Source organism: Aquabacterium sp. (genome assembly GCF_016195855.1).
GTDB lineage: Bacteria > Pseudomonadota > Gammaproteobacteria > Burkholderiales > Burkholderiaceae_C > Aquabacterium.
The window spans coordinates 1-56,793 of the sequence record NZ_JACPYU010000020.1 but is presented as its reverse complement, the minus strand read 5'-3'; the positions used below and the strand labels follow the sequence as shown (position 1 = coordinate 56,793).

The 56,793-nt window shown below is 63.9% G+C and carries 50 protein-coding genes, 1 tRNA gene and 1 riboswitch (1 of these 52 only partly in view); of the genes, 22 read left to right on the top strand and 29 right to left on the bottom strand.

Going from position 1 to position 56,793, the window contains the following annotated elements:
- Positions 1–155, bottom strand: partial view of an urea amidolyase associated protein UAAP2 gene (locus HY019_RS17100; RefSeq protein WP_290694673.1) — the start only. It extends 484 nt beyond the left edge of the window; the window shows 155 of its 639 coding nt (coding positions 1–155); the start codon lies at positions 153–155; its stop codon lies beyond the left edge, outside the window.
- A 39-nt stretch (positions 156–194) separates the two neighbouring features.
- Positions 195–1,112 carry an urea amidolyase associated protein UAAP1 gene (locus tag HY019_RS17095; RefSeq protein ID WP_290694548.1) on the bottom strand — a complete coding sequence of 306 codons (918 nt, stop codon included), beginning with the start codon at positions 1,110–1,112 and terminating at the stop codon, positions 195–197.
- Positions 1,113–1,171: 59 nt separating this feature from the next.
- A riboswitch (guanidine-I (ykkC/yxkD leader) is annotated at positions 1,172–1,289 on the bottom strand.
- 349 nt (positions 1,290–1,638) lie between these two features.
- Here HY019_RS17095 and HY019_RS17090 point away from each other — a divergent pair.
- On the top strand, positions 1,639–3,597 hold the full coding sequence (locus HY019_RS17090) for an ATP-binding protein (protein ID WP_290694546.1): 1,959 nt from the start codon (positions 1,639–1,641) through the stop codon (positions 3,595–3,597).
- A gap of 31 nt (positions 3,598–3,628) precedes the next feature.
- On the opposite strand, the gene HY019_RS17085 is transcribed toward HY019_RS17090, so the two are convergent.
- The 3 genes from HY019_RS17085 to HY019_RS17075 all read right to left on the bottom strand — a co-directional run bounded on the left by HY019_RS17085 (position 3,629) and on the right by HY019_RS17075 (position 9,228).
- Complete coding sequence (locus HY019_RS17085) at positions 3,629–5,500, bottom strand: aminopeptidase P family protein (RefSeq protein WP_290694544.1); 1,872 nt, start codon at positions 5,498–5,500, stop codon at positions 3,629–3,631.
- A gap of 135 nt (positions 5,501–5,635) precedes the next feature.
- Entirely contained in the window at positions 5,636–7,159 is a 1,524-nt protein-coding gene (locus tag HY019_RS17080; RefSeq protein WP_290694542.1) for an NAD(P)/FAD-dependent oxidoreductase, read from the bottom strand.
- Between the two features lie 146 nt (positions 7,160–7,305).
- Complete coding sequence (locus HY019_RS17075; RefSeq protein WP_290694540.1) at positions 7,306–9,228, bottom strand: diguanylate cyclase; 1,923 nt, start codon at positions 9,226–9,228, stop codon at positions 7,306–7,308.
- A gap of 179 nt (positions 9,229–9,407) precedes the next feature.
- On the opposite strand from HY019_RS17075, the gene HY019_RS17070 reads away from it, so the two are divergent.
- On the top strand, positions 9,408–11,081 hold the full coding sequence (locus HY019_RS17070; protein WP_290694523.1) for a serine/threonine-protein kinase: 1,674 nt from the start codon (positions 9,408–9,410) through the stop codon (positions 11,079–11,081).
- A gap of 7 nt (positions 11,082–11,088) precedes the next feature.
- Here the strand turns inward: HY019_RS17070 and HY019_RS17065 are convergent, their stop codons facing one another.
- The gene (locus HY019_RS17065) at positions 11,089–11,622 is read right to left on the bottom strand and encodes a hypothetical protein (RefSeq protein WP_290672158.1); all 534 of its coding nucleotides are present in this window, start codon (positions 11,620–11,622) and stop codon (positions 11,089–11,091) included.
- Between the two features lie 53 nt (positions 11,623–11,675).
- Complete coding sequence (locus HY019_RS17060; RefSeq protein ID WP_290694521.1) at positions 11,676–12,935, bottom strand: GNAT family N-acetyltransferase; 1,260 nt, start codon at positions 12,933–12,935, stop codon at positions 11,676–11,678.
- On the opposite strand from HY019_RS17060, the gene HY019_RS17055 reads away from it, so the two are divergent.
- The gene (locus HY019_RS17055) at positions 12,934–14,643 is read left to right on the top strand and encodes an NAD+ synthase (RefSeq protein WP_290694519.1); all 1,710 of its coding nucleotides are present in this window, start codon (positions 12,934–12,936) and stop codon (positions 14,641–14,643) included. The two genes, HY019_RS17060 and HY019_RS17055, sit on opposite strands and share 2 nt — an antisense overlap.
- Before the next feature lie 123 nt (positions 14,644–14,766).
- Entirely contained in the window at positions 14,767–15,105 is a 339-nt protein-coding gene (locus tag HY019_RS17050; protein WP_290672164.1) for a P-II family nitrogen regulator, read from the top strand.
- Positions 15,106–15,216: 111 nt separating this feature from the next.
- Here HY019_RS17050 and HY019_RS17045 read toward each other — a convergent pair whose 3' ends face one another.
- The 6 genes from HY019_RS17045 to HY019_RS17020 form a co-directional block, all read right to left on the bottom strand.
- Positions 15,217–15,831 (bottom strand): TIGR00730 family Rossman fold protein, encoded by a 615-nt coding sequence (locus tag HY019_RS17045; protein WP_290694517.1) that lies wholly within the window; start codon positions 15,829–15,831, stop codon positions 15,217–15,219.
- Between the two features lie 85 nt (positions 15,832–15,916).
- Entirely contained in the window at positions 15,917–16,462 is a 546-nt protein-coding gene (locus tag HY019_RS17040; RefSeq protein WP_290694515.1) for an RDD family protein, read from the bottom strand.
- A 66-nt stretch (positions 16,463–16,528) separates the two neighbouring features.
- Entirely contained in the window at positions 16,529–17,368 is an 840-nt protein-coding gene (locus HY019_RS17035) for a DUF3106 domain-containing protein (RefSeq protein ID WP_290694513.1), read from the bottom strand.
- Between the two features lie 12 nt (positions 17,369–17,380).
- On the bottom strand, positions 17,381–18,007 hold the full coding sequence (locus tag HY019_RS17030; protein ID WP_290694511.1) for a DUF3619 family protein: 627 nt from the start codon (positions 18,005–18,007) through the stop codon (positions 17,381–17,383).
- The gene (locus tag HY019_RS17025; protein WP_290694509.1) at positions 18,004–18,591 is read right to left on the bottom strand and encodes an RNA polymerase sigma factor; all 588 of its coding nucleotides are present in this window, start codon (positions 18,589–18,591) and stop codon (positions 18,004–18,006) included. The genes HY019_RS17030 and HY019_RS17025 overlap by 4 nt, the downstream gene beginning before the upstream one ends.
- Positions 18,588–18,923 (bottom strand): hypothetical protein, encoded by a 336-nt coding sequence (locus HY019_RS17020; protein WP_290694507.1) that lies wholly within the window; start codon positions 18,921–18,923, stop codon positions 18,588–18,590. The genes HY019_RS17025 and HY019_RS17020 overlap by 4 nt, the downstream gene beginning before the upstream one ends.
- On the opposite strand from HY019_RS17020, the gene HY019_RS17015 reads away from it, so the two are divergent.
- The 3 genes from HY019_RS17015 (at position 18,916) to ilvC (ending at position 22,471) form a co-directional block, all read left to right on the top strand.
- Complete coding sequence (locus tag HY019_RS17015) at positions 18,916–20,697, top strand: acetolactate synthase 3 catalytic subunit (RefSeq protein WP_290694505.1); 1,782 nt, start codon at positions 18,916–18,918, stop codon at positions 20,695–20,697. The genes HY019_RS17020 and HY019_RS17015 overlap by 8 nt on opposite strands.
- A 174-nt stretch (positions 20,698–20,871) precedes the next feature.
- Positions 20,872–21,363, top strand: a complete 492-nt coding sequence (gene ilvN / locus HY019_RS17010; protein ID WP_290672180.1) for an acetolactate synthase small subunit — start codon at positions 20,872–20,874, stop codon at positions 21,361–21,363.
- Positions 21,364–21,454: 91 nt separating this feature from the next.
- Positions 21,455–22,471, top strand: a complete 1,017-nt coding sequence (gene ilvC, locus HY019_RS17005) for a ketol-acid reductoisomerase (RefSeq protein WP_290694503.1) — start codon at positions 21,455–21,457, stop codon at positions 22,469–22,471.
- A gap of 64 nt (positions 22,472–22,535) precedes the next feature.
- Here ilvC and HY019_RS17000 read toward each other — a convergent pair whose 3' ends face one another.
- The 9 genes from HY019_RS17000 to HY019_RS16960 all read right to left on the bottom strand — a co-directional run bounded on the left by HY019_RS17000 (position 22,536) and on the right by HY019_RS16960 (position 34,293).
- Positions 22,536–23,222, bottom strand: a complete 687-nt coding sequence (locus tag HY019_RS17000; protein WP_290694501.1) for a sterol desaturase family protein — start codon at positions 23,220–23,222, stop codon at positions 22,536–22,538.
- A 35-nt stretch (positions 23,223–23,257) separates the two neighbouring features.
- Entirely contained in the window at positions 23,258–24,721 is a 1,464-nt protein-coding gene (locus HY019_RS16995; RefSeq protein WP_290694499.1) for an efflux transporter outer membrane subunit, read from the bottom strand.
- A gap of 65 nt (positions 24,722–24,786) precedes the next feature.
- Positions 24,787–26,211: a bifunctional enoyl-CoA hydratase/phosphate acetyltransferase gene (locus HY019_RS16990; protein ID WP_290694497.1), complete on the bottom strand. Its 1,425-nt coding sequence runs from the start codon at positions 26,209–26,211 to the stop codon at positions 24,787–24,789.
- Positions 26,212–26,224: 13 nt separating this feature from the next.
- Complete coding sequence (locus HY019_RS16985; protein ID WP_290694495.1) at positions 26,225–27,982, bottom strand: alpha/beta fold hydrolase; 1,758 nt, start codon at positions 27,980–27,982, stop codon at positions 26,225–26,227.
- 24 nt (positions 27,983–28,006) lie between these two features.
- A complete protein-coding gene (locus tag HY019_RS16980) occupies positions 28,007–29,146 on the bottom strand; it encodes an ABC transporter permease (protein ID WP_290694493.1) in 1,140 nt (379 codons plus the stop codon).
- A gap of 4 nt (positions 29,147–29,150) precedes the next feature.
- Entirely contained in the window at positions 29,151–31,967 is a 2,817-nt protein-coding gene (rbbA, locus tag HY019_RS16975) for a ribosome-associated ATPase/putative transporter RbbA (protein WP_290694491.1), read from the bottom strand.
- Positions 31,968–31,982: 15 nt separating this feature from the next.
- Positions 31,983–32,984, bottom strand: a complete 1,002-nt coding sequence (locus HY019_RS16970) for an HlyD family efflux transporter periplasmic adaptor subunit (RefSeq protein ID WP_290694489.1) — start codon at positions 32,982–32,984, stop codon at positions 31,983–31,985.
- Positions 32,981–33,667: a CerR family C-terminal domain-containing protein gene (locus tag HY019_RS16965; RefSeq protein ID WP_290694487.1), complete on the bottom strand. Its 687-nt coding sequence runs from the start codon at positions 33,665–33,667 to the stop codon at positions 32,981–32,983. Before HY019_RS16965 ends, HY019_RS16970 begins: the two co-directional genes overlap by 4 nt.
- Before the next feature lie 95 nt (positions 33,668–33,762).
- Positions 33,763–34,293, bottom strand: a complete 531-nt coding sequence (locus tag HY019_RS16960; protein WP_290694485.1) for a GNAT family N-acetyltransferase — start codon at positions 34,291–34,293, stop codon at positions 33,763–33,765.
- A gap of 267 nt (positions 34,294–34,560) precedes the next feature.
- Between HY019_RS16960 and HY019_RS16955 the strand changes: the two genes are divergently transcribed.
- The 5 genes from HY019_RS16955 to xerD all read left to right on the top strand — a co-directional run bounded on the left by HY019_RS16955 (position 34,561) and on the right by xerD (position 38,909).
- A complete protein-coding gene (locus HY019_RS16955) occupies positions 34,561–35,238 on the top strand; it encodes a hypothetical protein (RefSeq protein WP_290694483.1) in 678 nt (225 codons plus the stop codon).
- A gap of 191 nt (positions 35,239–35,429) precedes the next feature.
- Positions 35,430–36,170: a hypothetical protein gene (locus tag HY019_RS16950; RefSeq protein WP_290694481.1), complete on the top strand. Its 741-nt coding sequence runs from the start codon at positions 35,430–35,432 to the stop codon at positions 36,168–36,170.
- Positions 36,171–36,409: 239 nt separating this feature from the next.
- On the top strand, positions 36,410–37,102 hold the full coding sequence (locus tag HY019_RS16945; RefSeq protein WP_290694479.1) for a hypothetical protein: 693 nt from the start codon (positions 36,410–36,412) through the stop codon (positions 37,100–37,102).
- Positions 37,103–37,375: 273 nt separating this feature from the next.
- The gene (locus HY019_RS16940) at positions 37,376–38,014 is read left to right on the top strand and encodes a chalcone isomerase family protein (protein WP_290694477.1); all 639 of its coding nucleotides are present in this window, start codon (positions 37,376–37,378) and stop codon (positions 38,012–38,014) included.
- Positions 38,004–38,909, top strand: a complete 906-nt coding sequence (gene xerD, locus HY019_RS16935) for a site-specific tyrosine recombinase XerD (protein WP_290694475.1) — start codon at positions 38,004–38,006, stop codon at positions 38,907–38,909. The genes HY019_RS16940 and xerD overlap by 11 nt, the downstream gene beginning before the upstream one ends.
- 5 nt (positions 38,910–38,914) lie before the next feature.
- Here xerD and HY019_RS16930 read toward each other — a convergent pair whose 3' ends face one another.
- Both HY019_RS16930 and HY019_RS16925 read right to left on the bottom strand, forming a co-directional pair.
- Complete coding sequence (locus tag HY019_RS16930) at positions 38,915–39,748, bottom strand: ferritin-like domain-containing protein (RefSeq protein WP_290694473.1); 834 nt, start codon at positions 39,746–39,748, stop codon at positions 38,915–38,917.
- A 39-nt stretch (positions 39,749–39,787) separates the two neighbouring features.
- Positions 39,788–40,630 carry an undecaprenyl-diphosphate phosphatase gene (locus HY019_RS16925; protein ID WP_290694471.1) on the bottom strand — a complete coding sequence of 281 codons (843 nt, stop codon included), beginning with the start codon at positions 40,628–40,630 and terminating at the stop codon, positions 39,788–39,790.
- 108 nt (positions 40,631–40,738) lie between these two features.
- Between HY019_RS16925 and HY019_RS16920 the strand changes: the two genes are divergently transcribed.
- Genes HY019_RS16920 through HY019_RS16900 form a run of 5 tightly spaced genes read left to right on the top strand, consistent with a single transcriptional unit; the run spans position 40,739 to position 44,546 of the window.
- Positions 40,739–42,316 carry a protein adenylyltransferase SelO gene (locus tag HY019_RS16920; protein WP_290694469.1) on the top strand — a complete coding sequence of 526 codons (1,578 nt, stop codon included), beginning with the start codon at positions 40,739–40,741 and terminating at the stop codon, positions 42,314–42,316.
- Entirely contained in the window at positions 42,313–42,717 is a 405-nt protein-coding gene (gene msrB / locus HY019_RS16915; protein WP_290694467.1) for a peptide-methionine (R)-S-oxide reductase MsrB, read from the top strand. The genes HY019_RS16920 and msrB overlap by 4 nt, the downstream gene beginning before the upstream one ends.
- Positions 42,718–42,757: 40 nt before the next feature.
- Complete coding sequence (locus HY019_RS16910) at positions 42,758–43,393, top strand: septation protein A (protein WP_290694672.1); 636 nt, start codon at positions 42,758–42,760, stop codon at positions 43,391–43,393.
- A 26-nt stretch (positions 43,394–43,419) separates the two neighbouring features.
- Positions 43,420–43,695, top strand: a complete 276-nt coding sequence (locus HY019_RS16905) for a BolA family protein (RefSeq protein ID WP_290694465.1) — start codon at positions 43,420–43,422, stop codon at positions 43,693–43,695.
- A gap of 29 nt (positions 43,696–43,724) precedes the next feature.
- A complete protein-coding gene (locus tag HY019_RS16900) occupies positions 43,725–44,546 on the top strand; it encodes a peptidylprolyl isomerase (protein WP_290694463.1) in 822 nt (273 codons plus the stop codon).
- A gap of 67 nt (positions 44,547–44,613) precedes the next feature.
- Here HY019_RS16900 and trmB read toward each other — a convergent pair whose 3' ends face one another.
- Positions 44,614–45,351, bottom strand: a complete 738-nt coding sequence (trmB, locus tag HY019_RS16895) for a tRNA (guanosine(46)-N7)-methyltransferase TrmB (RefSeq protein WP_290694461.1) — start codon at positions 45,349–45,351, stop codon at positions 44,614–44,616.
- A 275-nt stretch (positions 45,352–45,626) separates the two neighbouring features.
- Between trmB and HY019_RS16890 the strand changes: the two genes are divergently transcribed.
- Positions 45,627–46,400: a hypothetical protein gene (locus tag HY019_RS16890; RefSeq protein ID WP_290694459.1), complete on the top strand. Its 774-nt coding sequence runs from the start codon at positions 45,627–45,629 to the stop codon at positions 46,398–46,400.
- 53 nt (positions 46,401–46,453) lie between these two features.
- Positions 46,454–46,527 (top strand) — tRNA-Gly (locus HY019_RS16885).
- 76 nt (positions 46,528–46,603) lie between these two features.
- Here the strand turns inward: HY019_RS16885 and HY019_RS16880 are convergent.
- Both HY019_RS16880 and HY019_RS16875 read right to left on the bottom strand, forming a co-directional pair.
- On the bottom strand, positions 46,604–47,932 hold the full coding sequence (locus HY019_RS16880) for a pectin acetylesterase-family hydrolase (protein ID WP_290694457.1): 1,329 nt from the start codon (positions 47,930–47,932) through the stop codon (positions 46,604–46,606).
- Positions 47,933–47,962: 30 nt separating this feature from the next.
- Positions 47,963–49,201, bottom strand: a complete 1,239-nt coding sequence (locus HY019_RS16875; protein ID WP_290694455.1) for a hypothetical protein — start codon at positions 49,199–49,201, stop codon at positions 47,963–47,965.
- 115 nt (positions 49,202–49,316) lie between these two features.
- Between HY019_RS16875 and HY019_RS16870 the strand changes: the two genes are divergently transcribed.
- Positions 49,317–49,892: a hypothetical protein gene (locus HY019_RS16870; protein WP_290694453.1), complete on the top strand. Its 576-nt coding sequence runs from the start codon at positions 49,317–49,319 to the stop codon at positions 49,890–49,892.
- 30 nt (positions 49,893–49,922) lie between these two features.
- Here HY019_RS16870 and HY019_RS16865 read toward each other — a convergent pair whose 3' ends face one another.
- The gene (locus HY019_RS16865) at positions 49,923–51,410 is read right to left on the bottom strand and encodes an NAD-dependent succinate-semialdehyde dehydrogenase (RefSeq protein ID WP_290694451.1); all 1,488 of its coding nucleotides are present in this window, start codon (positions 51,408–51,410) and stop codon (positions 49,923–49,925) included.
- Between the two features lie 224 nt (positions 51,411–51,634).
- Here HY019_RS16865 and alaS point away from each other — a divergent pair, with 224 nt between their 5' ends.
- Positions 51,635–54,346, top strand: a complete 2,712-nt coding sequence (alaS, locus tag HY019_RS16860; protein ID WP_290694449.1) for an alanine--tRNA ligase — start codon at positions 51,635–51,637, stop codon at positions 54,344–54,346.
- An 11-nt stretch (positions 54,347–54,357) separates the two neighbouring features.
- On the opposite strand, the gene HY019_RS16855 is transcribed toward alaS, so the two are convergent.
- A complete protein-coding gene (locus tag HY019_RS16855) occupies positions 54,358–55,446 on the bottom strand; it encodes a GGDEF domain-containing protein (RefSeq protein WP_290694447.1) in 1,089 nt (362 codons plus the stop codon).
- Positions 55,447–55,667: 221 nt separating this feature from the next.
- Between HY019_RS16855 and HY019_RS16850 the strand changes: the two genes are divergently transcribed.
- Complete coding sequence (locus HY019_RS16850) at positions 55,668–56,567, top strand: metal-dependent hydrolase (protein WP_290694445.1); 900 nt, start codon at positions 55,668–55,670, stop codon at positions 56,565–56,567.
- Positions 56,568–56,793 lie beyond the last annotated feature (226 nt).

Below are 56,793 nucleotides of genomic sequence, written 5' to 3'. Positions count from 1 at the left end.
TTGTAGAAGATCACGTCTACGGCCTGGTTGCCTTCCAGGTCCACGATGCGCAGGGTCTGCCCTTGGGCAATGCGCAGCAGGTAGGGCTCGCCGGATGGCAGCACGTGGTTGATGAGGGCTTGTGCCGGGTCAAGGGCGCTTTCGTGGATGCGCACGGCCGTGGCTGCGGTGGTGTTCATGGTGGGCGCTCCAGTTCAGAGGTAGCTCATGTCGGCGTTGTGCAGGGCGCGTGCGCACTCAGGGCGGAAGGCCCTGTTGAAGTCGTCGGGCAAGGCGGGGCCGGACTTCCAGGCCGCCAGACCCACCTTGCCCGGTGCGTACTCGGCACTGGGGTCCAGCGGGTGGGGGGCGGTCGAGAACGCGATCAGCGTGTCCATGTCGAAACGCAGCTCGACCATGGCCCCGGGGGCAGCGTGCTGGGTGGCAAACCGGAAGCGCCCCTCCGCATCGACCGAGACCTTGCTGAAGAAGTTCACCGGGGCGATCAGGTCACGCCGGCTCAGGCCGTATTTGCCGATCTCGATCAGCAGGCCATCCTTGCCGCTGCGGTACATGGCGTTGCGGTGCGTGTGGAAGCTGCGCTCGCCATATTGGGCGTGCAGACGCTGGGCGTCCAGCAGCGCACCCATGGGGTCATGCCAGCCCAGGTTGTCTTCGGTGATGCTGGCCAGGGCGCGGCCCATGTCACTCATCAACACGTGGCCGCGTGTGTAGTGGGCCGTGTGCTGCGCCTTGAGCGAGTCCGGCATGTTGTAGCGCTCCAGCTTTTCGCGGGCGTGGTAGAGCACCATGCTGAGGTTGGCACCGGCATCCAGCGCCACCATGCGCAGGCGGCTGCCGCGCGGCATCACGTAGGACCAATGGCCACCGCCGGGCACGATCTCTGACCACATCACGCGCTCTGCAGGCAGTGCGGGCGCAAAGCGCTGCCAATGCGGCAGCGCATCAACGGCCTGGCTGGAGGCTTGGTTGGCTGGGGGGGCGAAGGGGAGGTCGGTGCCGTCCTGGGCACCTGGGGAGCCATGATCGCGGCGGCCGCAACCATGGCTCCAGGCACTGTTGTCACCCAGTTCATCACCGGATGACGGACTACGCTGTTCGTCGGCTCGCATGGGACACCCTCCAAGGCAGGTTGAAAGCACGTGAGAGGACACTTCATGCGCTGAAGCGAACCTCCCGGGCTTTTGTCCCGCCGTGGAGCCAGTGTCGGTATACGGCCGACTCGGGCCGGCAGCTCTCGGACCAGACATCCCGCTGAAAGCGGGACCGGAACCCTAGCCACCTTTTCGAAGCAACGACCATGGGCCGTTCCTCTCTGTGCCTTTGAATACGCAAGAGTGATGCCAGCCCGCTGCAGGCGATTTGAGTCTGATTTGAGGTCGATTGGATGCTCCCGGTGGCGTCAACACGCCTTGTCTGCCTGATCCTGGTGCCTGCTCATGGTGCGACCCGGTGTTTGGTGTTTTCCGGGGCTCGGATCTGGTGCGTTCCCCCGGGATGAGGGGGCCGATATGCAGCCCAGGGGCCTTTTTGTGCAGTGCACCCAAGGGCGTTTACGGTGTTGCGGGGGCGACGAGCTGTTGATACTGAAGCAGTCGCCTGGGGTTGTTGTTTAGTCCTTGTTGGGTGACCCACAACATGTCTGCCGATCAAGCTCACGCCAAAACATTGTCAGAACAGGTTCGCATCACGCGGACCCGGCTGCTTTTCTCCCATATCCCGCTTGGCACGAGCATCGCCGTCGGGCTGGGGTGCCTGATCACCCTCCTGGTGGCTTATCTGGTCGATGGGGTGATCAGCCAGCAGGCCTGGATCTGGTTGGGCGGCCTGGTGGTCTTGTCGTCCTCGCACATCTACCGAAGCCTGCGGTATTTCCGGTCCCGAGACCGCAGCAATCCCATCTGGTTGAAGCGGGTCAAGTTGTTCATCCTGGTGCTCAGCACCTGGTGGGGCGGCCTGTTGTGGACCATGCCCATCCAGGGCCACGTCGATGTGCAGGCCACGCTGGTGGGCGTGCTCATCGGGCTGGCGGCCTGCGGCGCCTTCATGCTGACCGTGGATCGCAACAGCGCACGTTGCTGGCTGGTGCCCATGTTGACGTCGGTGGCCTTGTATTGTGCTGTCCAGGCTTCCGTGCTGGGCTTGTTCGGCTTCATCACCGTGACCGGCTTCATCGGCATCCTGTGGCTGGAAACCGGGCGTGCGCACCGCCGCATGGACGAATTGCTGTTCCTGCGCTTCACCAATGACCGCGTCACCTCATCCCAGGCGGCGGCCCTGCGCGAGGCGGAGGAGCTGAACCAAGCCAAGGGGCAGTTCCTGGCCACCATGAGCCACGAGATGCGCACCCCGCTGCATGGCATCCTGGGGCTGTCGCGCCTGATTCGGGCCGAGTTGCAAAGCCAGCAAGCGCACGAGCGCATGAACCTGCTGGAGGCCTCGGGGCAGCATCTGCTGGGCGTGATCAATGACGTGCTGGACTACTCGCGCCTGCAGGCTGGGCGCATGGAGCTGTCTCCGGCGGCGGTTCGCCTGTCTGACCTGGTTCGCGAGGTGACGGCCCTGGCGGCGGTCAACGGCCTGGACAAAGGGCTGGACGTGACCATGGCCTGCGACCTGCCTGAGCACTACTTCGTCGAGGTGGATGGCGGGCGGCTCAAGCAGATTCTCTACAACCTGCTGGGCAATGCCGTGAAGTTCACCGAGCGCGGACAGGTGACCATGCGCGTGCGTGAGATCGCCGATGCGCAGACCGGCAAGCCGCAGGTGTGCCTGGAGGTGGAGGACACCGGCATCGGCATTCCGCCCCATGAGCTGAACCGCGTGTTCGATGCCTTCCACCAGGTGGACGGCCGCTACGAGCGCAAGACGGCAGGCAGTGGCCTGGGGCTGAGCATCGCCCGCGAGTTGTGCCTGGCCATGGGCGGTGACCTGGCTTGCGACAGCGAGGCTGGCAAGGGCTCCGTCTTCCGTTGTGTTCTGCCCTTGAAGCGTGTATCAGCACCTGCTGTGGCCCAGGCTGCCCCCGCTACCGTGGATGCGCGCCAGGCCAGCAGTGCCGCGCCACGCCATGTGCAGCCGGTGGAGGCGGCAAGGGCGAGCGATCCCGTGCACAAGGACGTGAGCATGGACATGCACCCGGACATTCACAAGGACGCGTCATCCCAGGCCGCCACCGTGCTGCTGGTGGAAGACAACCCCGTGAACGCCATCGTGGCCCGCACGGAATTGGAGCAGATGGGCTTGCAGGTGGCACATGCCGAAAACGGGCAGCTGGCGCTGGACTGGCTGGCCGAGCACGAGGCGGATCTGGTGCTCATGGACTGCCACATGCCCGAGATGAACGGCTTTGATGCCACCCGTCACATCCGTGCCATCGAGTCCCAACGCGGCGATGTGCCGGTGCCCATCGTGGCACTGACGGCCAGCACGCACCAGGAAGTCCAGCAAGCCTGCCTGCAGGCCGGCATGAACGATTGCCTGTCCAAACCCTTCCTGCGCGGCGAACTGCTGCGCATCGTCAAGCGCCATGTGAGTGACCGCAGCCGGCGCGCCCGCCGAAGCAAGCTGGGCACGGGCCTGGTGATCGCGACCTGACTCAGTCAGGCCCGGTACTACGCCGCGACGCTCAGCGCGTCAGCGGCCTGGTGCGCTCCAGCAACCAGGCCAGGGCTTCGCCCTCCAGCAAGGGCATCAGGCGGCGGTGCACCTCGGCGTGGTAGGCATTGAGCCAGGCCAGTTCGTCGTCACGCATCAGGCTCAGGTCGATGCAGCGCGTGTCGATCGGGCACAGCGTGAGGGTCTCGAAGGCCAGGTACTCGCCATGCTCCGGCGAACCCACAGGCGCATCGGGCACCTGCGGCACCAGGGGCACATTGAGCACCAGGTTCTCGATGCGGATGCCCCATTGCCGGGGGCGATACAGCGCTGGCTCGATGGAGGTGATCATGCCGGGCTGCATGGCCATGTTGGCATCCGGCACAGCCTTGGAGATGGACTGCGGCCCCTCGTGCACATTGAGGAAATAGCCCACGCCATGGCCCGTGCCGTGGCCGAAGTCCATGCCGTGCTCCCACATGGGCGCACGGGCCACCGCATCCAGCATGGGGCCCAGGGTGCCGCGCGGGAAGCGCATGCGCGACAAGCCCATCGTGCCTTTGAGCACCAGGGTGTAGTCGCGTTTTTGCGCAGCGCTGGGTGTGCCGATGGCCCAGGTGCGCGTGATGTCGGTCGTGCCGCCCAGGTATTGCGCGCCAGAGTCGATCAGGAGCAGGCCTTCGGCACACAGGCCTTGCGGCGTGCTGATCTGGGCGTGCGATTCGGGTGTGGCGCGGTAGTGGGGCTGGGCGCCATTGCCATTGAAGCCGGCAATCGTGGGGAAGCTCAGCGACACATAGCCGGGCTGCCTGGCACGCTCGGCGCTCAGGCGCTCGTCGATGGTCAGCTCGCTGATGTGCTCGTGGCCCAGCGCCTGCTCCAGCCAGGCGTAGAACTGGCACATGGCAGCGCCATCGCGCGCCATGGCTTCGCGGATGAAGGCCGCCTCTGCATGGGTCTTGCGTGACTTGGCCAGCGTGCTCGGGTTGATCGCCTCGATCACCTTGACGCCTTCGGGCACGGCTTCACGCAAGCCCCAGGTGATGCGCTTGGGGTCGATCAAGAGGCTGGCGTCTTTCGGCAGCGTCTGGATGGCGGGCAAGGCCTGTGCATACGGTTGAACTTGCACACCGTCTGCCGACAGGCGAGCCTGCAAGGCTGCATCGATCTTGCCTTCGCCGACAAACAGGTCGACCTTGTCATGGCTGATCAGCGCGTGGCCCAGGAAGACGGGGTTGTAGTCCACGTCTGCACCGCGCAGGTTCAGCAGCCAGGCCAGGTCGTCGAGCGTGGCGATCCAGTGGTGCGTGGCGCCTTTGTCCTTCATGGCCTGGCGCAGCGCTGCCAGCTTTTCTGATCGAGGTGTGGCCGCATAGGGCAAGGCATGTTCATACACCGGTGCGGTGGACAGGCCTGGGCGATCAGGCCAGATGCCATCCAGCACGTCGTCCCTGGTGTGCAACTGCCATTGGCGGGCCTTCAAGGCATCGGCCAGCATCTGTGCCTGGGCCAGACCCATGACCGTGCCATCCACGGCCAGGGTGAGGGCCTTGCCATCCCCCGGATTCAAGTCAGGCTGTTCGACAAGCCACTGCACATAGGCCGGCACGGCCGGGCCATCCAGCTTGACCAGGTCCACGCCACTGCCGGCCAATTCGGTCTCGGCCTGCTCCCAGTAGCGGCTGTCCGTGAACACGGCGGCGCGGGTGGGCGACACCAGCAGCGTGCCGGAAGAGCCCGTGAAACCGCTGAAACACACTCGGCCTTGCCAGCGTTCTGGCAGGTACTCGGACAGATGGGGGTCACTGCTGGGGATCAGCGCGGCTTGCCAGCCTTGTTGGGTCAGGCGGGCGCGCAGGGCCTGCAGTCGTGCGGCGATGGGGCTGGGTGCGGGAGCATTCACGGGGTGGGGGCCGCGCCGGAGTGCGCGCATGTAAAACACAGGCCCCCATGTTGCCACGAGCCGCCCGGCCATGGGCTGGCCGGGGAGAAGCGGTGGCAGGTGTCTGACGCCTGGCCACCTGGCCAGCGCGCCTGTTCAGCGCGCCGGTGAAGGCTGTGCGCCGGCGGGGCCAGGTGCGCCCGAGGGTGCCGACGTGACCACCGGCGTGGCGGCAGTTACGCTGACCGGCGGCACGGGCGGCGGTGCCACACGCACCAGCATCGCGTTGGGCTCCAGCGCGTGTGGGTCCGGGAACACGCGTGCATGGCGCTGCGAGGTGAAATAGGCCCAGGCCCAGTCCATCATCACCACGGTGCGGTTGCGGAAGCCGATCAGGAAGTACACGTGCACGAACAGCCAGAACAGCCAGGCCGAGAAGCCACTGAACTTGATCTGCTTGTTGATGAAGGGGATGTCCAGCATGGCCACGGCCGCGCGCTTGCCGATGGTGGCCATCGAGCCGTAATCGAAGTAGCGGAAGGACTGAGGCTCCAGCCCCTTCATGCGCCGCATGATGTTGAACGCCGCCTTGCGGCCCATCTGCTTGGCGCCCGGGCTCACGCCGGGAACAGGCGTCGGGTGCTTGGGGTCCAGGTAGCTCTTGGCCGAGGCCAGGTCGCCCACCACATAGATGTTGCTGTGCCCGGGGATCGTCAGGTCAGGTTGCACGATGACGCGGCCGGCGCGATCGAGCTGGCAACCCGTGCTCTTGGCCAGGGCGCGGCCCAGCGGCGAGGCGGCCACACCCGCGGCCCACACCACCGTGCGGCTGGGCAGGAAGTGCGAGGTGGTCTTGGTGCTGCCGTCGGCCTGGGTTTCGTGGATGTCGTAGTGGATGCCGAAGGCCGTGATGTTGGTGACCTTGGCGCCGGTCAGCACCTCGGCGCCCAGCATCTCCAGTTGCTCCTTGGCGCGCTTGGACAGGTCTTCCGTGAAGGTGCCCAGCACACGGGGCGCGCCTTCCAGCAAGATGATGCGGGCCATGCGCGAATCAATGCGGCGGAACTCGGTGCTCAGCGTCTGCTGGGCGATCTCGGCCATGGTGCCGGCCATTTCCACGCCAGTCGGGCCTGCGCCCACCACGGCAAAGGTCAGCCAGGGTTCGCGCTTGGCAGGGTCGGTTTCCCGTTCGGCCTGCTCGAAGGCCGTGAGCACGCGGCGGCGGATGGTGAAGGCATCCCCCAGTGTCTTGAGGCCCGGGGCGTATTTCGCCCAGTCGTCGCGGCCAAAATAGCTGTGGGTCGCGCCAGCGGCCAGAATCAGGTGGTCATAATGGATGTGCTCTCCGCCATCCAGCACGATGCAGTCCGATGCCGTGTCGATGGAGGTGACTTCGCCCATCAACACCGTCAGGTTGCCACGCGCAATCTGCTTGCGCAGGATGTGCCGAATCGGGCCGGCGATCGCCGGTGCGGGCAAACCTGCTGTGGCCACCTGGTAGAGCAGGGGCTGGAACAGATGGTGGTTCGTCCGGTCGATGACCACGATCTCGACGTCGGCGCTGGACAAAGCTTTGGCCGCCTCCAGGCCGCCAAAACCGCAGCCGATGATCACGACACGGGGTTTTTGCTGCGCTGGGGTTGATCCGGTACCAGAAAACGACGAGGTAGATAGGGTCATGCGCGACAAGAGGGAAGGTGGGACGAACAGGCGCCGGGCAGCTTCCGCCCCAGCGTCCTAAAGAACTAGGTATTTATACCAGTAACCCACTGTTCCATGTGGCTTTGCACCTCACTGGTGCGCCCCTTGATTGCGGGTAAATTGCATCAAATCGCCCCTTGGCGCAGCGGTGGGCCATCCTCGGCATCCGAGGTGATGGGTGCTTTCGACATGACGAACCCGGCCTTGCCCGCATGCTTGGCGGCATACATGGCGGCGTCAGCGCGCTGGCACAAGGCCTCGCCTGTTTCGCCGGACTGCATGATGGCCGCGCCAATGCTGGGGCTGACCACCACGGCGTCGCCAGCGATGTCATGCGGCACCGACAGGCGCTCGACGATGCGCTGGCAGATGCGCACCATTTCACCCGGGTTGCCCGCGCCCTCCAGGATCACGGTGAACTCGTCGCCCGCCAGGCGGCACACACAATCGGTCAGCCTCACACAGGTCAGCAGGCGCTTGGCCACCTCGGCCAGCAGCTTGTCGCCGGCCGCATGGCCGTAGCGGTCGTTGACGCCCTTGAACCCGTCCAGGTCCACGTACAGCACCCCCAGCGTCTGCGGATTGCGGCGTGCTCGGGCCAGGGCCTGGCCAAGGCGCTCGCCAAAGGCGCGGCGGTTGGGCAGGCCGGTCAGGCTGTCGTGGCGCGCTTGCTCGGCCAACTCGCGCTGGTGGGCCTTGAGCACCGAGATGTCGCTGAACACCCGGATGTGCTGGGTGACCTTCTGCAGGTCATTGCGCAGGGTGCTCACGCTCAACCAGGTGTCAAGCTGGCGCCCGTCCTGGCAGACCTGATGGCTTTCGCCCGACCAGCGCTGGCTGCCATGCAGTGCTTGTGTCACGCCCGGCAGGTGGGATTCACGCAGCGGCGACATACCCAGCAACTCGGCGCTGCGCCCGATGACTTCGGCCGGTGTCATGCCCGTCAGGTTGAGGAAGGCCGGGTTGACCATCACGATGCGGTCAACGGCGTCGCTCACCACGATCGCATCACCGGTCTCGTCGATCACGCGCGAGGCCAGCTTGAGCTGCTCCGCGGCCTCTCGCTGGGCGGTCACATCGTGGGCAATGGACAGGATGTGGTCAACTTCCCCGTCCACCCCATACACCGGCGCCTTGATCAAGTCCACGATGCGTTCGCCATTGGGTGTGCGGTACACCAGATTGGGAAAGTGGTGGATGCGAGGGTCACGCAGCACCGCCAGATCCTGCTCGTCGCCGCGGCGGGTGATCTCTGATGGCAACAGCCCGTTGGCCTTGCGGCCCAGCACCTTGTCGGCCGGCAATTGCATGATCTCGGCGGAGGCTTTGTTCCACACCACATATTCACCGGCGCTGCTCGGGCGGGTGCTGCGCGCAAAGACGGCCATGGGCAGGCAGTCCACCAGCGTGCGGTAAAACGCCTCGCGCTCGCGGGCCACGTTCATGGCCTGGTGCGCTTCTGTGGTGTCGCGCGACACCAGGGCCACACCGCCGTCGATCGGGATGATCTGGTGATGCAGCCAGCGTGTTGCCCGTTGATCGCCCGGGCGCACATAAGCGTGCTCTTCGATCTGGGGGAGCCCTGACTCGATGGCCGCGTTCACGCGGTGCAGGAAGCCATGCTGCAGCTGCGATGGCAGCACATCCACCAGCATCTGGCCCTGGAGTGGCGCCGCATTGGCACTCAACAAGGCATGGGCTTGCTGATTGGACTGGGCAATCTGGTAACCCATGAAGCGGCCAAGCGGGCCCCGTCTGGGTTGCAGCATCACGATGCCAACCTCGCAGCCTTTCGCGACGGCTTGCCAGAGCCTTTCGGTCTGCAAGGTTTTCTGCAGCGTCTTGCACATGCGCCTGTGGCTGAGCCACATGGTCAAGCCCGCCGCGCTGGCGATCAGTGCGCCCGGCCATTGGGCAGAAGAATGTGGCGAGGACGACAACGCAATACCGAGGGCCAGACCGGCGGTGGACAGCAACTGGGCTGCGACCGAGGGGCGACGGTGAGTGGTGGGCGTCCCCATGATCATCGAATGGATGAGCGAAGACATGGACACCCCGACTGCAAATAAATAACAGCTTCCCGGTTTTCGGATGATGTATGCGCAGCTTGAGGGGATGTTTTCCGATACGTGGGATGCCCAGCCTGCGTTAAGCTGCCCGCACTGCATCAACGACACCGTGTGTTGAGAGGGCTGCCGGCGAATCGGGTGGCCACACCACCCGTTCCATGCCGACCATTTCCGAGCACGACGCACTACCTGCAGGCACCCGACTTGGCGAGTTCGAGATCCAGAAAATCCTGGGTATCGGCGGCTTTGGCATGGTCTATCTGGCGATGGACCATGCCTTGCAGCGCCTGGTGGCCATCAAGGAATACATGCCCGCCGCACTGGCCGGGCGTGGGCCTGACAACGACGTCGTCGTGCGCTCGGCCTCTGGCGCCGAGACTTTCAACCTGGGCCTGCGCTCGTTCATCAACGAGGCTCGGCTGCTGGCCCGCTTCGATCACCCCTCGCTGGTGAAGGTCTACCGCTTCTGGGAGGCGCACGGCACGGCCTATATGGTGATGCCGTACTACCAGGGCCAAACCCTGCTACAAGTGCGCCACGCCATGAGCGGCCCGCCCGACGAGGCCTGGTTGCGCCGCCTCATCATGCCTTTGCTGGGGGCCCTGGAGTGCCTGCACAAGGAAAACGTCTTCCACCGCGACATCGCGCCCGACAACATTCTCTTGCTGGACGATGAAAGCGGCCCGGCCAAGGGGCGCCCGGTCTTGCTGGATCTGGGCGCCGCCCGCAAAGTCATTGGCGACCATTCGCAGACGCTGACGGCCATCGTCAAGCCCAGTTTCGCGCCCATCGAGCAGTACGCTGAAACGGTCCAGATCCGCCAGGGCCCCTGGACGGACCTGTACGCGCTGGCAGCGGTGGTGCATTTCTGTATCACGGGCCGCCCACCCATGCCGGCGACCGCGCGCTCGGTGCATGACGATCTGCCCACCTTGAGGCAAATGAGCTCGGGCCTGGCCAGCGGTTTCGACTGCCACCTCAGCGAGTCTTTTGCCAATGCCATTGACCAGGCGCTGGCCGTCCGCCCACAGGATCGCCCGGAATCCATCGCAGCCTGGCGTGAAGCCTTGTCAGGCATCGTCAGCGCACCGGCGGATGCCCGTGCGCAACAGCATCCGCACAGCCACCCTCAAACGGTGCTCGTACGCCAGGAGGGCCATGAGACCTCGCCCGGGCACAAAGCCATCGAGGCGCAGGCCTATATGACGACGATCCCGGCCGCGGGCAAGCTGCATGCGCCGCCAAGCTGGCCACCTGCACCGCAAGGTGGTGACCCCTTGCCTGTCACCATGCCCCTGTCGCCTGCGCCACACCGTGATGAGGCGCATCGGGCCGTGGCTGCCAGCGCCCCTGGTGGTGTGCGTCATGGCTTGAAATGGGCTTTTGCTGCGCTCGTGCTGCTGGGCGTGATCGCCGTCTGGTGGTTGCAGCGCACAAGCCATCAGGCCCGGCCACAAGAGGCATCGGCACCGGCCACCCAGCGTGTGGGCGCCCCCAAAGCAGCGTTGACACCCGAGTCAAGAAAGGCCGATCGACAAGATGCGGGCTCGCGCACGGATGCCCGCAAGCCGTCGGGCGACGCGGTTGCGGCCGGTGCCAGCGAAGCCAGGACGCGTCGCCAGGCCCCCCAGGAGGCCGTTGCTTTGCGCAAGGATGATGACCGGGATGTGGATGCGGGTGATGCTTTGAACCCCCGCAAGGCCTGCGCGGGCAAGTCATTCATCATGCTGGCCATCTGCATGAAGCGCCACTGCGCCAGGCCTGATTACACGGCTCACCCCGAGTGCGAGCGCATGCGGCAGCAGGAAGCTGCCCAGCGCACCAACTATTGACGCCGGCTCAGGCGGCAGCCCGGCCGTCGTTCTGGCGCAAGGCCAGCCAGGTTTGTTGCAGCAGGCGCGCATCGGCACTGGCCCGGTGGCGGACCAGGCCCGTGCTCAAGGCCACACGGCGCTTCACGTCATGCCAGCGTGCGGCATCGCTGTCAGTCAGCAGGCTGCGCAGGCTCTCCAGCTTGAAGCTGGGGCTGCGGTCGGCGGCTTCATACAAGCGGTTGAGCCAGGTGTAGTCGTGCGCCCAGGCGTCCGTGTACACCACCATGCCATGCAGGCGCTCATTGAGCACGTCAACGATTTCCAGTGGGCTGCGGCCGCGTTGCTGCAACTGGTCGCGCGTGATGTTGTGAACGGCCGCAGCATTGGGATCCCAGTGCTGCCAGTCGTCCAACGGTTTGACCAGGCTGCACCATGCCTGACCACAAGGTTGCACAAACCCGACCTCGATGGGATAGCTGCCCAGGCCAAAGCCTGACGCTTCTATGTCCAATATGGCGGGAGGGGAAACGGCCGAAGCCTGGCTGTTCGAGACCGACATCTGTTGCCCTGATTTCTGACGTGGTGCATTTCGCCAGTGAGTGTCGCACTTCGTCAAGGGCGCTGGTCTTCGGGTTTGAACGGGCTTCGTTCGCCTAATTCCGTTTTGTATTGATCGATGCCCAGCGTTTCCCGCATCAGGAAATCTGCCACTGCATGGCGCAGCCCCTCGTGTTCAAGCCAGTGCACCGACCAGGTGTGGACCGGCAGCAAGCCGCGTGTCAGCTTGTGCTCCCCCTGTGCGCCACCTTCAAAGCGGCGCATGCCGTTGGTGATGCACCACGCCAGTGGTTGGTAATAACAAGCTTCAAAGTGCAGGCAGGACACTTCGGCCAAGGCGCCCCAGTAGCGTCCGTAGGCCACTTTCTGGACAGGATCGATGGCCAGCAAGGCCGCGGCGATGCGCTGGCCGTTCTGGCTGGCCACGAACAACACCCAGCAATCGGGCAGTGCGCCAGCCACCTGTTGCCAGAAGCGGTCGCTCAGATAGGGCTGTTGGCCGCGCTCGTGATAGGTCTGCGCATAGCAGCGTGCAAAGAAGTCCCAATCGGCCTGCTGGATCTGCGGCCCTTGCAGCACCTCGAAGCTCACGCCTGCATCGCGCACCTTGCGGCGCTCCTGCTGGATCTTCTTGCGCTTGTCCCGCTGCAGGCTGGCCAGGAAGTCGTCGAAATCGGCAAAGGGTTCGGGCTTGCGGTTTTGCCAGTGAAACTGCACTCCCTGGCGCACCAGCCAGCCTTGCTTGCGAGCCAGGGAGGCCTCCGCCTCGGACAGAAACAGCACATGCGCTGAAGACAGGCCTTGGGCCTTGCAGCGTTCGGCGAGCGCGTGCAGCAGGTGCTGGCGTACCGCTTGCTGTTGCGTCGCTGACAAAGCAGGGTGCGTCAACAGGCGTTGCCCCGGGATAGGTGAAAAGGGCACGGCACTCAGGAGCTTGGGGTAGTAGTGCTGACCATGGCGGGCGAGCGCCCGGTCGTGTGCGTCGGCCCAGGCCCAGTCGAACACGTATTCACCATAAGAGTGGCGTTTGAGGAACAGCGGGCAAGCGCCCACGATGCGCCCTTGCTCGTCCTGCAGGGTCAGAAACAGGGGCGCCCAGCCGGTTTCACCGCAGGCGCTGCCGCTGTCAACCATGGCCTTGAGCAGAGCCATGCGCAGAAATGGCGTGCCGCCATCGAGCGGTGACACCAGTTCATCCCACGCGCCAGCAGGGATCTGAGCGAGGTCCTCATGCCAATGCACCGTCAGGCCCGGTACCATGCTGGCTTGCGCGCCTGCCTCACCTTGCGCACCCACTGAATCGAATCTGTCCATGAACGCTGTGTCGTCTGTTGCCACGCCCCTCCAATCGCTGGAAGTGGCCTTGCTGCAATTCAATCCCGTCGTGGGTGACCTCAAGGGCAATGCCCAGGCCATCATCGACGCCAGCCGCCTAGCCTACGCGAATGGCGCCCGTCTGGTGGTGACGCCGGAAATGGCCTTGTGCGGTTATCCCCCTGAGGACCTGCTGCTGCGCCCGGCTTTCATGGCGGCCTGCGACGATGCCGTCAACCAGATCGCGCAGAGCCTGGCCGATCTGCCCGATCTGCATCTGGTACTGGGGCATCCCCGCACCGGCCCCGGCGACGATGTCCGCACACGTTCGTGGTCTGTCCCTCGCCACCTGAACGCAGCCAGCCTGATCCGTGGAGGCCAGCTGGTGGCCAGCTACGCCAAGCGCGAGCTGCCCAATTACCAGGTCTTTGACGAGCGGCGCTACTTTGTCAGCGGCCGTGAGGCTGGCCTGGGCCCGGTGGTGGTGGATGTGCTGGGCTGGCGTGTGGGCCTGCTGGTCTGCGAAGACGCCTGGTTCGACGAGCCCGCCCAATCGGCCGTGGCGCAGGGCGCGCAAGCTCTGGTGGTGCTCAATGCCTCGCCCTTCCACGCGAGCAAGCGTGCCGAGCGCGAAGGCCGCATGGGTGACCGTGCCCGGGAGCTGGGCCTGCCGCTGGTGTATGCCCACATGGTGGGCGGCCAGGACGAGGTCGTGTTCGATGGCGCCTCGTTCGCTGTGGATGCTCAGGGCCAGGTGGCGGCCCGCGCGTCCAGCTTTGAAGTGGCCACGCTGGCGGTGAGCCTGCAACCGGGTGGGCAGGTCAAGGGCACCTTGGCGCCCGCCTTGTCGCCCGAAGCCGAAATCTGGGCGGCCCTGGTTTGTGGTGTGCGCGATTACGTGGGCAAGAACGGCTTCCCCGGCGCCATCATCGGCCTGTCTGGTGGCATCGACTCTGCATTGGTGCTGGCCATTGCGGTAGACGCACTCGGCGCCGACAAGGTGCGCACCGTGATGATGCCCTCACCGTACACGGCCGATATCTCGTGGATCGATGCGCGCGACATGGCCGACCGCCTGGGCGTGCGCCATGACGAGATCGCCATCGCGCCCATGTTCGATGACTTCAAACAATCCCTGGCGCCCTTGTTCGTGGGCCGTGCAGAGGACACCACCGAAGAAAACATCCAGGCCCGCATCCGCGGCACCTTGTTGATGGCCTTGTCCAACAAGACCGGCTCCATCGTGCTCACCACAGGCAACAAGAGCGAGATGGCCACGGGCTACTGCACGCTGTATGGCGACATGGCCGGTGGTTTTGCCGTCATCAAGGACCTGGCCAAGACGCTGGTCTACCGCTTGTCGCGCTGGCGCAATGCCCAGGCGCTGGAGGCCGGGCACGTGGAGCCTATCCCCGAGCGCATCATCACGCGCCCCCCCTCGGCCGAGTTGCGGCCCGACCAGAAGGACCAGGACAGCCTGCCCGAGTACGAGGTGCTGGACGCCATCCTGGAGCGCTACATGGAGCTGGACCAGTCCATCGAGGAGATCATCGCCGCTGGTTTTGACCGTGCCGACGTGGACAAGGTGACCCGTCTCATCAAGATCAACGAGTACAAGCGCAGGCAGGCGCCAGTGGGCATCCGCATCACGCACCGCGCCTTTGGCCGCGACTGGCGCTATCCCATCACCTCGCGATTCCGCGCCTGAGCCCGCGTTGCTTGCTTTTCCCGCGATCGGCATGCGCCGAACGGCCCTCAGACGTGCTTAAATAGCTGTAATGCGATGCAGCATCGCCCATTGATTCGCTGACTTTATTTCGGAGTTCCCGCCATGAAACAGATCACCGCCGTCATCAAACCTTTCAAGCTGGAAGAAGTCCGCGAAGCCTTGGCCGAAGTCGGCGTCACTGGCCTGACCGTTACCGAGGTAAAGGGTTTTGGCCGCCAGAAGGGTCACACCGAGCTGTACCGCGGTGCCGAATACGTGGTGGATTTCCTGCCCAAGGTCAAGATCGAAGTGGTCGTCAAGACCGAGGACGTGGACCGCTGTATTGAAGCCATCATCAAGGCCGCCAAGACCGGCAAGATCGGCGACGGCAAGATCTTCGTGACCCCCGTTGAGCAAGTGGTGCGCATCCGCACCGGCGAAACAGACGAAGCCGCTGTCTGATCCCACCCCCTACGCGCTTCGCGCGCCCCCTCGAGGGGGCAACACCAGCAGCCCGGCAAAGCCGGATCTGCGGTGTTCGCTGGATGGATGGTGCGATGCGTGTGATCTTGATCAGATTTCCGGTGCGACGCCGCCCGGGCCAGGTTGAACCAGGTCCGGCGGCGTTTGTGCTTTCAGGCAGGCAAATTCGTCTTCGATGCGGTCAAGCAGGGCGTTGATGTCGGTGTCGACCAGCAGCAACTCCTGCACGTCGGGCCACAGGAAACCGCTGTCGCGGCTGCGGTCGATGAAGCGCAGCAGCTCGTCGTAGTAGCCGGCCACGTTGAGCAGGCCCAGGGACTTGCGGTGGTAACCCAGCTGGCGCCAGGTCCAGACCTCGAAGATTTCTTCCATGGTGCCGATGCCGCCGGGCAGGGCAATGAAGGCGTCCGACTGCATGGCCATCTTGTGCTTGCGCTCGTGCATGCTGTCAACGACCTGCAACTCGGTCACGCCGCCGTGGCCCAGTTCCTTTTCGATCAGCCGGTGCGGGATCACGCCGATGACCTGGGCGTTTTCGGCCAGCGCTGCATCGGCCACGGCCCCCATCAGGCCCGTGCTGCCGCCGCCATAGACCAGGCGCCAGCCGCGCAGGCCGATTTGCCGCCCGACCTCGCGGGCTGCGGCCAGATGGGCCGGGTCCAGGCCGTTACGCGAACCACAGTAGACACACAAGGACAGTGACATGGACAGGTTTCCCTAATGCGGGCATTCAGAGGGCGGGCGCTCGGAGGGGCGCTAAGGGGGTGCTAAAGGGGCGTTAAGGGAGCGTTCAGGCGCGGGTATCGATCAGGCGGGTCTTGCAGATGACGTCGTGCAGGAACTGCTGCTGGGGCAACAACCAGGTCAGCGCGGTGTAGATCAGGATCCACACGCCCATGGCGCCGTACAACAGCTTGGATTGGTGCCAGCCTGCCAGCCAGGCGCCGGCCCAGGCGGGCATGAACCACAGCCAGGAGGCCAGGTAGCGTTGCAGGGCTTGTTTGAGTGGCAGGGGCGCGCCGGCCTGCGTGACCACACGGATGTGCCAGGTTTTCAAGGCCAGGGTCTGGCCGCCATGCGTCCAGAACCACAGGAAATACGCAGACAGGGCCAGAAACTGAGCGGCCATCATGCCTTCGCGGCCGTGCAGCGCATGCCGCTGGTTGGTGGCAATGGAGTAGATGTAGCCCACCACCATGAACAGGCCGAACAGCAGCACGCCCTCGTAAACGAAAGCGGCCAGGCGGCGTCGCAGCGCGGGTGCGGGGCCTTGGGCTCGCGCCAGGCTGGCAGTGGTGCTCAGCCCGACCGGCGTCGAAGCGGGGGAAACCGTCATGGGATGAAGAAGGCGATCAACGAGGGCCGAACGATACACCAGCTTGGCGCTGATGCCAGCCGGGTATCAGCGCCGTTGCGTCTGATCTGTCGTCGCGGTTGCCGGCAGCGAGGCCATGGCCGCACTCTGGGCGCCCTTCTTGGGCAACAAGGTGACCGGGTCCACGAAGCCCTTCGATGCGGTGATCTTGGTCAAGCCAGTGTGCTGATGCAGGGGCGGCGTGGGGCGCTGGGTGACCAGGCTGGTCGTGGCGCCGGAGCCGGCCTTGACCATGGTTGGGCTGACCACGGTCTGGGAAGGCGCGGTCGAGCTCATGGCATTGGGCACCACGTTGGACTTTTTGTCCGATGCCGCCTGAGCCAGATTGCGCTTGTTGGCGTAAGCCTGACGGGCCTCGCGCGGGCCCACCATGTTGTCAGCCAGGAAAACGGGCTTGGCCTTGCGTTTGGCTTGCTGGACCAGATCCTGCCGGTCTTGCGCAGGCAGGGCCTGGTAGGCGGCCCATTTTTGCTGGCGCTCGTCGGCGGTCAACTGGCGTGTTTGCTGGAAACGCAAGCGCGCTTCGCCGCGCTCCTGAGGCTGCAGCTTGGACCACTGCGTCATGCGTTCCTGAACGCGCTGCTGCTCGGCAGGCGAGAGTTTGCTGAAGCGGTTGGCCACATTGATCCACTTGTCTCGCCCCGCGTCGTCCATGCTGGACCAATGGCGCTCCAGCGGCGTGAGCACCTTCTTCTGCGCTGGCGTCAGTTCACGCCACTCTGTCGGGGTGTCGACTTCCACCACGCTGTTGGCGCTGGCCTTGCGCACCACGGCATCCGCCTGGGCGGGTGCATGGGCAAGCCACAGCATGCCGGTAGCCATCAGGGCCAGGGGCAGGGTGCGGAGCAAGGCTGGGGTCAACTTCATGGAAGCCAGGGGTCAGGGCGTGGTGGAGGCGGGCGCGGTTTCGGTGGTTTGCAGGTCGCCGGATGCTTCGGGCGCCGTTTCGTCGATCGGGCGCACCGTCGGCCCGGTGTCGGTGCGCAGGAACTCGGCAAAGCCGGGGTCAGCGTAGGCGTTCGGTGGCAGATCGTCTGTCAGCAAGGCCATGTCCACGTCGGTGGCGGCCTGTACCTGTTCGTGCTTGTAGTACTGGTGGATGCCCCACAGGCCGGCAACCAGGGCGATCACGGGCAAGGTCGAGGCGATGCGCCAGCCCCAGGAGGGCGGGCTGTCATCCAGGCGGCGGCCATGGTCGTTGGATCGGGCGTAACGGCTCTCGCTCCAACCGGGGCCTGTGCGCATGCCGCCAGCGCCCGCCGTGCTCAGGCCTGCCACGCTCACGTTCACCGTGGGGGCCGGGGCCATCACGGGGGCAGTGGCCGCCACGCGGGCCTCGCGGCCGGCACGAACAGCCTGCTCGCGGGCAACCCGAAGGCGCTCGGAGATGTCGTATGGAACAGATTGCGCACCCTCTTCCAGGCGCGCGCTCAGACGCAGAGCAAAGCGTGCCTCAAGGGCTTCGCGTTGCGCTGGTGTCAGCGGGGTGGGGGGCCGGGTTTTCACAATGTAATTCCGCGAGATTGAAGGGCTTTGGCAAGGGACTGGACCGCGCGTGAGCAGTGCGTCTTCACACTGCCTTCCGAGCAACCCATGGCTGCTGCGGTTTCCGCGACATCCAGTTCCTCCCAGTAACGCAGCAGGAACGCTTCCCGTTGACGCGTCGGCAATTTGCCGATTTCGTCTTCGATCTGAGCCAGTATTTCGGTTCTGGCGGCGGAATCATCAGCACCTTCTGTGCCGCCCTGGTCAGATCTGAGCGATTCCAGCAGGTTGAAGTCGCCGCTGTCATCGTCATCGACGGCCGCTTCCAGGTCGCCGATGTTCATGAATACCGCATTGCGAACTTTCTGGCGCCGAAACCAGTCCAGCGTGGCGTTGGACAGGATGCGCTGGAACAGCATGGGCCACTCGTTCGAGGGGCGGTCCGAGTAGCTCTGGGTCAGGCGGATCATGGCGTCCTGCACGATGTCCAGGGCGGCTTCCTCATCGCGCACGGCATAGACCGTGCGTTTGAACGCACGTCGCTCAACGCTTTTCAGGAACTCGTTGAGTTCTTCTTCGAAGGTGGGGCTGGGCAGGGGAGTCAAGACCGAATGAGCCGGTGGGCGAGCCATTTCGCGGGCGGATTATGGCACTGACACGTGAATGTGAAGCTTTGCATCTCAGGGTCTGCTTGAATTGACGCGAAGGGATGCGATAATGTTCGTCTTTGCGCCATCTCGATCTGGCCTGAGTCTGGTTGCCTAATCGGCATCAGTGGCAGGCCGCGCAGGCTCCAAATCCGCCTCACAAGGGCGAGCACGCTGGCAATCCGTTGCCGCAGTGCTGTTGTCGCAGCCCCCAAAGCTGTGGCGATGTAGAGGGGCACCGATCGTTTTTCGTTAGAGAAATTCGGAAAGGTTCTTTCAATCATGGACATGTCTCCTGCGGATATCCGCCGCGCCGGCTCGGCCGACGCCAATGCTCAATCCCCCTCCGGCGAGATCCTCAACGGGTCCGACATCCTCGTGCGCTGCCTTCAGGCTGAAGGCGTCAAGTACATGTGGGGCTACCCGGGTGGTGCGGTTCTCTATATTTACGACGCGCTGTACAAGCAGGACACCATCGAGCACGTGCTCGTGCGCCACGAACAGGCTGCCGTCCACGCCGCTGACGGCTATGCGCGCGCCACGGGCGACGTCGGCGTGGCCCTGGTGACCTCCGGCCCCGGCGTGACGAATGCCATCACCGGCATCGCCACGGCCTACATGGACTCGATCCCCATGGTGATCATCACCGGTCAGGTGCCCACGCCCGCGATCGGCCTGGATGCCTTCCAGGAGTGCGACACCGTCGGCATCACCCGCCCCATCGTCAAACACAATTTCCTCGTCAAGGACGTGGCCGATCTGGCCGTCACGATGAAGAAGGCCTTCCACATCGCCCGCACCGGCCGCCCTGGCCCTGTGGTGGTGGACGTGCCCAAGGACGTGTCGCTCAAGACCACCGCTTTCCACTACCCCGAGACGGTGGAAATGCGCTCGTACAACCCGGTGCGCAAGGGCCACGGCGGCCAGATCCGCAAGGCTGTGCAACTGCTGCTCAACGCCAAGCGCCCCTACATCTACACCGGTGGCGGTGTGATCCTGGGTGAGGCCTCCAACGAGCTGCGCGAACTGGTCAACATGCTGGGCTACCCCAGCACCAGCACCCTGATGGGCCTGGGCGCGATCCCCGCGTCCGACAAGACCTTCCTGGGCATGCTGGGCATGCACGGCACTTACGAAGCCAACATGACCATGCAGAACGCCGACGTGGTGATCGCCGTGGGCGCCCGCTTCGACGACCGCGTGATCGGCAACCCCAAGCACTTCGCCCAGGTCGAGCGCAAGATCATCCACATCGACATCGACCCTTCGTCGATCTCCAAACGCGTCAAGGTTGACATCCCCATCGTGGGCGATGTGAAGGACGTGTTGCTGGAAATGATCGCCCAGATCAAGGAATCGCAGCTCAAGCCGGACCAGAACGCGCTGGCCGCCTGGTGGGGCCAGGTCAACGAGTGGAAGAAACGCGACTGCCTGAAGTACAAGACCTCGACCGAGGTGATCAAGCCTCAGTCCGTGGTCGAGAAGCTGGCCGAGCTGACCAAGGGGACCGACTACTACATCACCTCGGACGTCGGTCAGCACCAGATGTTCGCGGCGCAGTACAGCAAATTTGAAGAACCCCGCCGCTGGATCAACTCCGGTGGCCTGGGCACCATGGGTGTGGGCCTGCCTTACGCCATGGGCATCAAGCTGGCCAAGCCGGACGCCGATGTCTTCTGCATCACGGGCGAAGGCTCGATCCAGATGTGCATCCAGGAACTGTCGACCTGCCTGCAGTACAACACGCCCGTCAAGGTGCTGTCGCTCAACAACCGCTACCTGGGCATGGTGCGCCAGTGGCAGCAGCTGGACTACGGCGGCCGCTACTCGCACAGCTACATGGACGCACTGCCCAACTTCGTGAAGCTGGCCGAAGCCTATGGCCACGTGGGCCTGCTGATCGAGCGCCCTGAAGATGTCGAAGGCGCGCTGCGCGAAGCCATCAAGCTCAAGGACCGCACCGTGTTCCTGGACATCCGCACCGACCCGACGGAAAACGTCTGGCCGATGGTTCAGGCCGGCAAGGGCATCTCCGAAATGCTGCTGGGCTCCGAAGACCTGTAATCCCTCCATGCCCGGCATGAGGCGGGCAGGGTGCAGTCAGGCGCTTGCCGGTGCCTGATTGACGACCTTGAAGCCTCGGCCAGGATCAACGCACAACCGATACCCATCGCACTACGTGGCCACGGCCTGGGGGTTACCGCCCCCAGGTGCTAAGAGCCCGCAAGGACGATCCATATGAAACACATCATTGCCCTTTTGCTTGAGAACGAACCCGGCGCGCTGTCGCGTGTGGTCGGCCTGTTCTCGGCGCGCGGCTACAACATCGAGAGCCTGACGGTCGCCACGACCGAAGACCCTTCGCTGTCGCGCATGACCATCGTGACCACCGGTTCGGATGACGTGATCGAACAGATCACCAAGCACCTGAACCGCCTGATCGAGGTCGTGAAGGTTGTCGACTTGTCCGAAGGCCCTTACACCGAGCGTGAGCTGATGCTCATCAAGGTGCGCGCCGTGGGCAAGGAGCGCGAAGAGATGAAGCGCATGGCGGACATCTTCCGCGGCCGCATCATCGACGTGACCGACAAGACCTACACCATCGAATTGACTGGCGACGCTGCCAAGCTCGATGCCTTCATTGAAGCCATCGACCGCGCCGCCATCCTTGAAACCGTGCGCACCGGGACCAGCGGGATCGGGCGCGGCGAGCGCATCTTGCGCGTCTGACTCACCGCAGTCTCTTTTCCTTCCCGCTATTCCTGAATCCCTTGCCTGATTTGTTCAGGCATTCAACAGTTTTTCCGACGGAGATACACACATGAAGGTCTATTACGACAAGGACGCCGATCTGAGCCTGATCAAGGGCAAGAACGTGGCCATCATCGGTTATGGCTCGCAAGGCCATGCCCACGCTCAAAACCTGCGTGATTCGGGCGTCAACGTGACGGTCGGTCTGCGCAAGGGTGGCGCTTCGTGGTCCAAGGTGGAAGCCGCTGGCATCAAGGTCGCTGAAGTCAATGACGCCGTCAAGAACGCTGACGTCGTGATGATCCTGTTGCCCGACGAGAACATCCCCGAGGTGTACAACAACAACGTCGCCCCCAACATCAAGCAAGGCGCCGTGCTGGCGTTTGCCCACGGCTTCAACGTGCACTACAACCAGGTCGTGCCCCGCGCTGACCTGGACGTGATCATGGTTGCCCCCAAGGGCCCTGGCCACACCGTGCGCTCCGAGTACCTCAAGGGCGGCGGCGTGCCTTCCCTGATCGCCATTTACCAGGACAAGTCGGGCAAGGCCAAGGACATCGCCTTGTCCTACGCAGCAGCCAACGGCGGCACCAAGGGTGGCGTGATCGAGACCAACTTCCGCGAAGAAACCGAAACCGACCTGTTCGGCGAGCAAGCCGTGCTGTGCGGTGGCGCGGTTGAGCTGGTGAAGATGGGCTTCGAGACGCTGACCGAAGCCGGTTACGCGCCTGAAATGGCCTACTTCGAGTGCCTGCACGAGCTGAAGCTGATCGTTGACCTGATGTACGAAGGCGGCATCGCCAACATGAACTACTCGATCTCGAACAACGCCGAATACGGCGAGTACGTGACGGGTACGGAAGTGATCAACGAGAAGTCGCGCGAAGCCATGCGCAATGCGCTCAAGCGCATCCAGACTGGCGAATACGCCAAGATGTTCATCAACGAAGGCAAGACGAACTACCCGAGCATGACCGCTCGCCGTCGTCTGAACGCCGTGCACCCGATCGAAGTGGTCGGTGGCGAACTGCGCGCCATGATGCCTTGGATCGCCAAGAACAAGCTGGTTGACCAGTCGAAGAACTGATCTGGCTGGCCGGACTGGTTCCGGCTTCGCTGTGCTTCAGATGAAAGCCGCCGGGGTGCAAGCCTCAGGCGGCTTTTTTGTTGGGGCCAGGCCCTGTGGGGGCTTCCCAATGCAAGGTGCCGCAGAGCTTGTCCATCAGCGGCAGCACGATGTTGAAGTTGTGCGTGTGCATGAGGTCGCGGCGGTGGTGCAGGCGGTGCAACTGGCGCATCTCGCGCAGCCAGGGCAGGCGTGTGAGCCAATGGCCCTCGGGCAGATGGTGGCAGGTGTGGAAGAACTCGTAGAGCAGGTAGCCCAGGGTCGCGTGCGCACCGAAGATCCAGGCGACGTTGGCTTGGGCGAGTGTGCTGATCAACCAGATGGCCGGCGCCACGAAGGCCAGCAGGTAGACCACGATCAACCAGGGCGGGAACAGGATCACGCGCCAGTCTCGCCAGTCGTCGTAGCTCATGGTCTGTTCACTGAAGAAGCTGTGGTGGTCCCCCGTGTGGCGGGCGTAGAACAGGGCGGCCCAGCTGCGCTTGTGATGGCCCAGTGCCCGGTGCACCAGGTAAACGGCGGCGTTGAACACGAGCAGGCCGATGGGGGCTGCCAGCCATTGCCAGGGCTGGCTGTCATGGACCTGGCCCAGCAAGCCGATGTAGGCCGCTACGCCAAGCCCGAACACGAACACAGCGTGTAGCAGCGCGTTGTAGCGGGGGCTCACCTGGGCGCGGTAGCGGAGACGGAATGCCAGGGTTGCGTCACGCATGTCGGGCCTCCTGGGCAAAGCGGGGCTGGATGGGCTTACGGGGCTGCGGTGGCAGCGGGCTTGTCTGGCAAGGGGCCGGCCGTCCAGCCGCCACCAATGGCTTTGTAGAGTAGCACCGTGGTCATGGCGCGTGCGGTTTGCGCCTGAATCAGGTCGTCCTCGCGTTGCAAAGCACTGAGGCGGGCTTCCAGCACGGGTTGCAGCAGGCCCGAACCCTCATCGAAGAGCTTTTGCGCATGCAAGGCCCCATCCGCGGAGGTGCGCCAGGCCGTGGTCAATTGCTGTGCACGCTGGTCCAGCGCGTGGCGTGCGCTGTAGGCGTTCTCGACGTCTTCCAGTGCGGTGAGCACGGCCTGTTCATATTGCGCGGCGGCGGCATCCAGCCGAGCGTCGCCAGCCTTGATGTTGGCCTGGATGCGGCCCCCTTCAAAGATCGGCAGCCTGACACCGGCTCCCCAGGCCGTGAAGCTGGAGGCGGCGGAGGGCAGGTTGCCGATCTCCAGGTGGCCGTCGTTGGACAGGAAGCCCAGGTAGAACTTGGGCAGGACCTCGGCCTTGGCGCTGCCCAGTCGGGCCGCCATCGCGCGCACCACGTTGGCACTGCCCCTGACGTCGGGGCGGCGCTCCAGCACGTCGGAGGGCAGGATGCCGGGCAGTTTGTCGGGGATGACGCTGGCATCGGCCGGGGCGCTGGCAGTGGGGCGGGGCAGGGCCTTGAGGGCTTCTGGCGTCTGACCGGTCAGGACCGCCAGGCGGCGCAGACGCGCACCCAACAGGCTTTGCAGCGGCGCTTGCATGGCCCCCAGGGCCTCGACGGCGGCCTTGCTGCGGTCGATGTCGTAGCGGGTGGCTTGCCCGGCATCGAAGCGCCCTTGCGCATAGCGTTGCAGGCGCTGGGCGGTGGTGATGCTGCGCGCCAGCACGTCCATGCGGCGCTCCAGGCTGCGTGCTTCGATGTAGTTGCTGGCGATGTCGCCGGCCACCATCATCTGGGCGCCATGCAGCTTCTCTTCATAAGCCAGCGCGGCCTGGCGCGCGGCCTCTGCATCGCTGCGGCGCGAGCCGAAGATGTCCACTTCCCAGGCGGCCGCGAAGCCGCTGCCGTTGAAGGAACTGATGGGGACGTTGACAGGCGGCAGGTTGACCGGGACGGGCAGCGGCACCGTGGGTGGGCTGACCTCGTTGAACTTCTGCCGGCCGGTGGCGCCGTATGCCATCAGCGTGGGGTAGAGCGCCGACTCGGCGGTGGTGACCACGGTGCGGGCCTCACGTACCCGGGCGATGGCCGCCCGGATATCGGGGTTGGCGGCCAGGCCCTGGTCGATCAACTGGATCAGCGTGGGGTCCGGGATGGTGTGCCACCAGGCGGCGATGTCGCTGCCTGTCGCCGCATCGGCGCTGGATGCCGTGGGCGCGTGATCGAAGGCCTTGGGGGTGGCCACGTCAGCGGGCATGTCCACCTTGATGGTGGTACAGGCGGCGAGGGTCAGGCACAGCATGGCCGCGAGGCTGCATGCACGAAGGGTCGGTGTGGAAATCATGAAAGGCTCACGAGGCATGCTGGTCATGGAAGGCGCGTGACTGGGTCGAGTCGGCCTTGGGCCGCGGACAGCAACACGGCCAGTGCGGTGGAGGCCACACGTGTGCGTGGGTTGTCTGCTCGGTCAATCAGGATCACGGGCACCAGCGCGCCCAGCACAATGCTGGCCACATCGGCATCGGCCAGGAAGCTCAGCTGTTTGACGAGCATGTCGCCGGTTTCGAGGTTGGGCACCACGAGCACGTTGGCTTGGCCCGCCACGGTTGAATCCGGGTTCTTTCGCCGGGCCACATCCGGGTTGATGGCGGCGTCGAATGACAAGGGGCCATCCACCAGTCCGCCGATGATCTGGTGGCGCTCCACCATCTTGCACAGGGCTGCGGCATCCATGGACGAAGGCAGGGCGCTGGTGACGGCGTCGGCCGCCGACAGGACGGCCACGCGCGGCTCGTCAAAGCCCAGCACGCGAGCCAGGTCGATCGCGTTCTGCACGATGTCGCGCTTGACCTCCAGCGTCGGCTGGACATGGATGGCCGCGTCGGTCACGATGAAGGGGCGAGGGTAGTCCGGCACATCCGCCACATAGGCGTGGGTGATTTCGCGGTGCTGCCGCAAGCCCCCTTCATGCGCGGTCACGGCCTGGAGCAGGGCTTCATGCGTGATCTGCCCTTGCATGATGGCGGCCACATCGCCTTCTCGGGCCAGGGCAACGGCCTGCCATGCCGCGGAAGTGGCCGAGGAGGCTTCCTCCCACTCGCAGCCGGACAGGTCCAGACCATGCGCTTGCGCCAGGGCTTCCAGGCGCGCACGCTGGCCAATCAGCAGCGGCTGGATCAGGCCGCTGCGGGCAGCATCCAGCGCGGCCATGAGGCTGTCCAGTGAATCCGGGTAGACCACGGCACAGCGGATGGCCGCAAGCGGCGTGGTCAGGGCCATCAATTGGGCAAAGCGCTCGTGGCGATGCAGGTGCAGTTCTGGCAAGGGTTGGGCTTCGCGCCGGACCTTCACGCTGGGTGCCATGACTTCGGCTTCGCCGGTGATGACGGGCTTGCCCAACTGGTTGCTGCAGAGGCAGTCCAGCAGCACCATGTTCTTGTCGCGCTTTTCCTTGACCGTGACGGTGACGGTGATGACGTCATCCAGGCCAACCGGCCGCACGAAGTGCAGTTGCTGGCCCACGTAGATGGTGCCAGGCCCCGGCAGCTTGGTGCCCAGCACGGTGGAGATCAGCGTGCCGCCCCACATGCCGTGCGCGATGACTTTGTGGAAGGGCGTGTCACGCGCATAGGCCTCGTCCAGGTGCGCCGGGTTGACGTCACCGCTGAGGATGGCGAACAACTCGATGTCGTCCTTGGTCAGCACGCGCGTCAAGGAGGCGCTGTCGCCGACGTTCAACTCGTCGTAGCAGCGGTTTTCCAGCATGACCGGGGTGTCGGCAGTAGGGCTCATGGCAGGGGTTGGTTCATTGTTCGTGCACGTATTCGCCGGGGGCGTCGGGCAGCTTCTTCTTTTGATCGGGCAGGCCCATGCGCGGGGGGGCGATCAGCCCGCTGGAGTGGCCCACGAGCCAGTTTTCCCAGGCGGGCCACCACGAGCCCTCCTGATGAGGCACCTCGGCCTGCCAGCGCTCAGGGGAGATGTAGCGCTCTTCGGGTGTGCGGCGGCGCAGCTGGAAGTGGCGATTGGGGTGTCCTGGCTCGCTGACGATGCCGGCGTTGTGGCCGCCACTGGTGAGCACGAAGGTGATGTCCAACGGCAGCAAATGGAGCTTGTAGACCGACTTCCAGGGGGCCACGTGGTCGCTGACCGTGCCCACCGCAAAGCAGGGGATGCGGATATCGGTGAACCAGATGGGCGCGCCGTTGACCTCGTAGCGACCGGTGGCCAGATCGTTGTGCAGGAAGAGCTTGTGCAGGTATTCGGAGTGCATGCGGGCGGGCATGCGGGTGGTGTCGGCGTTCCAGGCCATCAGGTCATTGGGCTTTTCGCGCTGGCCCAGCATGTAGTCCTTGAGGGCGCGCGACCAGATCAGGTCACTGGTGTGCAGCAGCTTGAAGGCCCCGGCCATTTGCGAGCCCTGCAGCACGCCTTGCTCGGCCATCATGGCCTCCAGCAGGTTGACCTGGCTGTGGTTGATGAACAGCAGCAACTCGCCGGCTTCGGTGAAGTCGCCCTGCGCGGCAAACAGCGAGATCGAAGCGAGGCGCTCGTCGCCGTCGCGGCCCATGGTGGCGGCGGCGATCTCCAGCATGGTGCCGCCCAGGCAGTAGCCCACGCTGTGGATCTTGCGATCGGGGATGACCTTGCTGATGGTGTCGATGGCGGCCATCACGCCATCGGCGCGGTAGGTCTCCATGCTCATGTCGCGGTCGGCGGTGGTCGGGTTCTTCCACGAGATCATGAACACCGTGTGGCCCTTGTCGACCAGGAACTTGACCAGCGAGTCGTGGGGCGACAGGTCCAGGATGTAGTACTTCATGATCCAGGCGGGCACGATCAGGATGGGCTCGGCGTGAACTTTCTCCGTGCTCGGGCTGTACTGGATCAGCTCGATCAAATGGTTGCGAAAGACCACCTTGCCCGGGGTGATGGCCACGTTCTCGCCGGGCTTGAAGGCGTCCACGCCGGCCGGCGGCAGCTTGTGGACGATGCGGTGCAGGTCATCAAGCCAGTTGAGCGCGCCACGGAACAGGTTCATGCCGCGCTCGTCCTGGGTGGCCTTGACCACGTCCGGGTTCATCCAGGGCACGTTGGACGGCGAGAAGATGTCCATCCATTGGCGCGCGGCAAAGGTGGCCACGTCCTCGTGCTTGTGGCTCACACCGGGCACGTCGCGCGTGGCGCGGTCCCAGGCGCGCTCCATGACCTGGAAGGTCTGTGCATACAGGTTGTAGGGCCAATGCTGCCAGGCGGCCGAGGCAAAACGGGGGTCCGAGCAGCAGATGCTGCCCTGCCTGCCGGGTTGCATGAGGTTGCCCGCGGCCTCTTGCGCGTCCTCCAGCGTGCCCTTGACCACGTCCAGTTGCTTGCCCGGCGAGATCGCCAGATGGGTCAGCCAGTCCAGGTACACCAGCATGCTGTGGATGGGCGAGACACCACCCATCATCTGCCCCATCTTGCCCTGCGTGTGGCGGTCGATCTTGTGAACCAGCTCCTGCCATTGCTCGGCGGGTGTGGGGGCGGCTTGCGTTTGCGGCTGCGCCTGGATTGGATTGCTCATGTGGGTCACCTTGTTTGGGGCATGTCAGCCTTGTCGGGCCAGCATGGAACGGAACCTTGTCAGGGCGATGAAAAGAAACAGCGCACCAGCCGCGGCCACTGCCAGCAACTGAGGCCAGACGATGTCCAGCCCCGCGCCGCGGTACAGCACGGCCTGCGTCATCTTCACGAACTGCGTGGTGGGCGATACCTGAACGATACGCTGAATCAGCTCGGGCATGCTTTCCACAGGCGTGGCCGCACCCGACAGCAGGTACAGCACCACATACACCGGCGCGGCCAGCAAGCCGAACTGCGGCATGGACGAGGCCAGGGTGGCCAGCAGAATACCCAGGGCCGTGACGGCAAACAGGTACAGGGCGGTGCCGGCAAGGAACAGCGGCACCGAGCCCAACAAGGGCACATGCAGCCACTCGTGCACCACCAGCCACAGCGACAGGCCCACGGCCAGCAGGATCACGCCCCCATTGGCCAGGATCTTGGCCATGGCGATCTCGCTGGGGCGCACCGGCATGACCAGCAAATGCTCGATGGTGCCGTGCTCGCGCTCGCGGATCACGGCGGCGCCCACCAGGATGATCGCCAGCACGGTCACGTTGGTCACGATCTGCATGACCGAGGTGAACCAGTGCGACTGGTTGTTCGGGTTGAACAGCACGTGCATCACTGGGGGCGCGGGCAACATGGATTCGATGCCCTGTTGGTGGAAGAAGTCCAGCAGCTCTTTGAGGAAGATCTGATTGAGGTAGACCACACCCAGGCCGGCCTGCGTCATGGCCGTGGCGTCCACCGTGACCTGGATCGAGGGCGCACGCCGGGCCAGTACATCGGCCTCGAAGCGCGGCGGGATGTCGATCACAAAGATGACCTCGCTGCTGTCCAGCGCGGGGCCGGCTTGCTGGTGGGTGATGTCCCGTGGCGGCTTGAAGTAGGGCGGGCGAATGGCATCGCGCAGCCGGCGCGACAGGGCCGAGTTGTCGCTGTCGATGATGCCCACCGAGGCGTTGGCCACTTCGGCTTTCACGCCCTTGGCCGTGCTGTAGATGGCCACCGTGAAGGCGAAGATGATCAAGGCCATCAAGGGCACATCGCCAAACAGGCTGCGCAACTCCTTGTTCGCCAGGCGGGACACATTGCGGCTCCATTGCCATACAGCTTCCCACATGGTGTCAGCCCTCCTGCTTTCTGACCAGCACGCGTGCCAGACCGAGGTAGAGCAGGCCAAAGCCCATCAGCGCGGCGTACATCGGCAGGAAGCTGCCAAAGCCCAGGCCTTTGGTGAAGGCCCCCAGGCTGATCAACTGGAACCAGGATGCCGGGAAGCCCTTGCCCACCCACAGGGCCGAGCCGGTCAAGGTGGACACCGGGTAGAGCAGGCCCGAGAAGTTCACCGATGGGATCAGGCAGATGATGGCCGAGGCAAAAGAGGCCGCCACCTGCGTTTGCAGGAAGGCCGAGATCAACAGACCCAGGGCCGTGGTGGCGAACACGAAGGTCAGGGCCCCCAGCGCCAGGGCAAAGAAGTCGCCCTTCAAGGGCACCTGCAGCAACACGATGGTCAGAAAGACCAGCGTCAGGAAGCTGGCCATGGCCAGTGCGATATACGGCAGTTGCTTGCCCAGCAGGAACTGCCCGACGCTGGCCGGCGAGGCGTACAGGTTGATGATGGAGCCCATCTCTTTTTCACGCACCACGCCCAGTGCGGTCAGCATGGCCGGGACGATGATCAGGCACAGCATCAGCAGGCCGGGTGTGGAGGCATAGATGCTGCGGAACTCCTGGTTGTACGAGAAGCGCGGCTCCAGGCTGGCAGGCAGGGGGGGGGGCACCAGGCCTGGTTGTTCGCGGGCAAAGCGCATGGCGTGTTCCATCACGATGCCCGTGGCATAACCGCGCACGTTCTCCGCGGTGAAGGGACCGGCACCATCAATGTAGAAGGCCACCTCGGGGTGGCGCCCGCCAATCAGGTCCCGGCCATAGTTGGGCGGGATCTCGACCACCAGCGACACATCGTGCGACTGCAGCACGCGGTTGATGTCGGCCATGTCGCGCAAGGGCGCGTGCTCGTCGAAATACCGTGAGCCGGCAAAGTGCTCGATCAGCTGGCGACTGTCATGGCTCTGATCGTGATCGAGCACCGAGAAGGCCACGTGTTCGATGTCGAACGAGATGCTCCAGGCCGCGGTCACCAACAAGATGATCGGGCCCAGCAGCGCAAAGGTCAGGCGGATGGGGTCGCGCTTGAGCTCCATGGCTTCGCGCCGCGCAAAGGCCCACATGCGCGACAACCACAAGAGCAGGCCGATGTGCCTGGTGCGGGCTGGTGCCGTGCGGGGCGAGGCCGGGGCTGATTCATCAGGCTTTGTCGCAGGCACTTGGGACGTCGCCTTCACCGTGGCAGCGGCCTGCGCCACCTGCACGGTTTCATCGGCCGCTTCGAGGTAGGCAATGAAGGCCGTCTCCAGCGAGTCGGCCCGCTTGCTGTCACGCAAGGCCTGGGGCGAACCCACGGCCAACACGGTGCCCCGGTGCATCAGCGAGATGCGGTCGCAACGCTCGGCTTCGTTCATGAAGTGGGTGGACACGAAGATGGTCACGTGCTCTTCGCGTGACAGCTTGGCCAGCTGGCGCCAGAACATGTCGCGCGCGGCCGGGTCCACGCCTGAGGTTGGTTCGTCCAGGATCAGCACCTCGGGGCGGTGCAGGCAGGCGGCGGCCAGTTGCAGGCGCTGGCGCATGCCCAGCGACAGTTGCATGGGTTTGGCGTCCGCATGGTCGACCAGGTCAAAGCGCTGCAGGCCGTCTTCGATGGCGGCATCGGCCGCCGGCCCTTCCAGTTGATACAGCCGGGCATGCAGCGTCAGGTTCTGGCGCACGCTCAATTCTTCATACAGCGAGAAGGCTTGAGACATATAGCCCACGCGCATGCGCGTGCTCAGGTCGTGCGCATTGATGGGCTGGCCTAGCAGCATGGCCTGGCCATCGCTGATGTCCAGCAGGCCCGTCAGCATCTTCATCGTGGTGGTCTTGCCGCAACCGTTGGAGCCCAGGAAGCCGAAGATCTCGCCCCGCTCGATGCGAAAGCTCACGTCGTTGACGGCGATGAAGTCCCCAAAGCGTCGCGTGAGCCCCTTGGCCTCGATGGCCGGTGGCCCGTCCGTGGTTTCACGCGGCGGGATCACCAGCGCTTCACCGCTGCCGCGCTTGTCGGGCGGCAGCATGGCGATATAGGCGGCTTCGAGCGTTTTCTCGGGCGTACGTTCCAGCACCGCATGCGTGTCGTCAAACACCAGAATGCGGCCGGCGTCCATGGCGACCAGGTACTCGAAGCGCTCGGCTTCTTCCATATAGGCTGTGGCGACGATCACCGTCATGCCCGGGCGCTCCTGGCGCAGCGTTTCCACCAGCGACCAGAACTGGCGCCGCGACAAGGGGTCCACCCCCGTGGTGGGCTCATCCAGGATCAGCAGATCGGGGTCGTGCACCAGCGAGCAGCACAGGCCGAGCTTTTGCTTCATGCCACCTGACAACTTGCCAGCCGGCCGGCCGCGGAAAGGCGCCAAGCCGGTGGCGTCCATCAGGCGCTGGATGCGGGACTCGCGTTCCGCTGCGCCTTGCCCGAAGAGCCTGGCAAAGAAGTCGATGTTCTCGGCCACCGACAGGGTGGGGTAGAGGTTGCGGCCCAGGCCCTGGGGCATGAAGGCCACGCGCGGGGCCAGTTGCGCCCGGTTGTCGGCCTGCGCAATGTCCAGCCCAAGCACCTCGACCTGGCCATGCTGCAGGCGCTTGACCCCTGCGATGATCGACAGCAGCGTGGACTTGCCCACGCCATCGGGCCCGACCAGGCCAATGGTCTTGCCGGCAGGCAGCGCCAGGTTGACGTGGTCCATGGCCCGTGTGGCGCCATAGGTGTGCCCCAGATCCGTGATCCGGACAGCCAGATCCTGGCAGGTGTCCACGGCTGGGGCGGCTGGAGGCCGGTTCATGTTAGTGGCCCTGGCTCAGTTCTTGGTGGTGTCCACCGGCGGCAACTTGACGGCCAGGTTGTCCGGCCACTTCACCGACTTGTCTGCGCGCACAAAGCCATAGCCCGTCAACCCCGCCTTCACATACGCTGCATATTGCATGGCGACCTCAGTGGGCACCTTGAGCTTGACGCGGTAGACCAGCTTGTCCCGCTCTGAGGTGGTCTCCACATACTTGGGCGTGAACTGGGCTTCGGCCGCCACAAAGGACACGCGCGCGGGGATGGTGAACTGCGTGGCCGCATCCAGCACGATGCGGGCCTCGTCGCCCACTTGCAGCCTGCCGGCAATCGAGGTGGGCAGGAACACCGTCATGTGCACATTGGACGTGTCCAGCAAGGTGGCCACGCGCCCGCCGGAGGGGATGACCGAGCCGGGCTCGACCACGCGGTATTCGATGCGGCCATTGACCGGCGCGCGCAGGCTCATGTCCTCGATGGCGATGTCCAGGCGCTTCATTTGCGCCTCGGCTTCGGACCTGGCTGCGGTGGCCTCGCCAATGGCGGCCGTGGCCACCATCACCCCGGCGTTCTCGCCGTCACGCTGGGCCTGCCTGCGCTCAACTTCTGCACCGGACACCAGCGCGTCCTGCTTCAACCTGGTGGTGTGGTCCAGCTCCAGCTGGGCGATGCGCGCCTGCACCTTGCGCACTTCCGTCTCGGCGGCCGCACGCGACATGGCCTGGCTGGCACGCTGGCGAGCGGCTTCCACGGCGGCGCGCTGTGCGACCAGTTCGGTGCTGTCCTGGCGGGCAATCAGGTCGCCGGCCTTGACCAGATCCCCTTCGTTGACTGGCAACGCGATGATGCGGCCGGGGTACTTGGCCGCGATCTCGATGCGCTCGACTTCCAGCCGGCCATTGCTGCGGATCAGCCCCGCAGGGATCGGGTCATGGTGGCTGTTGACCCACCAGGCCACGCCACCTGCGGCAAAGACGGCGGCGGCCAGGATCAGCCAGGTGGTGGTTTTCTTGCTCATGGCGTGCAGGGCAGGTTGGCAGCGCTCAGCAACTGGGCGCGAAGATGGGGGGCGAGCACGTCAAGTAACTGCTCGACGCGTTGTGGGGTGATGGCGTCCCATTGCAGGCGGCGCATCAGGACCGAGTCTGCAAGACGCAGGCAGATGAATTGATGAAGCAGAAAAAAGGACAGGGTGCGCGCATGGAAGTCATCGGGTGAGCGTTGCATGATGCGCGCCACCACCTCGTTGAGGCTGCGCTGCACGGGCTCGACCACTTGTGCAAAAACGCGCTCGAAAGCTTCACCGTGTTCGGTCTGTGCCCGCAGGAAGAACTGCACCCAGCTCCCGGGTACCTTGTCTGCCAGCAGCAGCCGGGTCTCGTCCAGCAGGAAGTCGACCGTCAGATCGATCAGGCGCTGCACGTCCGAGGTGAGCGCGCTCTGTTCGCGCAGCCTGGCCAGTGGCCCGGCTTGTTCCTGCTCGATGAAGCTGGCGAGGTGCCCCGCCGCCTGCGCATACAGGTCTTCTTTGGTGCCGAAGTAATAAGGGATGGCGCCCAGGTTCATGGACGCGGCCTGCGCAATCATCCGGGTCGTGGTTGCATCAAAGCCATGCCGGCCAAACAGATCCAGCGCGGCCAGGACCATGCGCTCGCGGGCGAGGGCGCCCCGGCTGGCTTCTGTGGATCGCGGGGATGTCATGACCGATGCGCCCTGGTTGATGCCTGTGCATTTTGAATTCAGTCGATCGTATGACTTTGATTTGAGTTGGGCTTGATCGGGATCAACCTGGTTCGCTATGCGATGGTGCGCCGCAGCATGAATGTCGCCTCTTTACCAAAGGAGGCGAGTTTCTCCACGCTGATCTGGGCCGCTGCGGCCGTGGCGGGCTCAAACCCATGCCGACGCCAGAAAGGCACCGAGCCCTGCACGGCGATCAGCCCCATGGACGCCAGCTTTCGGGTTCGGGCAAGCTCGTTTGCCCTGAGCAGCATCGAACTGGCCAGGCCCATGCCGCGTGCATCGGGGTGGATGGCCAGATCGTGAAGGTATAGCCAGTCCGGGTTGCATGGCTTACGCCAATCGGGGGCGTGCAATGCAGGCAACTGATCCCCTTCAATGGGTAGGCAGACCAGATAGGCCAGCAGCCCCCTGGGGCCCGGCGTCACCCAGCAACTGCCTGGTGCGGCCCTCAACTTCGAGGTGAATGCCGCTTTCGGTTCGTGAAATTCGCTGCTGTAGCAGGTGCTTTGCAGGTGGATGACGGCATCAAGGTCCTCTTCCCGCATGAGTCGGGGCAGGTTGTTGATGGGTATCAAAGGCGTCATGGCAGTCTGAAATTGGCGTGGATGGCAGCGGCGCACTCGTCGAGAGCCACAAAACAGCCCTCATCTACCGGGGGATGGTGGAATCCCGAATCCGGGTGGTATTTTTTACGTCAATGGTTACCCTGGGTTTGATGTTTTTGGACGTCCTTTGAGCCCCTTTCATCCCCGAAGCAGGGGGGGTGAGGAAATCGGCGCTCGGGCAACATTAATCGCACATCAACACCGCTTTGCTCGATAGCAGCAAGCAACACCACTAGGAGCATCGAAATGCAAAAAGCCCTGTCGTTCCGCACGATCGCTGTCGCAACCGCACTGGTCGCTGCCGGCGCATCGGCTCACGCCAACCTGACCATCCCCTCCAACAGCCTGGTTGCCAATTCGGTTCAAGCTTTCTCGCAAGAGTCTCTGGACGCCTTTGAAGTGGGCGGCGTGACCGTGGCCCCTCTGGGCAACGCCACTGCTGTGGACGGCGTGGCTGGCGCTTTCAGCTTCCCCATCACCTCCATCACCATCAACAACTCTCTGAAGATCGCTTCCGGCGATGCCAAGGGTTCGGCGCTGGAAATCTCGCGTATCGCCCGTAACGTGGGCAAGGTTGGCGTCACGGTGGCCAACTTCACCATCAACTACACCACCAAGCAAGTGCTGGCTGACACCACCCCCCTGGGCGGCACGACGACCAAGCAAGCTCCCCTGTACAACTTCAACGTTGCGACGCCCCTGGGCATCAAGTACAAGTTCCCCCTGACCATCACTGGTCACGAAGTGCTGGACCAACTGACCCTGACGCCTGAAATGAACGCCACGATGAAGTCGTCGCTGGCCCTGACGCCCGTTCTGGCCGCCGCTCTGGACTCCATCACCACGTTCGGTACCCTGACCCAGGACATCCTGGTCAAGCTGCGCGACAAGCCTGTGTCCACCACGCTGTACGTTCCTCAGTAATTCCTGATCGTCGGATCTCATGGCAGGGGTGAGCCCCTGCCTGTCTCGAGAAGCTCTTTGGGTCCTGCAAACGGTTGTATTGTTTGCAGGACTTGTTTTTTGGCAACGCCGATTGCGTGTGATGCAATGCGTCGGCTTGTTGGTGCAGACTGCGAGCATATCGGGCACATGTTCGTAGAGGTTTCCCAAACATGATCACGTATCAACGTTCTAAATCCTGGCAAATGGCGGCTGCAGGGCTGGCGATCGCGGTCGCAGGTGGCGCAGCTTATTGGTGGTTTGGTCACAATGACGGCGACCACGAGGGCGTCTTGCTGGCCAACAGCAAGGGGGCGCCATCTGGCTGGTTGCAGCCCGGCGTGGGCAATGACGACCCGGCTGCGGCGCTCAAGCCCTCGGTGCTGTCCGACGGCCGCCCCTCTGATATCCAGCCCGATGACTGGACTATCCTCAATCAGGTGCTCGACAAGATGGGCGCGCAGAAGTCCGAGGCGACACGCATCGTCGGCTACCTGCGCTACCAGCACACCTTCGAGGCCTGGCAGACCCTGGACGAGACCAATGACGCCAAGAAGCGCCAGCGCATGGCGCAGGCCCTGTTGAGCGAGTTGCCTGATCGCCTGGCTGGCGGCGAGTTCACGCCCATCGAGGCCAACCTGATGAGCGCTGTCTTGCTGGCCGATGTTGAGACCGACGAGGCCAAGCGCAACCAGCGCCTGGAAGAGCAGCAGGCCAAGCTCAACGCGATCATGCCGATGAGCGAGGACGAGCAGCAGATGCTGGCCAAGAACCGCCAGATCGAGCTCAAACGCCGTCAGGCCACCGCCTTTGCCGAATGGCAGGCCAAGACCAATCCCGCCGAACGCACCCAGGCCAAGCTGGAGCAGGCCATGGAAGAGATTCGCCGCGCCTACAACAGCGGTGAGTTCTGAGCATCGGGCACAACCTGATCAGGTTAAGTGTTTGTGCTGAGTAGTTGGTAGAACCCCTGATGAAACCCCCGCGAACATACTAGGTGGCAACCCTAGGTTTGCGGGTTTTCTTCACGCTTTTCGCCACCCCTCCCCCCGAGGCAAGGGGGCGTGCGAAAAACGTGGGTGGGGCACCATTCTTACTACACCAACACGCCTTGCACGAAGCAAGCAAACCGACCCGATTAGGAGTTCTCGAGATGCGTTTTTCTACCCTGTCCCTGCGCTCTGTTTCCATCGCTGCAGCGCTGGTTGCCGCCACGGCTTCGGCTCACGCCGGCCTGACGATCCCCACCAACGCGCTCGTGGCCAACTCGGTGCAGAAGTTCTCTTCCCTGGCCATGGACGCCTTCAGCCTGCAAGCCGTGGCGGTCAGCGCGCTGGGTAACGCCACGCCCATTGGCGATGCCGGTGACACTTTCAATTTGCCCATCACGACGATCACCATTGGTTCCGGCCTGAAGATCGAAAAGGGTGATGCACGCGGTTCCGCTTTGCAGTTCGGCCGCACCTTCAAGGGTGTGGACTACGCTGTCACGCTGGCCAACTTCACCATCAACTACGTGAGCAAGCAAGTGCTGGCCGACGTGTCCATCAAGGGCACCGCCTCCACAACCGCCAGCCGCGTGGTTCAGCAAGCCATCTACAACTACAACACCGAAGCCGCCCTGGGCATCAAGTACAAGTTCCCCCTGACCATCACGGCTCACGAAGTGCTGGACAAGCTGTTCCTGACGGAAGAAACCAAGGACTCCTTCATGATCGGCCTGAAGTTGCCTACTTACAACCGCGCTGTGCTGGACGAAACCGACTTCGGCACCCTGACGCAGGACATCGTGGTGAAGTTCCGTGCCAAGCCCGTGTCGATGACGCCTTACGTGCCCGCTCCTTGATATTGATTTGAGATTGATCTCTCCTTGTGCGTGCCGCGCGTCTGACTGAAGTCAGGCGCCGAGCATGTTTCCCCTGAGTGGGGTGCAGCCTGCAGAATCCGGGTCTTCAAGCCCGGCCGTCTGCAGGCTGTTTTGTTTTGCGATAGTTTACGAAGCAGCAAGACGCACCGTGTCAGCCTCAGGGCCTCCCGCGGCGTTCTTAGGTAAGGGCAGGGCTTGTTGCTGGGGCGATGCGGTGTCGACCAGGCAGGCCTTCATACCAATGGGGTGTTCATGTCTTCTGTGAACTGGATCAGGCGCTCGGCTCGCCGGCTTGGCGTGGTGGCGTTGTCGCTGGGGCTCACCGCGGGCCTTGGGCTGCCGATGCCAGCTGGCGCAGCCAATGAGGCCCGTGCCCCAACCCTGGAGGGGCAGCGCTTTGAGGGCACCGTGAACCTGGCTGACCGCAACTTGCGCCTCAACGGCCTGGGCTTGCGTGGCGTGGCGTGGATCAAGGCCTTCGTTGCTGGCTTGTACCTGTCTGCGCCGAGCAAGGATGCGGCCCAGATCCTGGCCATGCCGGGGCCCAAGCGCATCAGGCTCAAGATCATGCTCAATGCGCCCAGCCACGAATTGACCCGCTCGCTGGTGGGCCGCATCGAGGACCATGAATCCGAGGCCGTGCGCGCCAAGCTGGGCGAGCGCCTCACCGGGCTGGGCACCCTCATCGACAGCGTGGGAGACCTCAAGCCAGGTGATACGCTGGACCTCGACTTCATTCCTGACAAAGGGGTCAGCCTGCGGCTCAATGACAAGGTGATCGGTCTGCCCGTCTCCGGGGATGACCTTTATCGCTGCGTGCTCAAGATTTTTGTGGGCGAGCACCCGGTGGACCGCCGCATGAAGGAAGGCCTGCTGCGTGGTGGCTATTGATCTCGGCTCGGATCCGCATCTGGACCGTTTTGTCGACGCCATCTGGCTGGAAGATGGCTTGAGCGCCAACACCCTGGCGGCTTACAGGCGTGATCTACAGGGGCTCAGCGCCTGGCTGGGTGAACAAGCCTCCGGGCGCACGCTGGTTCATGCGAGTGAGGCCGATCTGCAGGCTTACGCCGCCGCGCGTCACGAGGGCTCGCGGCCTTCGTCGGCAGGGCGGCGCCTGAGTGTGTTCCGGCGCTTTTACCGCTGGGCCCTGCGTGAAGGGCTGTGTGCATCTGATCCCACCGTGCGCATGGACGCACCCCGACAACGCATGCGCCTGCCGGGCACCCTGAGCGAACACCAGGTCGAGGCCTTGCTGGCCGCCCCCGACATCCATGAATCCCTGGGCCTGCGGGACCGGGCGATGCTGGAATTGCTCTACGCCAGCGGCTTGCGCGTCAGCGAACTGGTCGAGCTGAAGTCGGTCCATGTCGGCCTGAATGAAGGAGTGCTGCGCATCCTGGGCAAGGGCAGCAAGGAGCGCCTGGTGCCCTTTGGCGCCGAGGCCGGCGAGTGGCTGCAGCGCTACCTGGACAAGGGCAGGCAGATGATCCTGGGCAGCCAGGTCAGTGAGGCCTTGTTCGTCACCGGGCGTGGTGGCCCCATGACCCGGCAGATGTTCTGGAAGCTCATCAAGAAATACGCTGTGCTGGCGGGCATCACCCAGCCGCTGTCACCGCACACCTTGCGGCACGCTTTTGCCACACACCTGCTCAACCACGGTGCCGATTTGCGCGTGGTGCAGATGCTGCTGGGGCACGCGGACATCTCGACCACGCAGGTCTACACCCATGTGGCGCGTGAGCGCCTGCGGCAGTTGCATGCGCGGCACCATCCACGCGGCTGAGCCGCTCAGCCTGCCCCGAGCAGAAAAGCCAGTTCTTCTGTCGTGAAGCCGGCGGCCCTGCGTGCGGCTTCGTTGAAGGGCGGGCGCAGCCGGGGGGCTTCGTATCGTTGAACCAGCTGGGGGTAGAGCGCAACGGCGTCTTCGCCGCGCTCCTGGCACAGGTGGTGAAACCAGCGGTTGCCGATGGCCACATGCCCCACCTCGTCCCGCAGGATGATGTCCAGGATCTCGACGGCGCGGTGGTCACCAGCGCGGGTCAGCTTGTCCTGAATGAGCGGGGTGGCATCCAGCCCGCGTGCTTCCAGGGTGCGCGGCACCAGGGCCATGCGGGCCAGGATGTCGTCCTTGGTTTTGTCGCACATGGCCCAGAGCCCGTCGTGTGCATCGAAGTCGCCGTAGTCATGGCCCAGCGATTGCAGGTGTTCGCGCAGCAGATTGAAGTGCAGGGCTTCTTCGGCCGCCACCTGCAGCCAGTCCATGTAGAACGCCGTGGGCATGCCCGCAAAGCGCCAGACCGCATCCAGCGCCAGGTTGATGGCATTGAACTCGATGTGGCAGATGGCATGCAGCAGGGCGGCGCGGCCTTCCAGCGTGAAGGGTGAGCGTGAGGGGACCTGTGTGGCGGAGACCAGCAAGGGGCGGGCAGGGCGGCCAGGCATGATCGCGGCCTGCTCGGCGGTCAGCGCCAGTTGCGCCTGCCGATCGGCTTCGCTCAGTGCGGGCACCGCCGCCTTTCCCGTGGCTTCTTGCGCAAGCTGATGGGCTGCCCGTGCAGCCAGGGCTTTGTCGTGCGGGTCGCAGATCAGCAGGATCTGCAAGGCTTGGTCTCTGAGGCTCATGCGCTTATTGTGCGCCGCCCCGCACCTTGCTCAGCCCAGTTACTCCGCCCAGGTCACCCAACCCATGTTGGCCGAGACGAGGATGAAGATGCCAAAGGCAATGCGGTACCACGCAAAGGGCACGAAGTCGTGGCTGGAGACATAACGGATCAGCCAGCGCACACACAGCCATGCAGACACAAATGCGAAGACCAGGCCCACGCTGAACAGCGGGAGGTCGTCCACGGACAACAGGGCGCGGTCCTTGTAGAGGCTGTAGACGCCCGCGCCAATCAAGGTCGGGATGCCCAGGAAGAAGCTGAAGTCGGTGGCTGCTTTGCGCGACAGGCCCATGAGCATGCCGCCGATGATGGTGGCGCCGGAGCGGCTGGTGCCGGGGATCAAGGCCAGGCACTGGATCACGCCCACCTTCAGGGCGTCCATCAGGCTCATGTCGTCAACCGTTTCGACGCGCTGTTGAGGGCGCTGGGCGGCAAAGCGCTCCGCAATCAGGATGATCACGCCCCCTAGGATGAAGGTCGTGGCCACGACGGTGGCGGTGAAGAAATGGGCCTTGATGGCCTTGCCGACCGCCAGGCCCATGACCACCGCGGGCAAGAAGCCGACGAGCACATTCAGGGCAAAACCTTGGGCCTTGGGGTCAGAGAACAGGCCCGAGACCGTGTCCTTGACGCGTTGCAGGTAGACCAGGATCACGGCGAAGATGGCGCCCGTCTGGATCGCGATCTCGAAGACCTTGGCCTTGTCCGCGCCCGTGCTGCGCGCGAAGTCAAGCAGGGAGTCAGCCAGGATCAGGTGGCCGGTACTGGAGATCGGCAGGAACTCGGTGAGCCCTTCCACAATGCCCATCAGGGCAGACTTCATGAACAGCACGATATCCACGTTCGACTTCCCGCTAGAGCCAATTGGTGCGGCATCTTAGGACAGCCAGGCGTAGGGCATTAGCCGAGCGCTCCCCAGGGACAGGGGGGCTTGTCTAAACTGCACCACATGTCTGCTGCTTTGAATACCTCTCCTTTACAGAACTTTGCCTGGTCGCCCGAGCCTGGCAAGTGGCTCAATCGCTTCGTGCAATTGAGTGAGCAAACCCAGGCCCGGTGGCAGACCCCGCTGGGTGTCAACTGGCAGGGCGATCCCTTGCCCATGCCGCGCTGGGTGGCCGTGAACCAGGGCCTGGCCAGCGACATGGGTTGGCCTGCGCATTGGCATCTTGGCGACGAACGGGGTGAAGCCCCTGCAGCCCTGACGGTGTTCAGTGGCAACGGGATCTGGCCAGGCATGGCGCCGTTCACCTCGGTTTACAGCGGGCATCAGTTCGGTGTGTGGGCAGGGCAGCTGGGCGATGGCCGCGCCTTGCTGCTGGGTGAGCTCGATTCGCCCATCGGGCCCCAGGAGATCCAGCTCAAGGGCGCGGGCGCCACGCCCTATTCCAGGCGGGCGGACGGCCGGGCGGTGCTGCGCTCGTCCATCCGCGAGTACCTGTGCAGCGAGGCCATGCATGGGCTGGGCGTCCCCACCACGCGGGCCTTGAGCCTGGTGGCCTCCCCTCAACCCGTGCGCCGCGAGACGGTTGAAACCGCGGCAGTGGTGGCCCGTGTGGCCCCCAGCTTCATTCGTTTCGGGCACTTCGAGCATTTCGCCTACAGCGGGGAGCCGGGGCACCATGACGCCTTGCAGGCCTTGGTGGATTTTGTCGTGACACACCATTACCCCCAGCTGGCGGATGCGCCCCAACGGGCGCTGGCCTTGCTGGATGCCGTGGTGGCGCGCACAGCCGAGCTGATGGCCCATTGGCAGTCCGTGGGTTTTTGCCACGGGGTGATGAACACGGACAACATGTCCATCCTGGGCCTGACCATCGACTACGGGCCCTTTGGCTTCCTTGATGCCTTCGACCCCAACCACATCTGCAATCACTCGGATGACCATGGGCGTTACGCCTGGAGTAACCAGCCGCAGATCGGCTACTGGAACCTGCGTGCCCTGGCCCAGGCCTTGTTGCCCCTGATCCCTGAGGCCAAGGACGATGCCCAGGTCGTGATCGATGTGCTGCAGACCTACGAGCAACGTTTCCCGAAGGCCATGCGTGCCCGCTGGCGTGCCAAGCTGGGCTTGCAGGCCGAGCAGGACAGCGATGGCGAACTGGCCTTGGCGCTGCTGCAAGCCATGGCCGCAGGCAAGGCAGACTTCACCATCACCTTCCGCCGCCTGTGCGATTACCGTGCCGAGCTGCCGCCAGACCATGCGGCCAACGCGCCGGTGCGGGACCTGTTCCTGGACCGCGCCGCTTTTGATGCCTGGGCCCAGCTTTATGCGGCAAGGTTGAAAGCCGAATGCAGCGTGGACGCCGAGCGTGCGCAGCGCATGCGCCGCGTCAACCCGGTCTACGTCTTGCGCAACCACATGGCTGAAGTGGCCATCCAGCGTGCGCAAAAGGGCGACTACAGTGAGGTCCAGCGCCTGCATCAGCTTCTGCAGCGGCCGTTCGACGAGCAGCCCGGTGCAGAGGCCGACGCAGGTTTCCCGCCCGAATGGGCCCAGGCCATTGAGGTGTCCTGTTCATCATGAGCGACTACAAAGTCAAGAAGTCAGATGCCGAGTGGCGTGAGCAACTCGATCCCATGGATTACCGGGTCACGCGGCAGGCCGCCACCGAGCGCGCCTTCACCGGTCGCTATTGGGATCATTTCGAGAACGGGGCCTACAAGTGCATCTGCTGCGGCGCCAAGCTGTTCGAGTCCGAGACCAAGTTCGATGCGGGTTGTGGCTGGCCCAGCTACTACCAGCCTGCCCAGGACGGCATCGTCGAGCGGGTCATGGACCACAGCCACGGCATGGTCCGCGTCGAAGTGCGTTGCCAGAACTGTGGCGCGCACCTTGGTCATGTCTTTGATGACGGCCCCCAACCCACAGGTGAGCGCTTCTGCATCAACTCTGCCGCGCTAGACTTCGTGCCGCGCGACGCTTGATCGCGGTAACTCGCGGCCCCGCATGTGGGTCGCCATCGTCATGAAGATCTTTTTCGACCTGCTGCCCATCATCCTGTTCTTTGCCAGCTTCAAATGGGCAGAAGGGCACAAGGCACAAGCCGCGCAGTGGATGACCCAGTACCTGGGCTTTGCGGTATCGGGTGGCACCGTGGGCACGACCGAGGCGCCCGTGCTGCTGGCCACCGTGGTGGTCATCGTGATGACCCTGCTGCAGATCGTGGTGCTCAAGGCGCTGCGCAAGCCTGTGGACAAGATGCTCTGGGCGGGCCTGGTGATCGTGGTGGTGCTGGGTGGCCTGACCTTGTGGTTCCACGATGAGACCTTCATCAAATGGAAGCCCACCGTCATTTACTGGCTGATGGCCGGCGGCTTCTTTGTCACCGAGATCGTGCTGGGCCGCAAGATGCTGGCGCAGATGATGGGTGGCCAGATCGATGCACCTGACGCCGTGTGGCGCAAGCTGGGCTGGGCCTGGGTGCTGTTCTTTGTCGGCATGGGGGTGCTCAATCTGTGGGTGGCCTTCAACTTCCCGCTGGACACCTGGGTGAACTTCAAGATGTGGGGCAGCCTGGGCCTGACCTTGGGATTTACCCTGGCGCAGGGCTTGTATCTGGGGCGCCACATGGTGCCCGAGAAGGCCGGCGAATCAGACTGAACTTATTGTCACGAAAGGGCTCCATCATGAGCAGTGCGTCCATCACCGCCAGTCAGCTGGAAGCCGCGCTGTGCAAGGCTTTGCAACCCGAAGCCTGCACAGTGACGGATGACAGCGCTCAGCACGCGGGGCATGCAGGCGCCAATGGCACGGGCTCAGGCACGCACTTCTCGGTGCATGTCCGGGCTCGTTGCTTCAACGGTTTGTCACATGTTCAGCGTCATCGGCTTGTGTATGATGCCCTGCGCGATTTGATTGCTCAGGGCGTTCACGCTCTGGTCATCAAAGCCGAGCCCGTCTGAATCATTCTTAAAAGCTTTATCTGCTCATCATGAAGACTTCTCGTATCGCCAAGGCTGCCATGCTGGCCGTGTCGCTCTCGCTGGCCGCTCCGCTGGCGTTCGCGCAAAACATCGCAACCGTCAATGGCAAGGCCGTGCCCAAGGCACGCGTGGACGCCATGCTCGAACAGATCCTCAAGCAACAGCAGCCTGGCCAGCCCGCCACGCCCAAGACGCCTGAGCTCGAGCAGAAGGTCAAGGACGAAATCGTGCTGCGCGAAATCTTCCTGCAGGAAGCCGAGCGTCGTGGTCTGCAGGGCTCTGCCGACTACAAGACCCAGATGGAGTTTGCGCGTCAGTCCATCCTGATCCGCGCGCTGTTCCAGGACTTCGAAAAGAAGAGCCCCACGACCGAGGCCGAAGCCAAGGCTGAGTACGACAAGATCAAGGCCGCCAACGGTGACAAGGAATACCGCGCTCGCCACATCCTGGTCGAGAAGGAAGAAGATGCCAAGGCCCTGATCGCGCAGATCAAGGCCGGCGCCAAGTTCGAAGACCTGGCCAAGAAGAACTCCAAGGATCCGGGCTCTGCCGAAAACGGTGGCGATCTGGACTGGGCCAACCCCGGCAACTACGTGCCTGAGTTCTCTCAAGCCCTGACCAAGCTGGACAAGGGCCAGATGACCGACACCCCGGTCAAGTCGCAGTTCGGCTACCACATCATCAAGCTGGAAGACGTGCGCTCCACGCAGTTCCCCGGCTTCGACGAGGTCAAGGGCCAGATCATCCAGCGCCAGAACCAGGCCAAGCTGGCCAAGTTCCGCGAGGACCTGAAGGCCAAGGCCAAGACGGACTACAAGTTCGGCAACTGATCTCGGCGGTTTCGCCCAAGAAGAAAGCCTGCACACATGTGCAGGCTTTTTTCATGCCTCGCGGCGTTCAGGCCTTCTTGCGAAAAACCAGGTCCCACACGCCATGGCCCAGGCGCAGGCCACGGTTCTCGAACTTGGTCAGCGGCCGGTAGGCGGGCTTTTCAGCGTAGCCTGATGCCGTGTTGGCCAGATCGGGGTTGGCGCCGAGTACTTCCAGCATCTGCTGGGCATAGGGCTCCCAATCGGTGGCGCAGTGCAGGTAACCGCCAGGTGCCAGGCGGGTTAAGAGCTTGGCCACCAGTGGGGCCTGGATGAGGCGGCGCTTGTTGTGTTTCTTCTTGTGCCAAGGGTCGGGGAAAAAGATGTGCACGCCGGCCAGCGAGTTTGGCGCGATCATGTGTTCCAGCACTTCAACCGCGTCATGGCGGATCAGGCGCAAGTTGCCCAGGTTCATCTCACCGATGTGCTTGAGCAGGGCCCCAACGCCAGGCTCGTGCACTTCGCAGCCGATGAAGTCGGTGTCGGGCAAGGCCTGCGCGATCTTGGCCGTGGCATCACCCATGCCGAAACCGATCTCCAGCACGACAGGCGCTTGCCGGCCGAAGGTGGCGGCCAAGTCCAGTGGCTGCTCGGCGTAGGGCAGCACAAAGCGGGGCCCCAGTTCAGCCAGCGCGCGCGCCTGTCCTTCGGTGGTGCGGCCGGCGCGCATCACATAACTGCGGATGGAGCGGGGGTGTGCCGGGCCTGCCTCGGTGGCGTCGATGGCCGTGTCTTCTGGAGTGGGGGTGGGGTCGCTGCTGGACATGCGCAAATCAGGTTCGAAAACAAGTCAAGGCCGAGAGTGTGCCTGAAGTCTTCAGCCTCGCTGGCGCGGGGTGGCTTTGTGATTTATGCACGTTTGCATATTTTTCATATTGCCCCATACCCCTGTATATAGATTGATTTGGCCCTGTGCGTATTTCACGAGCGTTGCTTTTTATTGCAATTGATGGGGGTCTTCGCTAGGTATGGATGCACCCTGTTCAAGGGGAATCGATGCATGATTGATCCAACAGACACGCATTTCGAGGAGTTATTCTCGTGAACATCTTCAAATATTCCTTTAAGGCCGCCGGCCTCGCCGCCGTGACCACCCTGGCCATGTCCGCCTCGGCCAACGCCTTGACGCTGGACACCACCTTCCTGCAGGCCAATTCGGTCTTTGCGCTTTCTCAGGATGCGCTGGACGCGATGTCGGCTGCCAGCACCAGCATGTCGGCGTTGGGTAACGCGAGCGCTGCCGCATCGACCACGTCGGCAACGGGCGACCTGTTGCCTGCCTTCAATCTGCCTGTGACCAAGGTGGACGTGTCGCTGGGCCTGCCGCCGTTCTCTCCCCTGGTTTCACCAAACTGGGGCGATGCGACGGGCTCGGCCTTGGCCATTACCCGTGGCTCCAAGTCAGTGGTATTGGCCAATTTCGTGATCGATTACTCAAAAGATCTGGTCCTGGCTGATATTACTGCCAACGGTGTCACGACCAAAAATACATCCCTGTATTCGTTCACGGCCACGGATTTGAAAATCGGGCTCAACGGGTTGACGCTCAATATGCATCAGCAATTGAGCAACCTGATGTTCACTGACACGGCACTGGCCTCGTTTACCTCGGGCTTGAACCTGAGCAAGGCCTTGGCCACACCGCTCAAGACCCTGGACTTCGGCACCATCACGATCGACATCAATGGTGCGCTGCGCTCGCCGATCAATGCCACGCCTTACACGGCTGCCGTGCCGGAAGCGCCTCCCGCTGCGATGCTGGGCCTGGGGCTGTGTGGGATCGCCCTGGTGGCGCGCCGCAAGATGAAGGCCTGAAAACGACAGCCTGAAAAGCACGCGCGTGGCTTGGGGTAAACTGCCCAGCCATCGCGGGTGTCGTTCAATGGTAGGACTCTTGCTTCCCAAGCAAATAACGTGGGTTCGATTCCCATCACCCGCTCCAGATGCGAAAAGGCCAGTCAGTGACTGGCCTTTTTCATTTGGGTCGCCGGGCCTGCCGGCGAGGCCCGGTGCGCTGTTCACAAGCCCACAGCGCTGAAGATCAGGTTAGCCAGGTACTCCGACACCGCATCGGCCAGAGGCTGGCGCAGCGTGTGCGATTGCTCGAACGCTCTGGTGGTGGCGCCCGTGCCGTCGATCAGGTTGTCGACAAAGCTGTTGATGCTGTCAAAACCCGCCTCGGGGATCTCCGTGTTGTTGAAGGTGAGCATCGTGGTCGTGTGCGACTTGAGCACGCTGTCCCGCGAGTAGGGGATGTAGTAACCGATGTTCGGGTAGGGGCGCATGGCATCCAGCCAGGGCCCGATCTCCTGGCGCCACTTGTGCACGCGCAAGGCGTCACGTTGCTGGATGGTTGCGCCCGCCTTGATCTCGGGGAAGAAGTTGTCGTACGCGAAAGCCGAGAACAGCTTGTCCGACTGGGTCAGGGTGAAGCCAATGCGGTCCTGCGGGAAGACGCGGGCCAGCGCGGTGTTGAGCGAGCCCAGGTTGTTGACATCGCCCCCCGCGCCTGGGTACTGCTTGAGCAGGCGCTGGACCACGCCGTCCGGGCTGTCGAGGCCCCAGGCCTGGCGAACCTTGTTGTACAGCGGTACCGATGGCGCCACGGTGGGGGAGGCGTCGCGCGGGGCATCGAACAGGGGCCCGGAATCGGCCAGCAAGGCGGACCTGGCCGGGTTCAGCGCGTTGCGGATGACCGGGTACTGCGCGGTGGCACCCACAGCCCCGGCTGAGAAGCCGGCAACCAGCAATCTGGTGGGCCGCGGCATGTTGCCTTTCAGCCAGCCCGCGACGAACTGTGTGTTCACGTCGCCACGGTGGAAGTAACTCAAAGGGTGCGCGGGGTCGGCGTCGTTGTAAACCGCCACCTTGTTGCCCGTGTAGACGTCACCGGTGCAATAGGGCACGTAGACCATGTTCCAGCTTTGCGTCTGCACCTTGGTGGGGTTGAGGCGCGCGGCAAATGGGGTGATGTTGCCCAGCAAGGCCGAGTTGAAGACGCCGATGGTGGTGCCCGCCGTGTTGGGCAGGCTGGGCACCAGATTGGTCATGTAGTCAGTCGGGATGCCGTTGGGGTTGATGGCGCCCAGGAAGCCGTCCTTGTACTGGCAGGCGTTCTGGCCATAACAAGCCCCGCCCCCTTCGAAGATCACAATGGTCTTGCTGGTGAATGGCGTGCGGTTGACGAAGAAGCGGTAGGGCGAGCCATTGCCGCAGCTGGCGCCGCTGCTGACCGGCAGCTCCACCATGTCCCACTTGAAGTAGTTGGCGGCCTGGCCCAGCACGGGCAGGCAGGTGAGGGCGATCCACGTGCCCCATGTCCGGGTTTGTTTGAAAAGCGATGTCATGTTGTGCGTCTCCGACGTGTGCGGCGGGGCTTACTGATGGAGGAACTCGCGCCGGTACAGGCGGGGCAGGAAGTAAGGCAGCATCTGGAACTCCCGCAGCGCGTGCGAGCCCAGGTCGTCAGAGAAGGTAGGGTTGATGATCAGCGCCAGGGCGGTGTTGACGAAGGTGCTGGTCAGGATCACGCCGTCGCCACTGGCGTTGGGCCGCCATTGGTGCACCAGCGCGTTGCTGGGCAGGATGCCGGCCAGCAGTGTCAGGTCGGTGCGGGCATAGAAGTAGGCGGGGTCGGTGATGTCAACGGGTGGGGCGATGGCCTTGGGGTCGGCGCCCGTGATGTTGAGCGTCATGGTGTTCTTGCCGATGTATTCCTTGGCCTTCTGCACGGCGCCCACGTCGTACTGCAGATCAGGGCTGTTGGGCGGAATGGTCCATTCGAACGCCACGTGGTCGATGGGCTGCCACAGGCGGTAGCGGGCGGTGTCGCCGATGTGGTCCCACCACCAGGCGAGCATCTGCGAGTCGATGCCCTTGATCTCCTGCACGATGGTGAGCTTGATGTTCAGGTTCTTGTCGATCGGGCCGGCGCTGTAGTAGCCGCGCTTCTTGAGCACGGCGTTGAAGTAGCGGGTGTTGAGCGCGTCCATCAAGGTGGGTTGCAGCCCCGTCAAGGTCTTGCGCACGTGGGCCACATAGGCCTGCGCCAGGACCGGGTTGGCCGCCATCGTGGCCTGGATCGTGAACAGGCTGTCGGCAAAGGTGCTGCCAACCGGGTTGTACTGGATCAGCACGGTGAAGGGCGGCTTGCCATCGACCGACACGTTCTGGGCGATGAAGCTGTAAGGCTTGGCACCCAGGAAGTTGTCAGAGGCGACCCGGCCGCGCACGGTGTCCGGGGCCAGGTAGGTCACGTCCACCGTGTGCGTGGCGCCGCCAAAGGTTTCAACCGAGCGGTACTGCGCGCCAGCGGAATAGCCCAGATCCTGTGGTGTCGAGGGCACTTGTGTCCAGCAAAAGGACTTGTTCTCGCTGTTGGCGGCCACGAACTGGGCCTCGTCGATGTTGTCCCAGAACCAGCTGAAGGCCTCAGGGCGAACGGCCTTGATGGTGAATTGCGCATAGGCACTGCTTGTCTGGGCCTGCGCCTCGCCTGGCAAGCCTTGGGCAAGATAAGCGGGCTGAAACAGGCTGGCCGCGGCGCTGGCCAGCAGGCAACGGGCGGCCGTGGCCCATGGGCGGGCTAAGATGAAAAAACGATGGGGGGTCAACACGTCGGACTCCTTTTGCTGCTCTACTTGTGTAGAGAATGGATGCACTCTACGTTTGTAGAGTTTGCCTAACAACGTCGTAAACCCTTGGTGAAACGCCCCTGAGTGGAAGTGCTGGATGGAAAGAGACCGCAAGACCGTGATTGCCGATGCCGCCATTGCCTTGTTGGCGAGCGCGGGTTCCAAAGGCCTGACACATCGGGCCGTGGATGCAGAGGCGGGCCTGCCTGCGGGCTCGACCTCGTTTTATTGCCGCACCAGGCAGGAGTTGCTGACCCTGGCGTTGCTGCGCCATGCCGCCCTGGACATGGCGGATCTGCAGGCGGACGCGCACCGGATGGCGCAGGCCGAGTGGCGTGCGGATGACTTCATCGACCTGCTGGCCGAGCGCGTGGCGGACTGGCTGTCGCCTTCAAAACGGGCGCGGTTGGTGGCCCGTTTCGAGCTGTTCATGATGGCTTCGCGAGACCCGGAGCTGGCGGCCATCGTCACGCAGCAACGCCAGCACTTCCTGCTGGCCACGGAGGCCGCCTTGAGCCGGGCTGGCGTGGCCGACCCTGCGGGCGTGGCGCCCATGGTGCTGGTGCTGGTGGACGCGCTCTTGCTCGATCAGATCCGCGCAAGCGGGCCCGTGCTGTCACTCTCGCAGCAAAAAGCGATGTTCAGGATGGTCCTGAAAGGCGAGCCCCGGTGAGCACTGGCTGGCTCGCGCTGCGTGGCCGGTTTACTGGTCCAGCCCGCCCAGGCAGATGTACTTGGTCTCCAGGTAGTCATCCATGCCTTGCTTGGCGCCTTCGCGGCCCAGGCCAGACTGTTTGACCCCGCCAAACGGCACTTCGCAGGTCGAGATCAAGCCCGTGTTGACGCCCACCATGCCGTATTCCAGCCCTTCGCTGACCCGGAAAATGCGGCCCACGTCGCGGCTGTAGAAGTAGCTGGCCAGACCGAACTCGGTGTTGTTGGCCAGCGCGATCGCCTCGGCCTCGGTCTCGAACTTGAACACCGGCGCCACCGGGCCGAAGATCTCTTCGCGGGCCATGCGCATGTCGGCCGACACATGGGACAGCACGGTTGGCTGGTAAAAGTGGCCGCCGGGGATGTCCACGCGCGCGCCACCGGTCACCACCTTGGCGCCCTTGGCCAGGGCATCGGCCACCAGCGTCTCGACCTTGGCCAGCGCTTCCGCCTCGATCAGCGGGCCCTGGGTCACGCCAGCATCGAAGCCATTGCCCACCTTCATCTGCTTGACGCGCTCGGCCAGCTTGGCCACAAAGGCGTCGTAGATGCCGGACTGGGCGTACAGGCGGTTGGCGCACACGCAGGTCTGGCCGGCATTGCGGTATTTGCTGATCATGGCGCCTTCCACGGCGGCATCCAGGTCGGCATCATTGAAGACGATGAAGGGCGCATTGCCACCCAGCTCCAGCCCCAGCTTCTTGACCGTGGGGGCGCACTGCTGCATCAGGATGCGGCCGACTTCGGTCGAGCCCGTGAAGGACAGGTGGCGCACCGTGTCGCTGGCGCACAAGGCCTTGCCCACCGCGATGGACTGCGCCGCGTCGGCCGTGATGATGTTGAGCACACCCGGGGGCATGCCGGCGCGCTGGGCCAGCTCGGCCACGGCCAGGGCCGACAACGGCGTGGCTTCGGCTGGCTTGATCACCACCGGGCAGCCGGCTGCCAGGGCAGGGGCCACCTTGCGGGTGATCATGGCAATGGGGAAGTTCCAGGGCGTAATGGCCGCGCACACCCCGATGGCCTGGCGGATCACGATGAAGCGCTTGCTCGGGTCGGTGCTGGGCACGGTTTCGCCGTACACGCGGCGGGCCTCTTCGGCGAACCACTCGATGAAGCTGGCGCCGTAACCGACTTCGCCCTTGGCTTCGGCCAGCGGCTTGCCTTGCTCGGCCGTCATGATGCGGGCCAGGTCGTCGGCGTGCTGGTTCAACAGGTGGAACCACTTCATCATGATGGCGGCGCGGGCCTTGGCCGTCAGGGCACGCCAGGCGGGCCAGGCGCGGTTGGCGGCGGCGATGGCCGCATCGGTTTCTGCCGCGCCCAGGTTGGGCACCTCGGCCAGCTTGGCGCCGGTGGCCGGGTCGGTCACGGCAAAGCGGGCAGGCCCATCCACCCATTGGCCGTCGATCAGGGCCTGGGTCTTGAGCAGGGAAGGGTCTTGCAGGGATGCCAGCGGCGAAGTGGTGTTGCTCATCTTGTCTGTCCTCGAATCTTCTGTGCGCCCCGATGTCAGCACGGGGCAACCCGCTGCAGCCGAGTCTGAAACGGGTCTGGTTTGATCCGCCATGATAGGGCGCCTCAAACCTATAATCGCAGGTTCCGCCTGTTCGTGTGCGCGCAATGCCAGATGACTGTCATTTGCAGCCGCCAGACTCAGGCTGCCCGACATCCGATTCGAGCGACAAGCAGAAAGCCCTCATGAAAGCCGCTGATATCCGCAAGACCTTCCTGGAGTACTTCCAGTCCAAGGGCCACACCATCGTGGCGTCCAGCCCCGTTGTGCCGGGCGACGACCCGACCCTGCTGTTCACCAATGCGGGTATGAACCAGTTCAAGGATGTGTTCCTGGGCTTTGACAAGCGCCCCTACAGCCGCGCCACCACCTCGCAAAAGTGCATTCGCGCCGGCGGCAAGCACAACGACCTGGACAACGTCGGCTACACCGCGCGCCACCACACCTTCTTCGAGATGCTGGGCAACTTCTCGTTCGGTGACTACTTCAAGCACGACGCTATCAGCTACGCCTGGGAGTTGCTGACCGTGCAGTTCAAGCTGCCCAAGGAAAAGCTGTGGGTCACCGTCTACTCCGAGGACGACGAGGCTTACGAGATCTGGAACAAGGTGGTGGGCGTGCCCGCCGAGCGCATTGTGCGCATCGGCGACAACAAGGGCGGCCGCTACATGTCCGACAACTTCTGGATGATGGGCGACACCGGCCCCTGCGGCCCCTGCACCGAGATCTTCTACGACCACGGCCCCGATATCGCCGGCGGCCCTCCCGGCAGCCCTGACGAAGACGGCGACCGCTACATCGAGATCTGGAACAACGTCTTCATGCAGTTCAACCGCACGGAAGACGGCGTGATGCACCCGCTGCCCAAGCCCTCGGTGGACACCGGCATGGGCCTGGAGCGCATTGCCACCGTGCTGCAAGGCAAGCACAGCAACTACGAGATCGATTTGTTCCAGGCGCTGCTGGCGGGGGCGCGACGGGAAGTGCTCAATGCATTCCCGGTGCAGGTGGGTTTTGCTAAACCCGGGGAAACGCTTCTTCAAGCCACGGATAAGGCGGCGGATGAAATCGAGGCTCGCTTGCCAGCGTCCAGCCCCAGCCTGAAGGTGATCGCCGACCACATCCGCGCCTGCTCGTTCACGGTCGCAGACGGCGTCATCCCCAGCAACGAAGGCCGCGGCTACGTGCTGCGCCGCATCACCCGCCGCGCCATCCGCCACGGCTACAAGCTGGGCGCCCGCACCCCCTTCTTCCACAAGCTGGTGCACGCGCTGGTCGAGCAGATGGGCGAGGCCTACTCCGAGTTGCGCGCCAACGAAAAACGCATCACCGACGTCCTCAAGACCGAAGAAGAGCGCTTCTTCCAGACCATCGCCAACGGCATGGAAATCCTCGAAGGTGCACTGGAGACCGTCGCAACGTCGGGCACCAAGCAGGTCGATGGTGAAACCGCCTTCAAGCTGCACGACACCTACGGCTTCCCGGTTGACCTGACCGCCGACGTCTGCCGCGAGCGCGACGTGACCGTGGACCAGGCTGGCTTTGACGCCGCCATGGCCCGCCAGCGCGAGCAGGCCCGTGCCGCCGGCAAGTTCAAGATGGCTGCCGGCCTGGAATACAAGGGCGTGGCCACGGGCTTCCACGGCTACGAGCACCTGACGGTGGACGCCGCCAACGTGACGGCCATCTACGTGGACGGCGCCTCGGTGGCCGAGGCCAAGGCCGGTGACGACGCCGTCATCGTGCTGGACCACACCCCGTTCTATGCCGAGTCCGGCGGCCAGTGTGGCGACAGCGGTGACCTGCGCAACGCCACGAGCCGCTTCATCGTGGAAGACACGCAGAAGATCCAGGCCGATGTGTTCGGCCACCACGGCCGCGTGGTCGAAGGCGCCATCAAGGTGGGTGACAAGCTCAATGCCAAGGTGGATGCCGACGTGCGCGCCAGGACCGTGCGCAACCACAGCGCCACCCACCTGATGCACAAGGCCCTGCGCGAAGTGCTGGGCGACCACGTGCAGCAAAAGGGCTCGCAGGTCACAGCTGACCGCACCCGTTTCGACTTCGCCCACAACGCGCCGATGACGGACGAGCAGATCCGCGAAGTGGAAGAGCTGGTCAACGCCGAGATCCTGGCCAACGCCGAGGCGCAAGCCCAGGTCATGGCCCTGGATGACGCCCAGAAGAGCGGCGCCATGATGCTGTTCGGCGAGAAGTACGGCGAGACCGTGCGCGTGCTGAGCATCGGCTCCTCCAAGGAACTGTGCGGCGGCACCCACGTCAAGCGCACCGGTGACATCGGCCTGTTCAAGATCGTGGCCGAAGGTGGTGTGGCCGCTGGCGTGCGCCGCGTCGAGGCCATCACGGGTGCCAATGCGCTGGCCTACACCCAGAACCTGGAAACCACGCTCAACGGTGTGGCCGCCCTGATCAAGGCGACCCCGCACGAGGTGCCAGCCCGCGTGGCCGCCGCCATGGACCAGATCCGTGCGCTGGAAAAGGAAATCGCCGCGCTCAAGGGCAAGCTGGCCTCCAGCCAGGGTGACGAGCTCATGGCGCAAGCCATCGAGATCAAGGGCATCAAGGTGCTGGCCGCGCAACTCGAAGGCGCGGACGCCGCCACGCTGCGCAACACCATGGACAAGCTCAAGGACAAGCTCAAGACCGCCGCCATCGTGCTGGCCGCGGTGGAGGGCGGCAAGGTCCAGATCGCTGCCGGCGTGACCGCTGACAGCGTGGGCAAGGTCAAGGCCGGCGAGCTGGTCAACTTTGTGGCCCAGCAAGTGGGCGGCAAGGGTGGCGGCAAGCCTGACATGGCCATGGCCGGTGGCACCGACGCGGCAGGCCTGCCCAAGGCCCTGGCCAGCGTGCAGGCCTGGGTGGCAGAGAAGCTCTGATCAGTCTTTGATCAAGCGGCGGCGGCGCTGACCACCCGGTTGCGGCCGCCCGCCTTGCCCTCGTACAGCGCCTCATCGGCGCGCACGATGGCTTGCTCGGCGTCCTCCCCGGGCGCGATCGTGGCCACGCCCAGGGTCATCGTGATCCTGATGGGCTTGGCCCCGTTGGCCTCGATCAGCTGTTCCTCGATCTTGCGGCGAATGCGCTCGGCCACCAGCCGGGCGCCATCTTCATTGGTGTCGGGCAAGACGGCCAGAAACTCTTCGCCACCCCAGCGGGCGACGAAGTCCACATCCCGCATGCAGCTCTCCAGCGTCCGGCTGACGGCCTTGAGCACCGTGTTGCCCGCCTCATGCCCGGCCGATTCATTGACCGCCTTGAAGTGGTCCAGGTCGCACAGCACGAAAGAGAGTGGGTGTTGCCCGCGGCGCATGCGGCTTTCCTCGCGGCGGATGGCCTCGGTGATGGCGCGGCGGTTCTTGAGCTGGGTCAGCGCATCCGTCTGCGACATCTCGCGCAGCGCGGCGGCGGTCTTTTCGAGCAGGTAGTAGTAATAGCCTGCAAACGAGATCAGCATGACCATGATGCCGATCACATTGAAGTAATGCAGGCCTTCCACCACAAAATCCAACAGGACATTGGCTGGTGCGCGGTGGCGCAAGGCGATGTCCAGGCTCAGGTAAGTCAGCATCAGGCCCAGCACCGTGCCGGCCTTGAGCACAACAGGGCGGATGGAGCTGATCACCGCTGCCGGAATCATCAGCAGGATGTAGTAGTGAAAGCCGGTGTCCCAACCGATCACGGCCACCGCGAGCACGGCATGCGCCAGCACGCTCAGCACCGTCACCGTCCAGGCCTCGGCCACCCGCTCACGGCGCGCCAGTTGAAAGACGCAAGCGAAGCTCAGCATGCTGGCCACGCTCACATACGCCAGTGCTGATACATCCGCCCAGAAGAACAGGGCGCAAAAGGCCAGGTGCGTCAGCCCGCAGGTGATCGCCACACCTTGCAGCAAGGCACGAAACGCATCCGCCTGCATGGCGTCGATGCCGTGCCAGGCCGGTTGGGGGGCGCCGATGGTGGGTGAGGACAGGGCCACGCTGGGACTCTTTGCATATGCCATCCCTGGATATCGGAATGTGGCAAGACCGACTTGAGCGCGGCGATTTGTGATGTAGTGCGCAAATGCGTCCTTGCGTTCACGCACGAAAGTGTGCGTTTGTCGCGTCGACACCCTTGCTGTCATCCCCAATCCTGTGCGCATGAGGGTATGCGAGGCTAAATTAGCGACACCGAAGAACCGATCTGAAGGTGATGAACATGAGCGCCAACAACACAAAACACGATGCCGTGCATCCCATCATTCCCCGCGAGAAGCTGGACTTTGGTCTGGATGGTGATGTGCCCAAGTACTGGTTCGGCGGCGACGCCTACAAGAGCCGCTTCTGGGACGCGCTGTCCGTGATCTTCCCGCCCGGTGAGAAGTTTTTCATGACCTGCGTGCGCGATTTCCGCGACCGCATCAGCGACCCCAAATTGCTGGAAGACATCCAGGGCTTCAACCGCCAGGAAGCCCAGCACACGCTGGTGCACCGTCAGGACAACGACCGCCTGCGCCGTCAGGGCGTGGACGTCGACAAGCTGACCAAGTACGTCGACAAGATGCTCAACGTGGACTACCGCAAGAAGTACAGCCGCGAGTACACCTTGTCGATCACCTCGGCCCTGGAGCACTTCACCTCCATCATTGCCCACAGCCTGTTCGACAAGCGTGACGTGATGAAGGAAGCCGACCACCGCGTGCGCGCCATGTACGCCTGGCATGCCATTGAAGAGGTCGAGCACAAGGGTGTGGCCTATGACGTGATGGAAGACTACGCCAAGGTCGGCTACTGGATGCGCGTCTGGGGTCTGGTGCACGCCTCGGTCATGTTCCCCATCACCATCTTCACGATCCAGCGCCAACTGCTGATCCATGACGGCTTCAACGCCTGGCAGCGCGCCAAGCTGATGGCCAAGGGCACTTGGTGGCTGTTCAAACCGGGTGGCCTGCTGCAACCCATGGCCAAGCACTACTGGACTTACTACAAGCCTGGCTACCACCCCTGGCAGGAAACCGAGCAGCATGGCTACGAAGAGTGGCTGGCCGCTTTCAACGGCTCCAAGGACCCGGTCAAGGCCAGCGAGCAGATGCGTCACGATCTGGCGCTGTCTTCCTGATCGCCCCTCTGCCCTGGTAGTCAAAGGCCTCTTCGGAGGCCTTTTTGCTTTTGTCCTGAAGCCTCAAAAACCTGGTAAAAACACCGAGGTTCTATGTTTTGACGCAAGCGTTTTGTACGCCCATCTGGCTTGCATCAAAGGTTTTTCCACTGCGCCAGATTGCCCATGCGACTCTCAGAAGCTTGCGAGCCAGAATGACGAGGGCCTGCGTTGAGGCAAATCCTCT

What these genes read in the sequence shown, in the direction of transcription:
- alaS (WP_290694449.1), top strand. Translation starts at nt 51,635, where the DNA reads ATGAAAGCCGCTGATATCCGCAAGACCTTCCTGGAGTACTTCCAGTCC.
- HY019_RS16970 (WP_290694489.1), bottom strand. Translation starts at nt 32,984, where the DNA reads ATGAGCAAGAAAACCACCACCTGGCTGATCCTGGCCGCCGCCGTCTTT.
- HY019_RS16870 (WP_290694453.1), top strand. Translation starts at nt 49,317, where the DNA reads ATGGAAAGAGACCGCAAGACCGTGATTGCCGATGCCGCCATTGCCTTG.
- HY019_RS17080 (WP_290694542.1), bottom strand. Translation starts at nt 7,159, where the DNA reads ATGACCCTATCTACCTCGTCGTTTTCTGGTACCGGATCAACCCCAGCG.
- HY019_RS16850 (WP_290694445.1), top strand. Translation starts at nt 55,668, where the DNA reads ATGAGCGCCAACAACACAAAACACGATGCCGTGCATCCCATCATTCCC.
- trmB (WP_290694461.1), bottom strand. Translation starts at nt 45,351, where the DNA reads ATGTCCAGCAGCGACCCCACCCCCACTCCAGAAGACACGGCCATCGAC.
- HY019_RS17040 (WP_290694515.1), bottom strand. Translation starts at nt 16,462, where the DNA reads ATGACGGTTTCCCCCGCTTCGACGCCGGTCGGGCTGAGCACCACTGCC.
- HY019_RS17070 (WP_290694523.1), top strand. Translation starts at nt 9,408, where the DNA reads ATGCCGACCATTTCCGAGCACGACGCACTACCTGCAGGCACCCGACTT.
- HY019_RS16880 (WP_290694457.1), bottom strand. Translation starts at nt 47,932, where the DNA reads ATGACATCGCTTTTCAAACAAACCCGGACATGGGGCACGTGGATCGCC.
- HY019_RS16945 (WP_290694479.1), top strand. Translation starts at nt 36,410, where the DNA reads ATGCGTTTTTCTACCCTGTCCCTGCGCTCTGTTTCCATCGCTGCAGCG.
- HY019_RS16950 (WP_290694481.1), top strand. Translation starts at nt 35,430, where the DNA reads ATGATCACGTATCAACGTTCTAAATCCTGGCAAATGGCGGCTGCAGGG.
- HY019_RS16920 (WP_290694469.1), top strand. Translation starts at nt 40,739, where the DNA reads ATGTCTGCTGCTTTGAATACCTCTCCTTTACAGAACTTTGCCTGGTCG.
- HY019_RS17035 (WP_290694513.1), bottom strand. Translation starts at nt 17,368, where the DNA reads ATGAAGTTGACCCCAGCCTTGCTCCGCACCCTGCCCCTGGCCCTGATG.
- msrB (WP_290694467.1), top strand. Translation starts at nt 42,313, where the DNA reads ATGAGCGACTACAAAGTCAAGAAGTCAGATGCCGAGTGGCGTGAGCAA.
- HY019_RS17000 (WP_290694501.1), bottom strand. Translation starts at nt 23,222, where the DNA reads ATGCGTGACGCAACCCTGGCATTCCGTCTCCGCTACCGCGCCCAGGTG.
- HY019_RS16910 (WP_290694672.1), top strand. Translation starts at nt 42,758, where the DNA reads ATGAAGATCTTTTTCGACCTGCTGCCCATCATCCTGTTCTTTGCCAGC.
- HY019_RS17060 (WP_290694521.1), bottom strand. Translation starts at nt 12,935, where the DNA reads ATGGACAGATTCGATTCAGTGGGTGCGCAAGGTGAGGCAGGCGCGCAA.
- HY019_RS17075 (WP_290694540.1), bottom strand. Translation starts at nt 9,228, where the DNA reads ATGTCTTCGCTCATCCATTCGATGATCATGGGGACGCCCACCACTCAC.
- ilvN (WP_290672180.1), top strand. Translation starts at nt 20,872, where the DNA reads ATGAAACACATCATTGCCCTTTTGCTTGAGAACGAACCCGGCGCGCTG.
- HY019_RS17015 (WP_290694505.1), top strand. Translation starts at nt 18,916, where the DNA reads ATGGACATGTCTCCTGCGGATATCCGCCGCGCCGGCTCGGCCGACGCC.
- HY019_RS17095 (WP_290694548.1), bottom strand. Translation starts at nt 1,112, where the DNA reads ATGCGAGCCGACGAACAGCGTAGTCCGTCATCCGGTGATGAACTGGGT.
- rbbA (WP_290694491.1), bottom strand. Translation starts at nt 31,967, where the DNA reads ATGAACCGGCCTCCAGCCGCCCCAGCCGTGGACACCTGCCAGGATCTG.
- HY019_RS16905 (WP_290694465.1), top strand. Translation starts at nt 43,420, where the DNA reads ATGAGCAGTGCGTCCATCACCGCCAGTCAGCTGGAAGCCGCGCTGTGC.
- HY019_RS16980 (WP_290694493.1), bottom strand. Translation starts at nt 29,146, where the DNA reads ATGTGGGAAGCTGTATGGCAATGGAGCCGCAATGTGTCCCGCCTGGCG.
- HY019_RS17090 (WP_290694546.1), top strand. Translation starts at nt 1,639, where the DNA reads ATGTCTGCCGATCAAGCTCACGCCAAAACATTGTCAGAACAGGTTCGC.
- HY019_RS16990 (WP_290694497.1), bottom strand. Translation starts at nt 26,211, where the DNA reads ATGAGCCCTACTGCCGACACCCCGGTCATGCTGGAAAACCGCTGCTAC.
- HY019_RS16900 (WP_290694463.1), top strand. Translation starts at nt 43,725, where the DNA reads ATGAAGACTTCTCGTATCGCCAAGGCTGCCATGCTGGCCGTGTCGCTC.
- HY019_RS17050 (WP_290672164.1), top strand. Translation starts at nt 14,767, where the DNA reads ATGAAACAGATCACCGCCGTCATCAAACCTTTCAAGCTGGAAGAAGTC.
- HY019_RS17020 (WP_290694507.1), bottom strand. Translation starts at nt 18,923, where the DNA reads ATGTCCATGATTGAAAGAACCTTTCCGAATTTCTCTAACGAAAAACGA.
- HY019_RS16865 (WP_290694451.1), bottom strand. Translation starts at nt 51,410, where the DNA reads ATGAGCAACACCACTTCGCCGCTGGCATCCCTGCAAGACCCTTCCCTG.
- HY019_RS17055 (WP_290694519.1), top strand. Translation starts at nt 12,934, where the DNA reads ATGAACGCTGTGTCGTCTGTTGCCACGCCCCTCCAATCGCTGGAAGTG.
- HY019_RS16930 (WP_290694473.1), bottom strand. Translation starts at nt 39,748, where the DNA reads ATGAGCCTCAGAGACCAAGCCTTGCAGATCCTGCTGATCTGCGACCCG.
- HY019_RS16955 (WP_290694483.1), top strand. Translation starts at nt 34,561, where the DNA reads ATGCAAAAAGCCCTGTCGTTCCGCACGATCGCTGTCGCAACCGCACTG.
- HY019_RS16995 (WP_290694499.1), bottom strand. Translation starts at nt 24,721, where the DNA reads ATGCTGTGCCTGACCCTCGCCGCCTGTACCACCATCAAGGTGGACATG.
- HY019_RS17065 (WP_290672158.1), bottom strand. Translation starts at nt 11,622, where the DNA reads ATGTCGGTCTCGAACAGCCAGGCTTCGGCCGTTTCCCCTCCCGCCATA.
- HY019_RS16985 (WP_290694495.1), bottom strand. Translation starts at nt 27,982, where the DNA reads ATGAGCAATCCAATCCAGGCGCAGCCGCAAACGCAAGCCGCCCCCACA.
- HY019_RS17045 (WP_290694517.1), bottom strand. Translation starts at nt 15,831, where the DNA reads ATGTCACTGTCCTTGTGTGTCTACTGTGGTTCGCGTAACGGCCTGGAC.
- ilvC (WP_290694503.1), top strand. Translation starts at nt 21,455, where the DNA reads ATGAAGGTCTATTACGACAAGGACGCCGATCTGAGCCTGATCAAGGGC.
- HY019_RS16960 (WP_290694485.1), bottom strand. Translation starts at nt 34,293, where the DNA reads ATGACGCCTTTGATACCCATCAACAACCTGCCCCGACTCATGCGGGAA.
- HY019_RS16965 (WP_290694487.1), bottom strand. Translation starts at nt 33,667, where the DNA reads ATGACATCCCCGCGATCCACAGAAGCCAGCCGGGGCGCCCTCGCCCGC.
- HY019_RS16940 (WP_290694477.1), top strand. Translation starts at nt 37,376, where the DNA reads ATGTCTTCTGTGAACTGGATCAGGCGCTCGGCTCGCCGGCTTGGCGTG.